General features: G+C 73.6%; 53 protein-coding genes (1 of these 53 only partly in view). 37 read left to right on the plus strand and 16 right to left on the minus strand.

Annotated features, from left to right (window positions below):
* Positions 1-497: hypothetical protein (locus ACK8OX_RS18575; protein WP_430665725.1), on the plus strand; the 497-nt coding region annotated here is incomplete at its 5' end.
* Positions 494-1,705 carry a hypothetical protein gene (locus ACK8OX_RS18580; RefSeq protein ID WP_430665726.1) on the plus strand — a complete coding sequence of 404 codons (1,212 nt, stop codon included), beginning with the start codon at positions 494-496 and terminating at the stop codon, positions 1,703-1,705. The genes ACK8OX_RS18575 and ACK8OX_RS18580, both read left to right, overlap by 4 nt.
* Before the next feature lie 129 nt (positions 1,706-1,834).
* On the opposite strand, the gene ACK8OX_RS18585 is transcribed toward ACK8OX_RS18580, so the two are convergent.
* From ACK8OX_RS18585 to ACK8OX_RS18600, 4 genes are all read right to left on the minus strand, one after another.
* Positions 1,835-2,299, minus strand: a complete 465-nt coding sequence (locus ACK8OX_RS18585; RefSeq protein ID WP_430665727.1) for a PaaI family thioesterase — start codon at positions 2,297-2,299, stop codon at positions 1,835-1,837.
* A gap of 63 nt (positions 2,300-2,362) precedes the next feature.
* Complete coding sequence (motA, locus tag ACK8OX_RS18590) at positions 2,363-3,229, minus strand: flagellar motor stator protein MotA (RefSeq protein ID WP_430665728.1); 867 nt, start codon at positions 3,227-3,229, stop codon at positions 2,363-2,365.
* Positions 3,226-4,260 (minus strand): flagellar motor protein MotB, encoded by a 1,035-nt coding sequence (locus ACK8OX_RS18595; RefSeq protein ID WP_430665729.1) that lies wholly within the window; start codon positions 4,258-4,260, stop codon positions 3,226-3,228. The genes motA and ACK8OX_RS18595 overlap by 4 nt, the downstream gene beginning before the upstream one ends.
* A 62-nt stretch (positions 4,261-4,322) precedes the next feature.
* On the minus strand, positions 4,323-5,723 hold the full coding sequence (locus tag ACK8OX_RS18600; RefSeq protein ID WP_430665730.1) for a helix-turn-helix domain-containing protein: 1,401 nt from the start codon (positions 5,721-5,723) through the stop codon (positions 4,323-4,325).
* A 151-nt stretch (positions 5,724-5,874) separates the two neighbouring features.
* On the opposite strand from ACK8OX_RS18600, the gene aceA reads away from it, so the two are divergent.
* Both aceA and ACK8OX_RS18610 read left to right on the plus strand, forming a co-directional pair.
* A complete protein-coding gene (aceA, locus tag ACK8OX_RS18605; protein ID WP_430665731.1) occupies positions 5,875-7,209 on the plus strand; it encodes an isocitrate lyase in 1,335 nt (444 codons plus the stop codon).
* A 36-nt stretch (positions 7,210-7,245) separates the two neighbouring features.
* A complete protein-coding gene (locus ACK8OX_RS18610; protein ID WP_430665732.1) occupies positions 7,246-7,467 on the plus strand; it encodes a hypothetical protein in 222 nt (73 codons plus the stop codon).
* Positions 7,468-7,521: 54 nt separating this feature from the next.
* Here the strand turns inward: ACK8OX_RS18610 and ACK8OX_RS18615 are convergent, their stop codons facing one another.
* The 3 genes from ACK8OX_RS18615 to ACK8OX_RS18625 form a co-directional block, all read right to left on the minus strand.
* Entirely contained in the window at positions 7,522-8,508 is a 987-nt protein-coding gene (locus ACK8OX_RS18615) for a threonine ammonia-lyase (protein WP_430665733.1), read from the minus strand.
* A complete protein-coding gene (locus ACK8OX_RS18620) occupies positions 8,505-9,629 on the minus strand; it encodes an NAD(P)/FAD-dependent oxidoreductase (RefSeq protein ID WP_430665734.1) in 1,125 nt (374 codons plus the stop codon). Before ACK8OX_RS18620 ends, ACK8OX_RS18615 begins: the two co-directional genes overlap by 4 nt.
* Positions 9,630-9,758: 129 nt before the next feature.
* Positions 9,759-11,231 (minus strand): YsnF/AvaK domain-containing protein, encoded by a 1,473-nt coding sequence (locus tag ACK8OX_RS18625; protein ID WP_430665735.1) that lies wholly within the window; start codon positions 11,229-11,231, stop codon positions 9,759-9,761.
* Between the two features lie 206 nt (positions 11,232-11,437).
* Between ACK8OX_RS18625 and ACK8OX_RS18630 the strand changes: the two genes are divergently transcribed.
* The 9 genes from ACK8OX_RS18630 to ACK8OX_RS18670 all read left to right on the plus strand — a co-directional run bounded on the left by ACK8OX_RS18630 (position 11,438) and on the right by ACK8OX_RS18670 (position 21,466).
* The gene (locus tag ACK8OX_RS18630) at positions 11,438-12,796 is read left to right on the plus strand and encodes an ABC transporter substrate-binding protein (protein ID WP_430665736.1); all 1,359 of its coding nucleotides are present in this window, start codon (positions 11,438-11,440) and stop codon (positions 12,794-12,796) included.
* Positions 12,797-12,863: 67 nt separating this feature from the next.
* Positions 12,864-13,799, plus strand: a complete 936-nt coding sequence (locus ACK8OX_RS18635; RefSeq protein ID WP_430665737.1) for a carbohydrate ABC transporter permease — start codon at positions 12,864-12,866, stop codon at positions 13,797-13,799.
* Positions 13,799-14,698, plus strand: a complete 900-nt coding sequence (locus tag ACK8OX_RS18640) for a carbohydrate ABC transporter permease (RefSeq protein ID WP_430665738.1) — start codon at positions 13,799-13,801, stop codon at positions 14,696-14,698. Before ACK8OX_RS18635 ends, ACK8OX_RS18640 begins: the two co-directional genes overlap by 1 nt.
* 3 nt (positions 14,699-14,701) lie before the next feature.
* Positions 14,702-15,802: an ABC transporter ATP-binding protein gene (locus tag ACK8OX_RS18645; protein WP_430665739.1), complete on the plus strand. Its 1,101-nt coding sequence runs from the start codon at positions 14,702-14,704 to the stop codon at positions 15,800-15,802.
* Between the two features lie 61 nt (positions 15,803-15,863).
* Positions 15,864-16,952, plus strand: coding sequence for a malate/lactate/ureidoglycolate dehydrogenase (locus tag ACK8OX_RS18650; protein ID WP_430665740.1), 1,089 nt, complete (start codon positions 15,864-15,866; stop codon positions 16,950-16,952).
* Positions 16,953-17,049: 97 nt separating this feature from the next.
* A complete protein-coding gene (locus ACK8OX_RS18655) occupies positions 17,050-18,036 on the plus strand; it encodes a Bug family tripartite tricarboxylate transporter substrate binding protein (protein ID WP_430665741.1) in 987 nt (328 codons plus the stop codon).
* 4 nt (positions 18,037-18,040) lie between these two features.
* The gene (locus ACK8OX_RS18660; protein ID WP_430665742.1) at positions 18,041-19,642 is read left to right on the plus strand and encodes a GMC family oxidoreductase; all 1,602 of its coding nucleotides are present in this window, start codon (positions 18,041-18,043) and stop codon (positions 19,640-19,642) included.
* A gap of 34 nt (positions 19,643-19,676) precedes the next feature.
* A complete protein-coding gene (locus ACK8OX_RS18665; protein WP_430665743.1) occupies positions 19,677-20,423 on the plus strand; it encodes an SDR family NAD(P)-dependent oxidoreductase in 747 nt (248 codons plus the stop codon).
* An 83-nt stretch (positions 20,424-20,506) separates the two neighbouring features.
* Positions 20,507-21,466, plus strand: a complete 960-nt coding sequence (locus tag ACK8OX_RS18670) for a Bug family tripartite tricarboxylate transporter substrate binding protein (protein WP_430665744.1) — start codon at positions 20,507-20,509, stop codon at positions 21,464-21,466.
* A 34-nt stretch (positions 21,467-21,500) separates the two neighbouring features.
* On the opposite strand, the gene ACK8OX_RS18675 is transcribed toward ACK8OX_RS18670, so the two are convergent.
* The gene (locus ACK8OX_RS18675) at positions 21,501-22,769 is read right to left on the minus strand and encodes an aminopeptidase (protein WP_430665745.1); all 1,269 of its coding nucleotides are present in this window, start codon (positions 22,767-22,769) and stop codon (positions 21,501-21,503) included.
* An 11-nt stretch (positions 22,770-22,780) separates the two neighbouring features.
* Entirely contained in the window at positions 22,781-23,377 is a 597-nt protein-coding gene (locus ACK8OX_RS18680; RefSeq protein WP_430665746.1) for a TlpA disulfide reductase family protein, read from the minus strand.
* Positions 23,378-23,392: 15 nt separating this feature from the next.
* On the opposite strand from ACK8OX_RS18680, the gene argH reads away from it, so the two are divergent.
* Genes argH through ACK8OX_RS18705 form a run of 5 tightly spaced genes read left to right on the plus strand, consistent with a single transcriptional unit; the run spans position 23,393 to position 29,495 of the window.
* Positions 23,393-24,787 (plus strand): argininosuccinate lyase, encoded by a 1,395-nt coding sequence (gene argH, locus ACK8OX_RS18685; protein WP_430665747.1) that lies wholly within the window; start codon positions 23,393-23,395, stop codon positions 24,785-24,787.
* A complete protein-coding gene (locus ACK8OX_RS18690; protein ID WP_430665748.1) occupies positions 24,784-24,909 on the plus strand; it encodes an LPS translocon maturation chaperone LptM in 126 nt (41 codons plus the stop codon). Before argH ends, ACK8OX_RS18690 begins: the two co-directional genes overlap by 4 nt.
* 55 nt (positions 24,910-24,964) lie before the next feature.
* Complete coding sequence (gene lysA / locus ACK8OX_RS18695; RefSeq protein ID WP_430665749.1) at positions 24,965-26,305, plus strand: diaminopimelate decarboxylase; 1,341 nt, start codon at positions 24,965-24,967, stop codon at positions 26,303-26,305.
* Positions 26,305-28,920, plus strand: a complete 2,616-nt coding sequence (locus ACK8OX_RS18700) for a DUF4175 domain-containing protein (protein ID WP_430665750.1) — start codon at positions 26,305-26,307, stop codon at positions 28,918-28,920. Before lysA ends, ACK8OX_RS18700 begins: the two co-directional genes overlap by 1 nt.
* Positions 28,920-29,495 carry an MOSC domain-containing protein gene (locus ACK8OX_RS18705; RefSeq protein ID WP_430665751.1) on the plus strand — a complete coding sequence of 192 codons (576 nt, stop codon included), beginning with the start codon at positions 28,920-28,922 and terminating at the stop codon, positions 29,493-29,495. Before ACK8OX_RS18700 ends, ACK8OX_RS18705 begins: the two co-directional genes overlap by 1 nt.
* A 6-nt stretch (positions 29,496-29,501) precedes the next feature.
* On the opposite strand, the gene ACK8OX_RS18710 is transcribed toward ACK8OX_RS18705, so the two are convergent.
* The 6 genes from ACK8OX_RS18710 to ACK8OX_RS18735 are packed head-to-tail and all read right to left on the minus strand — an operon-like array spanning position 29,502 to position 34,426.
* A complete protein-coding gene (locus ACK8OX_RS18710; RefSeq protein ID WP_430665752.1) occupies positions 29,502-30,314 on the minus strand; it encodes an ABC transporter permease in 813 nt (270 codons plus the stop codon).
* Positions 30,311-31,132, minus strand: a complete 822-nt coding sequence (locus tag ACK8OX_RS18715; RefSeq protein ID WP_430665753.1) for an ABC transporter permease — start codon at positions 31,130-31,132, stop codon at positions 30,311-30,313. Before ACK8OX_RS18715 ends, ACK8OX_RS18710 begins: the two co-directional genes overlap by 4 nt.
* 19 nt (positions 31,133-31,151) lie before the next feature.
* Entirely contained in the window at positions 31,152-32,303 is a 1,152-nt protein-coding gene (locus ACK8OX_RS18720; RefSeq protein WP_430665754.1) for an extracellular solute-binding protein, read from the minus strand.
* Between the two features lie 30 nt (positions 32,304-32,333).
* Positions 32,334-33,449 (minus strand): ABC transporter ATP-binding protein, encoded by a 1,116-nt coding sequence (locus tag ACK8OX_RS18725; RefSeq protein WP_430665755.1) that lies wholly within the window; start codon positions 33,447-33,449, stop codon positions 32,334-32,336.
* A 13-nt stretch (positions 33,450-33,462) separates the two neighbouring features.
* Entirely contained in the window at positions 33,463-33,993 is a 531-nt protein-coding gene (locus ACK8OX_RS18730; protein WP_430665786.1) for a metallophosphoesterase family protein, read from the minus strand.
* 55 nt (positions 33,994-34,048) lie between these two features.
* Complete coding sequence (locus ACK8OX_RS18735) at positions 34,049-34,426, minus strand: hypothetical protein (protein ID WP_430665756.1); 378 nt, start codon at positions 34,424-34,426, stop codon at positions 34,049-34,051.
* Positions 34,427-34,594: 168 nt separating this feature from the next.
* Between ACK8OX_RS18735 and thrC the strand changes: the two genes are divergently transcribed.
* The 7 genes from thrC to ACK8OX_RS18770 all read left to right on the plus strand — a co-directional run bounded on the left by thrC (position 34,595) and on the right by ACK8OX_RS18770 (position 41,695).
* A complete protein-coding gene (thrC, locus tag ACK8OX_RS18740) occupies positions 34,595-35,998 on the plus strand; it encodes a threonine synthase (protein WP_430665757.1) in 1,404 nt (467 codons plus the stop codon).
* A 16-nt stretch (positions 35,999-36,014) separates the two neighbouring features.
* Complete coding sequence (locus ACK8OX_RS18745; protein WP_430665758.1) at positions 36,015-37,280, plus strand: M16 family metallopeptidase; 1,266 nt, start codon at positions 36,015-36,017, stop codon at positions 37,278-37,280.
* A gap of 46 nt (positions 37,281-37,326) precedes the next feature.
* Positions 37,327-38,658, plus strand: a complete 1,332-nt coding sequence (locus tag ACK8OX_RS18750) for a TldD/PmbA family protein (protein ID WP_430665759.1) — start codon at positions 37,327-37,329, stop codon at positions 38,656-38,658.
* An 84-nt stretch (positions 38,659-38,742) separates the two neighbouring features.
* On the plus strand, positions 38,743-38,988 hold the full coding sequence (locus ACK8OX_RS18755) for a type II toxin-antitoxin system Phd/YefM family antitoxin (protein ID WP_430665760.1): 246 nt from the start codon (positions 38,743-38,745) through the stop codon (positions 38,986-38,988).
* A 3-nt stretch (positions 38,989-38,991) separates the two neighbouring features.
* On the plus strand, positions 38,992-39,408 hold the full coding sequence (locus ACK8OX_RS18760) for a type II toxin-antitoxin system VapC family toxin (protein WP_430665761.1): 417 nt from the start codon (positions 38,992-38,994) through the stop codon (positions 39,406-39,408).
* Between the two features lie 73 nt (positions 39,409-39,481).
* On the plus strand, positions 39,482-40,696 hold the full coding sequence (locus ACK8OX_RS18765; RefSeq protein WP_430665762.1) for a CaiB/BaiF CoA transferase family protein: 1,215 nt from the start codon (positions 39,482-39,484) through the stop codon (positions 40,694-40,696).
* A gap of 15 nt (positions 40,697-40,711) precedes the next feature.
* Positions 40,712-41,695, plus strand: a complete 984-nt coding sequence (locus ACK8OX_RS18770; protein WP_430665763.1) for a Bug family tripartite tricarboxylate transporter substrate binding protein — start codon at positions 40,712-40,714, stop codon at positions 41,693-41,695.
* A gap of 51 nt (positions 41,696-41,746) precedes the next feature.
* Here the strand turns inward: ACK8OX_RS18770 and ACK8OX_RS18775 are convergent, their stop codons facing one another.
* Positions 41,747-43,339 carry an ABC transporter substrate-binding protein gene (locus ACK8OX_RS18775; protein ID WP_430665764.1) on the minus strand — a complete coding sequence of 531 codons (1,593 nt, stop codon included), beginning with the start codon at positions 43,337-43,339 and terminating at the stop codon, positions 41,747-41,749.
* Between the two features lie 112 nt (positions 43,340-43,451).
* On the opposite strand from ACK8OX_RS18775, the gene ACK8OX_RS18780 reads away from it, so the two are divergent.
* From ACK8OX_RS18780 to ACK8OX_RS18835, 12 genes are all read left to right on the plus strand, one after another.
* Positions 43,452-44,435, plus strand: a complete 984-nt coding sequence (locus tag ACK8OX_RS18780) for a Tim44 domain-containing protein (protein WP_430665765.1) — start codon at positions 43,452-43,454, stop codon at positions 44,433-44,435.
* A 268-nt stretch (positions 44,436-44,703) separates the two neighbouring features.
* Positions 44,704-44,898: a hypothetical protein gene (locus tag ACK8OX_RS18785; RefSeq protein WP_430665766.1), complete on the plus strand. Its 195-nt coding sequence runs from the start codon at positions 44,704-44,706 to the stop codon at positions 44,896-44,898.
* 123 nt (positions 44,899-45,021) lie between these two features.
* Positions 45,022-45,171, plus strand: a complete 150-nt coding sequence (locus ACK8OX_RS18790) for a hypothetical protein (RefSeq protein WP_430665767.1) — start codon at positions 45,022-45,024, stop codon at positions 45,169-45,171.
* Between the two features lie 71 nt (positions 45,172-45,242).
* Positions 45,243-46,499, plus strand: coding sequence for a flavin monoamine oxidase family protein (locus tag ACK8OX_RS18795; protein ID WP_430665768.1), 1,257 nt, complete (start codon positions 45,243-45,245; stop codon positions 46,497-46,499).
* Between the two features lie 32 nt (positions 46,500-46,531).
* Positions 46,532-47,629, plus strand: a complete 1,098-nt coding sequence (locus tag ACK8OX_RS18800; RefSeq protein ID WP_430665769.1) for an ABC transporter permease — start codon at positions 46,532-46,534, stop codon at positions 47,627-47,629.
* Entirely contained in the window at positions 47,626-48,387 is a 762-nt protein-coding gene (locus ACK8OX_RS18805) for an ABC transporter ATP-binding protein (RefSeq protein ID WP_430665770.1), read from the plus strand. The genes ACK8OX_RS18800 and ACK8OX_RS18805 overlap by 4 nt, the downstream gene beginning before the upstream one ends.
* Complete coding sequence (locus ACK8OX_RS18810) at positions 48,387-49,409, plus strand: MlaD family protein (RefSeq protein WP_430665771.1); 1,023 nt, start codon at positions 48,387-48,389, stop codon at positions 49,407-49,409. The genes ACK8OX_RS18805 and ACK8OX_RS18810 overlap by 1 nt, the downstream gene beginning before the upstream one ends.
* Positions 49,406-50,032: an ABC-type transport auxiliary lipoprotein family protein gene (locus ACK8OX_RS18815; RefSeq protein ID WP_430665772.1), complete on the plus strand. Its 627-nt coding sequence runs from the start codon at positions 49,406-49,408 to the stop codon at positions 50,030-50,032. The genes ACK8OX_RS18810 and ACK8OX_RS18815 overlap by 4 nt, the downstream gene beginning before the upstream one ends.
* Positions 50,033-50,354: 322 nt before the next feature.
* Positions 50,355-51,026 (plus strand): DUF2939 domain-containing protein, encoded by a 672-nt coding sequence (locus tag ACK8OX_RS18820; RefSeq protein ID WP_430665773.1) that lies wholly within the window; start codon positions 50,355-50,357, stop codon positions 51,024-51,026.
* Between the two features lie 157 nt (positions 51,027-51,183).
* Entirely contained in the window at positions 51,184-52,503 is a 1,320-nt protein-coding gene (locus ACK8OX_RS18825) for a surface lipoprotein assembly modifier (RefSeq protein ID WP_430665774.1), read from the plus strand.
* Between the two features lie 203 nt (positions 52,504-52,706).
* A complete protein-coding gene (locus ACK8OX_RS18830; RefSeq protein ID WP_430665775.1) occupies positions 52,707-56,051 on the plus strand; it encodes a hypothetical protein in 3,345 nt (1,114 codons plus the stop codon).
* Positions 56,051-56,055: the start of a CHAT domain-containing protein gene (locus ACK8OX_RS18835; RefSeq protein ID WP_430665776.1), read on the plus strand. Its footprint extends 3,112 nt past the window's final position; only the first 5 of its 3,117 coding nucleotides appear in the window; its start codon is at positions 56,051-56,053; the stop codon falls past the right edge of the window. The genes ACK8OX_RS18830 and ACK8OX_RS18835 overlap by 1 nt, the downstream gene beginning before the upstream one ends.

A 56,055-nucleotide genomic window follows, 5' to 3' on the forward strand; every position in this document is an offset into this window, starting at 1 on the left:
CGGCCCGGGTCGCCGCGCTCGACCGGATGGCCGATGGCGTCGTCGCCTGGGGCGAGTGCGCCGTTGCGCTGGAGGACCGCCGCGCCGCCCTGCTGCTGTCGGGCGCGGCCCGGCTGGCGCTGGCGGCGGTGCCGGCCGGCCTGCACGGGCTGCGCCAGGCCCTGGCGGCCCTGCCGGCGCGACTCGCGGCCGGGCAGGACCCGGTGCCCGAGATCACGGCCCTGGCCGAACGCCCGGACTGGATCCTGGATGGCTGGGACATGCTGGCCGCGCTCTGGGCCGCCTCCCCGCCCGCCGAACACGGCATGGCGCTGCACGACGCGCTGGCGCAACTGCCCGTGCCCCCGCTGGAGGCCGAGACCTGGCCCGGCCCGGCGGCGGACTGGGACACGCTGCTGCGAGGCCGCCGCCTGGTCGCCCCCCGCCCGGCCTGGGCGCGCCAGGGCCGCGGCCTGCTGATCGCCCGCAACGAACAGCTGCTGGGCATCGCCGCTTGACGGCGATGGGCAGCACGGCGCGGCAGCTCCGCGCGGCGCTGGCGGGGGCGCCGGACGCGGCGCTCGGCCGCGTCGTCGCCATGCTGGACGGGCTGGCCGACCGCGGCGAGGTGGATGCGGTGCTGGAAGGCGTCCGTCCGCGGCTGCGCGCCCTGCGCCCCGCGCGGCCGCTGCGGCTTGCGCGGATCCTGCTGCTGCCGGCGGAAGGCGCGCTGGTCGCGCCGGCGGACTGGAAGGGCGCGGCGGCGCAGATCCCGCGCAACGCCATCGCCCCACTGGTCGCCGCCGTGCAGGCCGGGCTCGGCCCCCTCGCCGCGGAGATCGAGGCCGCGGCCCTCGGCCACACCACCGATGATCATGACCTGGTGCGAGGGCTCGGCGCGCGGCTGTGGCCGGCGGCGGGCGCGCTGCGGATCGCGGCGCCGCCGCGCGGCTGGGCGGAAGCCGGGCTGCCGGCCGCGGCGGCCGCGCCGATGCTGGATCTCTGCGCCGCGCTCTGGCGCCACGGGGTCGCGCTGTGGGCGGCGCGGGAGGCCGCGGCGGACGGGCCGCCGGATGCGCTGCTGCGGGCCGCGCTCGTGCCGCTCGCGGCGGAAGGCGCGGCGCCGCTCACCGCCGCGATGGTGGGGCTGCTGCGCCACGCCGCGCGGCCCGGGGCCATCGCCGGCCTGGCCGCCGGCCTGCATCCCGCGGCCGGTTCCGCCGCCGGGCGCGAGGTGGCGGCGATGCTGGAACAGGACGCCGCGGCCATCTCCGCCTGCGACAGCCCGGCCGCCGCCGCCAGCGCCGCCGCCGCGCTCGGCGAACGGCTCTCTGACCTGGAGGCGGTGGCGGCGGGCGGCCTTCTCGCGGGGGAGCGGAAGCGGATGGCGGCCATCCGCCGCGACGGAGCGGAAAGCTGCCGCCTGCGCTTCGACGCCGCGCTGGCATCTCGCCTGCTGCTGCCGGCGGCGCAGGCCTGCGGCGGCCCGCCCGCGGACGATGCCACGGTCGCTGCCCTGGAAGCCGCCGCGCGGGAACTGCGCCAGCTGGAAAGCGCCGGGCGGCGCCTGGGCGGGGAAGCCGCCTTCGACCGCGCCCTGCGCGACGCGGTGGCCCGGCTGATCGCGCTCGGCGCGGCGCCCGGCGGGCTCACCCGCATCGAGATCGCGCGGATGGTGGAGATCCTGGCCGGCCCGGAGGCCGCGCTGCCCCTGCTGGCGGGCTGATCGTCGCCGGGCCGGATCATACCCGGCACACGAAGTTCATCCTGCGGCCCGCAGGGCCGAGCGGCCGGATGGCCGCCGCGTCAGGTGGCGCGCACCGGGCCGGCGGATGCCGGCACCCGGCGCCAGGCATCAGCCTTCGGCGAAGCGGGGGCCGGTGTCGGGCTGGCCCTCGGTGGTCTCGCTGCCGGCGCGCCAGCGATGGGTGGAGGCGCCGAAGGCCACCATCGTCCCCGCCTCGTCGAACACCTCCGTCCGGCAGAAGAAGATGTTGCGCCCGCGGCTGACCACGCGCCCTTCCGCCACCAGCCGCCCGCCCTTCACCTGGCCGGTGAAGCGGCAATCGAGGTCGAGCGTGACGGCGCGGCGGACATTCCCCGGCACGCTGCACCACAGCCCGGCATAGGCCGCCGCCTGGTCGATCATCGACAGCACCACCCCGCCATGGGTGATGCCGGAGCGGTTGCGGTGCCGCGGCCCGGTCTGGCAGGCGATGCGCGCATGGCCGTCGCGCCATTCGACCAGCGTGATGCCGAGCAGGTCGTGATAGGGCGAGGCGCCGGGGTCGAGGTCGGGTTCGGGTGTGCCATCGGTCATGCGCGCTGCGTGCAACCGCCGCGGCGCAAGGTCAAGCCATGTGGCACGGGCCGGCGCCGGCGCTCAGCCGATCTGCAGGTTCTGCAGGCTCTCCTCCAGTTCCTGGAAGCTCGGCATCGAATGGCTCGGCGCCATCTTGCGGCCCGTCTCCACCGCCACCTGCGGTGCGTTGCCGTGCAGATGCGCCACCAGCACGGCGCGGATCACCTCGAAATACTTCGCCTCCTCCTCCACCACGCCCTTCAGCCGCGTCGCCATCGGGCCCATCAGTCCATAGGCCAGCAGCACGCCGAGGAAGGTGCCCACCAGCGCGCCGCCGATCATCTTGCCCAGCACGGAAGGCGGCTGGTCGATCGAGCCCATCGTCTTGATGACGCCGAGCACGGCGGCGACGATGCCGAGCGCGGGCAGCGCATCGGCGATGTTCTGCAGCGCGTGGGAGGGGTGGAGCTCCTCCTCCTTCAGCTTCTTCAGCTCCCGCGCCATCACGTCCTCGATCTGGTGCGGGTCGTCGGCGTTCATCCCGATCATGCGCAGGTAGTCGCAGATCATCGTCACCGCGTGGTGGTCGGCGGCGATCTTCGGGAATTTCTGGAAGGCCGCGCTCTCCTGCGGGCGCTCGATATGCGCCTCCAGCGCCATCGCGCCCTTCTGCTGCGCCAGCCGCACGAACCAGTAGAGCAGCGACAGCATCTCCACGTAGTCGGACTTGTGGTAGCGCGCGCCCTTCATGATCTTCCCGAAGCCCGCCATCGTGTGCTTGATGTCGTGCATGCTGTTCGACATGACGAATGCGCCGATGGCGGCGCCGCCGATCATCATCATCTCGAAGGGCAGCGCGCCGATGATGATGCCGAACTTGCCGCCGGCGATCAGGTAGCCGCCGAACACCATCACCAGCAGGAAGCCGAAGCCCGCGATCGCCATCATGGGGCGCGACCCTCCGCCCCCGCATCCGCCCGGCGGATCAGGGTGATGGCGACGCGCCGGTTCGCCGCCGCCGCGGGCTGGTCGGGCAGCAGCGGCTGGCGTTCGGCATAGCCCGCGACGCTGCGGATCCGCGCCTCCGGCAGGCCGGCCTCCACCAGCAGCCGGCGCGTGGCGTTGGCGCGTTCCGCCGAGAGGTCCCAGTTCGAGCGGTCGGTGCCACCGCGGAAGGGCGTGGCGTCGGTGTGGCCGGTGACGGCGACCGGGTTGTCCAGCCGCGCCGCCACCGCCGCGACGCGGCCCACCAGCAGGCGCGCGCGCTCGTTCGGCGCGCTGCCGCCCAGCGCGAACATCGGCTGGCGCTCCGCGTCGAGGAGTTGGATGCGCAGCCCCTCCGGCGACTGCTCGATCAGCAGCTGCCGCGCGAGGTCGGCCAGCGCCGGGTCCTGGGAGACGGCCTGACGGATCTCCTCCGCCGCGCGGGCGAAAGCCTCCCGCTCGCGCCGGGCGGCCTCGGCGCGGAGTTCCGCATCCGACAGGCGGCGTGGGTCGGGGGCGGCGCGGGGGTCCGCATCGCCGGGCGGGGCATCGGCGCGGGCGGTGCGGACCCGGCGCGGATCGGCCTCCTCGTCGTCGCCCTCGGGCCCGTCGCGGCGGGGGACGGGCCGCGCGGCGTTCGGCACGTCCTCCTCCACCTCGACATCCGGCAGCACGGGGACGGGGCCGGTCTGGAGGCGGATGGCGCCGGCGTTCTGCGTCATCGGTTCCGATTCGTGGGGCGTGCGCCCGCCGAAGGGCTGGCCCGACCCGGTGGTCGTGCGGCCCATGACGTTGGTGGGGGCGAAGAAGTCGGCGATGCCGCGGCGCTGTTCCTCCGTCGTGGCGTTCAGCAGCCACATCAGCAGGAAGAAGGCCATCATCGCCGTGACGAAATCGGCATAGGCCACCTTCCAGGCGCCGCCATGGTGGCCGTGCCCGCCTTCCTCCACCTTCTTCAGGACGATCGTCGCCCCGCCGTTCCGGCCCTTCGCCATGCGGCCGGTATGCCGCGGGCCGGGTTAAGCGGGGGCTAAGCCCGCTTCGCCCGCGCGATGTGCTACCCGCGCCTGGCCGGCACGAAGCGCCAGGGCGCTGCGCTGTCCTCGTTGGGGTCGAGCGCCAGCCGGTGCTCCAGCGGGGGGAAGGCGCGGGACCGGCAGTCGGCGCGGTCGCAGAGCCGGCAGGACAGGCCGATGCCCACCGCCGCGCCCGCGAGGTCCAGCCCGTCCGCATAGACCACCTCGGCGGCGCGGGAGATGTCGCAGCCCATCGCCACCACATGCACCGGCGCGGGTTCGCCCCAGCGCGTGATCGGCGCCGCGATGGCGCGCGCGAAGCACAGGAAGGTGGCCCCGTCCGGCAGCTGCGCCACCTGCACGCGCGTCGTCCCCGGGCTTTCGAAGGCGCGGTGGACCACCCATTTCGGGCAGGACCCGCCGAAGCGCGCGAAGGGGAACCCGGCGGCGGAGAAGCGCTTGTCCACGTTGCCGGCGGGGTCGACGCGCAGGAAGAAGAAGGGCACGCCGCGCGCGCCATCCCGCTGCAGCGTGGACAGCCGGTGCGCCGCCTGTTCGAAGCTGACGCCGAAGCGCGCGGCCAGCGCCTCCACCTCGTGCCGCAGGTCCCGCGCGGCGGCGAGGAAGGCGGCATAGGGCATCAGCAGCGCGGCGGCGGCGTAGTTCAGCAGGCCGAGCCGGATCAGCGCCGCGGCTTCCGCCGTGCTCGGCTCCGCAGGCGCGATCGCGGCTTCCACCGCGTCGCGCGCCTCCAGCAGCATCAGCTGGAAGGCCAGCTGGAAGCCCCGGCTTTCCCGCGGCAGCGATTCCGACAAGTCCAGCCGGCGCGACGCCGGGTCGTAGCGCCGCAGCGCGCCGTCCAGCGCGCCCACATGCACCGTGACCCCATGCGTGCGGCGCAGCCTCTCGGCGATGGCGTGGTTCATCTCGGCGGGGCTTGCCCGCAGGTCGCCGCCGATCCGCTCGGCCACCTCCTCCAGCGCGCGGAAGTGGTTGGCGCGGTCGTGGAAGAAGTCGCGCGCCTCCTCGTTCGGCAGCAGCAGGCGTCGCCCCGTCGGCAGCGCGATGCCCGACGCATCCTCCCGCGCGACGCGCCAGGCGCGGTAGAGCGCGAGCACCGCGCGCGCCGCGTTGGGCGCGCCCGCGGCAAGCGTCGCGACCTCCGCCTCCGGCACGGTCTCGAGCCCGAGCAGCGGGTCGGACAGCACTTCCCGCAGGCCGGCTTCCACCTGCCGCTCGCGCGATCCCGACAACGCCGCGAGATCCACGGCCAGCGTCTCGCCGAGCTTGATCAGCAGGCTGGCGGTCACCACGCGCTGGTCGTGCTCGATCAGGTTCAGGTAGCTGGCGGAGATGCCGAGCCGGGCGGCCAGGCCCTGCTGCGTCAGGCCACGCTCCATGCGCAGGCGACGGACCGTGCGGCCGATCAGCGGGCGAGACATTCTTTTCGTCCTTTACAAAATCAGGACCAGGACCGGTCAAGCGGGCCACTTCATTGCCGCTTCGGGGGGAGGATCGCGGCTGAACTTCGGCAGCGCAATGTGAATTATTCACTCGCGCCGCGGATGTGATCCCGGCGGCGAGGAGCCCCAGATGACCCGTCCCACCCCCTCTCCCACCCTCTCCCCGGACGGCGCCGGCTTCGGCGGCGCGCCGCAGCCGGGCCGCTTCGACGGCATCCGCCGCGACTACGGCCCGGCCGATGTCGCCCGCCTCGCCGGGTCCTTCCGCGTGCAGCACACGCTGGCCGACATGGGCGCGCGGCGGCTGTGGCAGCTGCTGAAGTCCGAGCCCTTCGTGAACACCCTCGGCGCGCTCACCGGCATGCAGGCGGTGCAGCAGGTGAAAGCCGGGCTGAAGGCGATCTACCTGTCGGGCTGGCAGGTGGCGGCGGATGCGAACACCGGCGGGCAGATGTATCCGGATCAGTCGCTCTACCCCGTCGATTCCGTCCCCGATGTCGTCCGCCGCATCAACAACGCGCTGCGCCGCTGCGACCAGATCGCGGTGCAGGAGGGCAAGGGCGACGCGACGCACTGGATGGCCCCGATCGTCGCCGATGCGGAAGCCGGGTTTGGCGGCGCGCTGAACGCCTTCGAACTCATGCGCGCCATGATCGCGGCCGGCGCCGCGGGCGTGCATTTCGAGGACCAGCTGAGCAGCGAGAAGAAGTGCGGCCATCTCGGCGGGAAGGTGCTGGTGCCGATCGCCCAGCACATTCGCACGCTGAACGCCGCCCGGCTGGCCGCCGACGTGGAGGGCGTGCCGACCGTGCTGCTGTGCCGGACGGACGCCGAATCGGCGCAGCTGCTGACCAGCGACGTGGACGAGCGCGACCGCCCCTTCCTGAGCGGGGAGCGCACGCCGGAAGGCTTCTTCCGCATCAAGCCCGGCGCCGGCAAGGACTACGCCATCGCGCGCAGCCTGGCCTACGCCCCCTATGCCGACCTGCTGTGGTGGGAGACGAGCGACCCCGACCTCGACGACGCGCGCGCCTTCGCCGAGGCCATTCACCGCGAGTTCCCGGGGAAGATGCTGGCCTACAACTGCTCCCCCAGCTTCAACTGGCAGCGCAAGATGGGCGTCGAGGCCGCGGCGCGCTTCCAGCGCGAGATCGGCGCGATGGGCTACAGGTTCCAGTTCGTCACGCTCGCCGGCTTCCACAGCCTGAACCTGTCCATGTTCAAGCTGGCCCGCGGCTATGCCGAGCGCGGGATGGGCGCCTATTCGGAACTGCAACAGGCCGAATTCGCCGCCGAGGCCGAGGGCTTCACCGCCATCCGCCACCAGCGCGAGGTGGGGGTCGGCTATTTCGACGCGGTCGCAACCGCGGCCAGCGGCGGCCAAGCCAGCACCACCGCGCTCGCGACCTCAACCGAGGCCGCGCAGTTCGACCATGGCGCGAAGCGGCCCGCGCCCGCGCATTGACCCTCCACGCCCCGCCCGCAACGCAGGAGAACCGCGATGAACGACGACACCCATGACGACGGCCTGGTGCATTCCCATGGATGGGCGACGGAGCCGCCCCCAAGCGTCGGGCGGCTGCTGCGCCCGGCCGATGGCGATCCAGCCATCGCGACGCCCGACATCGCCGCGGCGATGTCCGTGAAGCAGGACCATGACGACGGCCTGGTGCACGGCCATGGCTGGGCCTGCGCCGACCGTGGCCGCATGCGCCACGCCTGACGCCGCCGGCCCCGCCACCTCCTCCCGTCGCGGGGGAGGGGGCGGGGTTCTGCGTCAGCCGCCCGCCGCCAGCGCCTCGGCGAAGACCTTCGGGTCCACGTTGCCGCCGCTGACCACCACGCCCAGCGTCTTCCCGCGCGCCTCCACCTTTCCCGCCAGCACCGCCGCCAGCGCCACCGCGCCGCCGGGTTCCGCCACGACCTTCAGGTGCTCGAAGGCGAAGCGCATGGCGCGGAACACCTCCGCCCGCGTCACCACGACGCCGCCCGCCAGCCGCGGCAGGTTCACCGCGAAGGTCAGCGCGCCAGGGCGCATCGACAGCAGCGCGTCGCACAGCGTCTCGCCCGTGCCGTCATTGGCGATGCGCACCCCGGCTTCCAGGCTGCGGCGCGTGTCGTCCCACCCCTCCGGCTCCACCGCATGGACCCGCGTGTTCGGGGAGGCGCCTTCCACTGCCAGCGCGCAGCCCGCGATCAGCCCGCCCCCGCCGGTGCAGACCGCCATCGCGTCCAGCCCGAGGCCCGCCGCCGCCGCATCCTCGATCAGTTCCAGCGCCAGCGTGCCCTGGCCCGCGATCACGTCCGGATGGTCGAAGGGCGGCAGCAGGGTGGCGCCGCGCTCCGCCGCCAGGCGCTCGGCCAGCATCTCGCGGTCGGTCGTCCGGCGGTCGAAGAAGGCGATCTCGGCGCCCCAGCGGCGCGTGCCTTCCACCTTGATGGCGGGGGCGTCGGACGGCATGGCGACCAGGGCGGGCATCCCCAGCATCGCCGCCGCGCAGGACACCGCCTGGCCGTGGTTGCCGGAAGAATGCGTCACCACGCCCCGCGCCCGCTGCGCCTCCGGCAGCCGCAGCGCGGCATTGGTCGCGCCGCGCAGCTTGAAGCTGCCGGTCCGCTGCAACGGTTCGGGCTTCACCAGCACCGTGCCGCCGGCGATCTCGTCCAGCAGGCGGTGGCGCAGCATCGGCGTGCGCACGACATGCGGCGCGATGCGCGCCGCCGCCGCCTGCACATCCGCGAATCCGGGAAGCGGGGTGTTCATGCGCCGGCCCTCCGGAAGCGCGCGGGGTCCACCATCGGCGCCACCGCCGAGAGGTCGCCGGGCACTTCGCCCGTCACCAGCGCGGCCAGCAGCCGCCCGGCCGCCGGCGCGGTCTGGATCCCGTAGCCGCCCTGGCCGACCATCCAGAAGAAGCCCCTTGCCTCCGGATCCTCGCCAATGGCCAGGCCGCGGTCGGGCGTGAAGCTCCGCAGCCCCGCCCAGCGGTGCTCCACCCGCCGCACGGGGATGTCGAGCGCGGCCTGCATCCGCTCCACCGCGATCGCCACGTCCATCTCGTCCGGCTGCACGTCCTGCGGGTCCATGTCCGTCTCGTCGGCAGGGGAGACCATCAGCTTCCGCCGCGCCTCCGGCCGCACGTACCAGCCATGCGCGGCATCGCCCAGCAGCGGCCAGTCGGCGCAGTCATGCGCGCCGGGGTCGATCGTCAGCGCCGTGCGCCGCTTGGGTTGCAGCCCGATCGGCGCGACGCCCGCGATGCCCGCCACCTCGTCGCCCCAGGCGCCGGCCGCATCCACCAGGACGGGTGCGGCGAAGCTGGTGCCGGAACTCGTCTCCGCCTCCCAGGCGCCGCCATGCCGCGCGATGCGCCCGGCGCGGTGGCGCAGCGCCAGCACGCCGCCCGCCGCCTTCACCTGCCGCAGGAAGCCCGCATGGGTCGCCGCCACGTCGATGTCGAAGCCGTCGCGCTCGATCACGGCCGCGGCGGCGTAGCCCGGGCGCAGCACCGGCACCATCGCCGCCACCTCGGCCACCGGGATCGCCTCGATGCCCTGGCCTTCCGCCACCATCCTCTCCAGCAGCGGCACCTGGTCGGGGGGGGCGAGCGTCACCAGCGGGCGCGGGCGCAGCAGCGGGGCCTCGGCGAAGCCGGCCGGCGGCGCCGCGTAGAAGGCCCGCGACGCGCCCGTCAGCAGCCGCGCATCGGGCGAGCCGTAGTTGAGGATCCAGAGCGCGGCGGACCGCCCGGTGCTGTGGTAGCCCGCGCTCTCCTCCGCCTCCAGCAGCGCGACCTTCAGGCCGCGCGCGGCGAGATGCGCGGCCGAGGTGGCGCCCGCCATGCCGGCGCCGATGATGACCGCATCGAAGACCTGTGTGCCCATGCCCCGCATGGTTCGGCCGGGCGGGCCGGCGGTCAATCCCGGGTCGCGAAACGCGTCCCCAGCCTGCGGGGCGCGCCGCGCGCCCGCTCGCGGCCGTCTCCTTGCCGGAGGCGGCCGCGAGCGTCCGCGTCAGGCCGCGCCGCGGCCGGGGCGGCGCGTCGGGTCGTTCGCCACGCTGTCCTCGTCCACCTCGACCTCGGTGCGGCGGACGGTGTCGCGGATGGTCTCGGTGCGCTCGGTGACGTCCTTGTTCACCACCACCTCGCCGGTGACGCGGACATCCTTCTGCACCACCGCCTCCTCGACGCTCTCCTCCGCCTCGATCACCCGCTCGCGGAACAGGTCGGCGTCGCTGCCCGTCGCGGCGCGGTCCACGGCGTGGCGCTCGACATGCACGCGCTCCTCGCGCAGCGTCACCTGCTCCTCGACCGGCGTCTCGACGACGTAGGAGCGCACGCGCACGCGGCCCGCATGGGCTTCGCGCTTGCCGACGCGCAGGCGCTCCTCGGCGATCGGGATGCTCTCCTCGCGCCCGGTCATGCCGGTGGCGCCGGTCCGGCCGGCGGCGCCGGTCGCGTCGTGCATGGAGGTCACCGCCGTGCCATCGGTGCGCGCGATGCCGGCGGCATCGGTGGCGCGCATTTCGTTCTCCGGATGGGCGCCGCTGATGTTGGTGCCGGCCACCTGGTCCACGGCGCGGCTGGCCATGGTGCCGGGCGGGTTGCTGCCGCCCTGCCCCGGCATCGCGGCCAGGCCCGTGCGGCTGCCGTCCGAGGAGGCGCCGAGCGCGGCGCCCATGCCCATGCCGGCGGCGCCGGTCCAGCCTTCCTGCCGCCAGCTCGCCTCGCGCGCGTCGAGGTCGACGGCGCCGGCCGCCTCCAGCGCGTCCATCGCGCGGTCGAGCCGGGCCTCGTCCACCTGCGCCGTGACCAGGCGGGCGCCGCGGCGCAGCCCCTCGCCGTAGGCGGCGCGGTCGTCATCCGGCACGAAGAGGTCGGCAATGGCGGCGAGGATGCCGCGGTCCTCGGGCGCGGTGGCGACGGTGCCGCCATGGCCGCTGCCCGACTGGGCGGCGTGGACGCGGACATCGGTGATGCCGAGGCCGCGCAGCGCCTCCACGGCGCGGTCGGCCTCGGCCTGGCTGTCGAACATGGCGGTGACGGTGCGTTGCATGCTGGGGGGATCTCCGTTGAACTCGGGTTCGTCGATGTCGTCGGCGACCGGCAGGCGGGTGACCTGCACGGACTGGCGGAGCACCGGCGCGGCGAGGGTGACGGGCTCGTCCTCCACACGCAGGCGGAAGCGGATCTCCTCCGTCACCACCAGGCGGCGGACGAGCACGAGCCGCTCCTCCAGCACGGGGACGACGAGCGTGTCGCCCTCCTGCCGGACCGGCGGCGGCGCATCCACCTCGCGCTCCACCGCCACGCGCTCGATCTCGGCGAGGCGGCGATGGCGCGTGGCGGTCACCTCGGCCGGCACCGATTCGGTGCCGACCGACACCCGCACGCGGCTGGTGACGCGGCGGCGGTGCGCGACGCGCACCACCTCCTCATGCAGCGGAAGGCGGCCGATCTCTATGGCCGCGACCGGTTCGGCCATGCAGGTGCCTCCGACGATGCGGGGAGAACGGGTCGGCGGGCCGGGCGTTCCGACCGGGCGCGCAACGGCGTGAGCTTTCCCGAGCCGCAACCCCGCCCGCCCGCTGCGGGCTTGCGGCCGGCATCCCCGGATGCCTAACCTTCCAGGGATGCAACCGGCATGGCCGATGAACGGCTGGCCGAGGTTGCACGACGGAGGAACACGGGATGGCAGACGGGATTTCCCGGCGTGGCGCGCTGCGCGCCGGCGCGGGCGTGCTGGCGGCGGGCACCCTCGCGGCGCCGATGGTCCACGCCCAGGGCAGCGGCGGCAACCTGCGCTTCGCCTTCTGGGACCACTGGGTCCCCGGCAGCAACGACGCTCTGCGCCAGCTCGGCACCCGCTGGGCCGAGCGGAACCGGGTGAACCTCACGCTCGACTTCATCAACACCACCGGCAACCAGCTGCAGCTGACCGCCGCCGCGCAGGCGCAGTCGCGCAGCGGGCATGACGGCATCAGCCTCGGCCCCTGGGATGTCGGCGCCTATGCCGACCAGCTGGAGCCGGTGGATGACGTGATCGGCCGGCTGGTCCAGAAGTTCGGCCCGATCAACCCGGTGGCGGAGTTCCTGGGCAAGCGCGGCGGCGCCTGGCGCGGCGTGCCGGCGACCAGCGGCACCCAGAACAAGCCCGCGCTCTGCCGCGCCGACCTCCTCCAGCAGCATGCCGGCATCGATGTCCGCGCCATGTGGCCCGCCCGCGCCGAGAAGGGGCCCGGCGCCGACCAGTGGAACTGGGACACCTTCCTCCGCGCGGCCGAGGCCTGCCACCGCGCCGGCGTGCCCTTCGGCCTGCCGATGGGCCAGTTCACCGACGCGGTGGACTGGGTGGGCGGGCTGTTCGCCAGCTACGGCGCGCGCATCACCGACGAACGCGGCAACCCCACCATCCGCGGCAACCAGGAACTCCGCCAGGTGGTCGACTACGCCGTGCGGCTGTCGCGCTTCCTGCCGAACGACGTCTGGGCCTGGGACGACGCGTCGAACAACCGCGCGCTGATCTCCGGCCGGTCCGCGCTGATCTTCAACCCGCCTTCCGCCTGGGCGGTGGCCAAGCGCGACGCGCCGCAGGTGGCGGAGAACTGCTGGACTGTGCCGATGCCGGCCGGCCCGCAGGGCCGCTTCCTGGCCTACCTGCCCTGGACCACGGGGATCTGGGCCTTCGGCCGCAACAAGGCCGCGGCCAAGAGCTTCGTCGAATTCCTGGGCGAGCGGGAGAGCGCGGAGTTCACCACCAACTTCTCGGGCGGCTACGACATCCCGCCGCATCTCAGCATGGCCGACTTCAAGGTGTGGGAGACGGAAGGGCCGCCCGTCGGCACCATCTACAACTACCCGCTGAAGCCGCACCACGACGCGCGCTATTCCATCGCCTTCTCCCCGGCGCCGCCGGAACTGGCCAGCCAGATGTACATCCAGGCGCTGAACACGAAGCTGATCGCCCGCGTGTCGCAGGGGGGCGAGAGCATCGACGCCGCGCTCGGCTGGCTGGAGCGCGAGATCACCAACATGCGCCGCAGCCTCTAGGCCGCAGCGTTCGGCACGGAAAAGGCCCCGGGCGCGCGCCCGGGGCCGCGCAACCGGGAGGCGCGAGATGGCCGACGGCGCGGCGCTGGGCATGGGACAGGCGGCGGGGGCGCGGCGGGGCGGGTCCCTGCAACGCTTCGCGCGACGGCGGTCGACCATCGCCTTCCTGATGACGCTGCCGCTGATCGCGGTGATCGGCGGGCTGGTGGCGTGGCCGGCGGCCTATGCCATCTACCTGTCCACGCTGAACCGGCGGATGACCGCCTTCATCGGCCTCGGCAACTTCGAGGTGCTGCTGGATTCCGAGACCTTCCGCGCGGTGATCTGGCAATCCGTGTTCTTCGCCGTCACCGCCGTGATCCTCAAGGCGCTGATCGGCTTCTGGCTGGCGCACATGCTGCACCACATCCCCACCAAGGGTCAGCGCAAGTGGCGCGGCATGCTGCTGGTGCCCTGGGTGATCCCGCCGGCGCTGTCCACGCTGGGCTGGTGGTGGATGTTCGAGCCTTCGTACTCCTCGATCAACTGGATCCTGAACATCTTCGCGGTGCCCGCCGTCCCCTGGCTGGGCGAGCCGTGGTGGGCGCGCATCTCCGTCATCATCGTCAATGTCTGGTACGGCGCGCCCTTCTTCATGATCATGTACCTCGCCGCGCTGAAATCCGTGCCGGAACAGCTCTACGAGGCCGCGGCGATCGACGGCGCGACGGGCTGGCAGCGGCTGCGCTACGTGACGCTGCCGATGATGCGCAACATCATCTCCATCACCGTGCTGTTCAGCCTGATCGTGACCTTCGCGAACTACGACATCGTGCGCGTGCTGACCAATGGCGGCCCGCGGGACCTGACGCATGTCTTCGCGTCCTACGCCTTCCAGGTGGGGGTGCTGGCCGGCAACATCCCGCGCGGCGCGGCGGTCAGCCTGTTCATGTTCCCGATCCTGGCGGTGATCGCGTTCTTCGTGCTGCGCGGCATCAACCGCCGCAACCGGGAGGAGGCGTGATGAGCACCGCCACGACCGCCGCCGCCACGCCCGCGGCGATGTACGGCAAGGCCGGCAGCCTGCGGCGGGAACGCCGCTGGGCGCTGGTCACGGCCTATGTCTCTCTCGTCATCGCCGCGATCGTCATGCTGGCGCCGCCGGTCTACATGCTGCTGACCAGCCTGAAGACCAGCGCGGAGGTCGCGAACCTGGCCGGGAATCCCTGGCTGGTCCGCGACCCCACGCTCGAGAACTACCGCGCGCTGCTGACCAACCCGATGTTCATGGGGTTCTTCTGGAACAGCATCAAGGTGACGGTGCTGGTGGTGGCGATCAGCATGGTGATCTCCGTCCTCGCGGCCTTCGCGCTCGGGCGGATGCGGTTCTGGGGCAGCCAGTTCCTGGCCACCGGCGTCTTCCTCACCTACCTGGTGCCGGACACGCTGCTGTTCATCCCGCTCTACCAGATCGTCGGCAGCCTCGGCCTGCTGAACTCCACCTGGGGGCTGGTGCTGATCTACCCGACGCTGACGGTGCCCTTCTGCACCTGGATCATGATCGGCTACTTCGCCTCCATCCCGAAGGAACTGGACGAGGCCGCGCTGATCGACGGCGCGAACTGGATGCAGATGCTGTTCCGGATCTTCATCCCCGTCGCGCTGCCCGGCATCATCGCCGCCACCATCTTCGCCTTCACGGTGAGCTGGGCGGCCTTCGTCTACCCCACCGCCTTCATCACCACCCCGTCGGAGATGCCGATCACCATCGGCGTGGTCAGCCAGCTGATCCGCGGCGACACCTTCGCCTGGGGCCAGCTTATGGCCGGTGCGCTGCTCGCGGCGCTGCCGCCGGTGGTCGTCTACGCGTTCCTGATGGACTACTACATCGCCGGCCTGACCGCCGGCGCGACGAAGGGCTGAACCATGGCGCAGGTTTCCATCCGCAAGGTCGTCAAGGCGTATGAGGGCGGCGTGCAGGCGGTGAAGGGCATCGACCTCGACATCGCCGACCATGAATTCGTCGTCCTCGTCGGCCCGTCGGGCTGCGGCAAGTCCACCACGCTGCGGATGATCGCGGGGCTCGAGGAGATCACCTCGGGCGAGATCGCGATCGGCGGCACGGTGGTGAACGACATCCCCCCCCGCGACCGCGACATCGCCATGGTGTTCCAGAACTACGCGCTCTACCCGCACATGTCGGTCTACGAGAACATGGCCTTCGGGCTGACGCTGCGGAAGTTCCCGAAGGAGGAGATCGCGCGCCGCGTCAACAACGCCGCCCGCATCCTCGACATCGCGCCCCTGCTGGAGCGCAAGCCGAAGGCGCTGTCGGGCGGCCAGCGCCAGCGGGTGGCCATGGGCCGCGCCATCGTGCGCGACCCCAAGGTCTTCCTGTTCGACGAACCGTTGTCGAACCTCGACGCCAAGCTGCGCGTGCAGATGCGGACCGAGATCAAGAAGGTCCACCAGACGGTCCGCACCACCACCGTCTACGTCACCCACGACCAGGTGGAGGCGATGACGCTCGCCGACCGCGTGGTGGTGATGAACCACGGCGTGATCGAGCAGGTCGGCCCCCCGCAGGAGCTGTACCACCGCCCCGCGACCCGCTTCGTGGCCGGCTTCATCGGCAGCCCCGCGATGAACTTCATCCCCGCCCGGGTGGAGAACGGGTCCGGCGCGCTCCGCCTCAGCCTGCCGAACGGCATCGTCCTGCCGGTGCCCGCCGAACGCAGCGCGCGCTACCAGCCGATGGCCGGGAAGGAGGTGCTGTTCGGCATCCGCCCCGAGCACCTGACCGAACCCAAGAACCTCGACCGTCCGAACATCGCCCTGTTCCAGCTGACGCCCGAGGTGATCGAGCCGATGGGGATGGAGACGCTGCTGCATCTCTGGATGCAGGGACACGAGGTGTGCAGCCGCATCGACCCCACAACCCCGGCCGAGCCCGGCCGCCCCATGCAGGTCGCGGCCGACCTCAACCACATGCACCTGATCGACCCCGACAGCGGACGCGTGCTGTAGGGGTCTGGACGCCCCGCCGGCCCGGGGGCAGGTTCCTGCGCGAGAGAGGAACACCGCGCCCATGGCCGAGCCGAGCTACATCCGCATCCCCGCCGCGACGCTGGAAGCCTTCATCGCCGCCATCTTCGAAGGAGCGGGGTGCGATGCCGCCGAATCGCGGCGCATCTCCACCCATCTGCTCGGCGCCAACCTCGCCGGCCATGACAGCCACGGCGTGGTCCGCGTGCCGCGCTACGTCGAATGGCACCAGGCCGGCTTCGTGCTGAAGGGCCAGACGGCGGAGGTGGTGACGGATGGTGGCTGCTTCGCGCTGCTCGACGGCAGGTTCGGCTTCGGCCAGACGGTCGCGCCGCAGGCCGTCGAACTCGGCATCGCCCGCGCCCTGCAGCACGGCATCGCGGTGGTCGGGCTGCGCAATGCCGGCCATATCGGCCGCGTCGGCGACTATGCCGAGGCAGCGATCCGCGCGGGCCTGATCTCGGTGCATTTCGTCAACGTGGCCGGCAGCGTGCTGGTCGCGCCCTTCGGCGGCACGGAACGCCGCTTCTCCACCGCGCCCTTCAGCGTCGGCGTCCCCCTGCCCGGACGCCCGCTGGTGCTGGATTTCGCGACAAGCCTGGTGGCGGAAGGCAAGGTGCTGGTAGCGTCGAACGGCGGCAAGGCGCTGCCCGCCGATGCGCTGATCGAACCCGATGGCCGCCTGTCGGGCGACCCGCACACGCTCTACGGCGAATACGGCCAGACCGGCCCGCGCAACCCCGCCAACGGCGCCGGCGCCATCCGCGCCTTCGGCGAGCACAAGGGCAGCGGCCTCGCCTTCATGTGCGAGATGCTGGCCGGCGCGCTGACCGGCGGCGGCACCAGCGGGCCGGTGGAGGCGCGCGGGCGCATCGCCAACGGCATGCTGAGCTTCTACGTCTCCCCCCGCCACTTCGGCACCGAGGCGGAGTTCCACGCGACCGGCCGCGCCTATGTGGACTGGGTGCTGGCGAGCAACCCGGCCAGCCCCGGCGAGCCCGTCCTCGCCCCCGGCGACAGGGAAGCCGCGACGCGGGCGGAGCGGCTTGCCAATGGCGTGCCGCTGACGCCCGACACCTGGGCCAGCATCCTCGCCGTGGCGCGGCAGCTCGGCGTGCCGGCGCCGGGCTGAGAGCCCGTCCCTTCCCCGGGGGCGGGGCGCCGGCCCTTGCCCAGCCGCGCCGGCCTTGCGACCCTCCGCGCAACAACGATACGGGAGGTCCTCGTCCATGCTCCGCCGCTCGCTCCTCGGCCTCGCCTTCGCCTCCGCGCTGGCCGCGCCCGCCCTCGCCTTCCCCGACCGGACCATCACGCTGGCGGTGGGATTCGCGCCGGGTGGCTCCACCGACGTCACCTCGCGCCTGCTGGCCGACCGGCTGGGCCCGGCGCTCGGCGGCAACGGGCGCGTGGTGGTGGAGAACCGGCCCGGCGCGTCCGGCATCATCGCCAGCGACTGGCTGCGCCGCCAGGCGCCGGACGGGCACACGCTTATGCTGGTGGAGGCCTCGTCCCACGCGCTGGCGCCCAACGCCGTGCAGGGCGGTACGCGCTACGACCCGGTGGCGGATTTCACCCATGTCGCCGTGGTCGGCACCGGCCCGATGATCGTCGTCACCCAGCCCGGCTTCCCCGGCGCGACCCCGCAGGAGGTGATCGCGCGCCTTCGCGCGGCGCAGGCCGATGCGATGCCCTTCGCCTCCTCCGGCGTCGCGGGGATGCCGCATCTCTCGGCGGAGATGTTCGCCTCCGTCCTCGGCCTCGGCGGGCGCTTCCCGCATGTGCCCTACCGCTCGGGCGGGCTGATGGTTGAGAGCATCGCACGGGCCGAGACGCAGTGGGGCGTCGCCGTCCTCGCCTCCGCCGCGGGGCAGGTGCGGGACGGGCGGGTGCGCGGGGTCGCGGTGACCGGCCTCGAACGCTTCCCCTCCTTCCCCGACATCCCGACCCTGGCCGAGGGCGCGCTGCCGGGCTTCGACCTGGAGAACTGGTTCGCCGTGATCGGCCCGCCGCGCATGCCCGCGCCGGTGACGGAGGCGCTGAACCGCGCCGTCCGCGCCGCGATCGCCGAGCCGCAGCTGCGCGAACGCCTGCTCGTCGCCGGCGTCGCCCCCTGGACGCGCCCCAACGCGCCCTCGGACGCCGAGGCCTTCTTCCGCGCGGAGCTTGCCAAGTTCCGCCAGGTGGTGGACCGCACCGGGGTGAAGCTGGAACCCTGATCCCGTGGGCAGCGAGGCGGATGTCATCGTCGTCGGCGGCGGCAGCGCGGGCTGCATCGTCGCCGCGCGCCTGTCCGAGGATCCGGCGACGCGCGTGCTGCTGCTGGAAGCCGGCCCGCGGGAGGACCGGGACCCCTGGATCCGCCTGCCGCTGGGCTACGGGAAGCTGTTCGGCAGTGGCCGCTACGACCCGCGCTTCATGACGGAGCCGCAGCCGCAGCTGGACGGGCGGCGCATCCACTGGCCCCGCGGCCGCGTGCTCGGCGGTTCGGGCAGCGTGAACGGGCTGGTCTTCCTGCGCGGCAGCCCGCATGACTACGACCGCTGGGCACAGGCGGGGGCGCGCGGCTGGTCCTACGAGGATGTGGCCCCCGCCTTCCGCCGGATGGAGACCTGGCTCGGCGAGCCCTCGGCGGCGCGCGGCAGCGATGGCCCGATCCGCGTCGGCGCGCCGCGCCGCCTTGCGCCGGCCGCGCGCGCCTTCGTGGACAGCGCGGCCGCCGCCGGCCTGCCGCGGCACCGCGACGTGAACGACGGCGGCCCGATCGAGGGCGTGGGCCCGGTGCAGCTGAACGTGGATGGCCGCTGGCGGTCCTCCTCGGCGCGCATGTATCTCCGCCCTGCCATGTCGCGCCCGAACCTGGAGGTGCGGACCGGCATCCATGTCCACCGCCTGGTCTTCGAGGGCCGCCGCGCGGTCGGCGTCGCGACGGCAGAAGGGGAATTCCGCGCGCGACGCTGCATCGTGCTCTCGGCCGGCGCGATCGAGACGCCGAAACTGCTGATGCTGTCGGGCATCGGCGACGGCGCGGCGCTGCAGGGCTTCGGCATCCCGGTGGTGGCGCACAGCCCCGATGTCGGGCGCAACCTGCAGGACCACCTGATCGCCAAGTTCATCTGGCGCACGAAGCCCTGCGGCACGCTGAACGAGATCATGGCACCCCGCCCGGGCGGGCATCTTCGCAAGGTGGCGATGGGCCTCGACTGGGCGCTGCGCGGATCGGGCCCGCTGGCCATCGGCGCGGGGGAGGCGACGGGCTTCGCCCGCGTCACCCCCGGCGCGGAGGAGGCGGAGCTGCAGCTGCTGTTCGTGAACTTCTCCACCTTCGACTACGCCCAGGGCCTGCACCACGAGCCGGGCGTGATGCTGAACTACGGCCAGTGCCGCCCGGACAGCCGCGGCTGGCTGGCGCTGCGCAGCCCCGACCCGGCGGACCCGCCGGTGATCCAGCCCAACTACCTCGACCACCCGAACGACATGCGGGTGATGCTGGGCGGCGCGCATCTGTGCCGCCGCATCGGCGCCACCGGCCCGCTGCGGGACCTGATCCTGGAGGAGCTGCGCCCCGGGCCGGAGGCGCGGGACGACGCGGCCTACATGGCCAGCATCCGTGCCACCGCCAGCACCGTCTTCCACCCCTGCGGCACCGCCCGCATGGGGGGCGACGAACGCGCCGTGCTCGACCCCGGCCTGCGGGTGCGCGGGGTGGAGGGGCTGCGCGTGGCCGATGCCAGCGTCTTCCCCCTCATCCCCTCACCCAACATCCAGCCCGCCGCGCTGATGGTCGGCGAACGCTGCGCCGAGTTCATCCGCCGCGACGGTTGATCCACGCCCTTCCCCACCAAGGACCCGCCCACGCATGAACGCCACACCCCGCCGCGCCGCCCTGATCACCGGCGCGGGCAAGAACATCGGCCGCGCCGTCGCGCTCGGCCTCGCGCAGGACGGCTTCGACGTCGCGATCAACGGCGCCACCGACCGCGCCGCGGCGGAACGCGTGGCGGGGGAGGCGGAGGCCTTCGGCGTGCGCGCCATCGTCGCGATGGGCGATGTCGGCAGCCCCGGCGAATGCGCCCGCATCGCCGCCGAGGCGATCGCCGCCTTCGGCGCGGTGGACGTGCTGGTCAACAACGCCGCGCTGCGCCCGGCCAAACCCTTCCTCGACACCACGGTCGAGGACTGGCGGCGGGTGATGGCGGTCGATGTGGAAGCCGCGATCTGGCTCTCGCAGGCCTGCATCCCGGGGATGGTCGCGAAGGGCTGGGGCCGCATCGTCAACTTCACCGGCATGAACGCCATCCACGGCTATTCCGGCCGCGCGCCCGTCTCGGTGGCCAAGCACGGGCTCTGGGGGCTGACCAAGGCGCTCGGCAAGGAATTCGGCCCGAAGGGCATCACCGCCAACGCCATCTCTCCGGGCCCCATCGCGGCCGACGACGACAAGCCGGGGGTGGTGACGCACCGCCACCAGTATGTCGCCAAGGTGCCCGTGGGGCGCATGGGCACGCCGGCCGAGATCGCGGCGGTGGTGCGGATGCTGGTGAGCGACGGCGGCGCCTATGTGAACGGCCAGATGATCCAGGTGAATGGCGGCGCGGAGACCTGAAGGCCGCCATCGGCGGCGGCGATTGAGCCGCCGCCGCCCCTTGCCTATCCTGCCGCTGCCACCACACCGGGCGGAGCCGCACCATGTCCCCCCTGACCCGGGCGCTCGCGCTCTGCGCCGCGCTGCTGCCCGCCCTGCCTGCCGCGGCGCAGGACGCCTGGCCGACCCGCCCCGTCCGCCTGCTGGTGGGCTTCCCCGCCGGCGGGCCGACCGACATCCCCGCCCGCATCGTGGCGGAGCAGATGCGCGCCCGCCTGCCCCAGCCCGTGGTGGTGGAGAACCGGACCGGCGCGGGCGGGCGCATCGCGCTGGACCATGTGCTGTCCCAGCCGCGCGACGGCCACACGCTGCTGGTCTGCACCTATATCGACGCGCTGAATTCGATGAGCGCGACGCGGCCCTACCCCCTCGACGTGATGGCGCCGGTCTCCCAGATCACGCGCGCCTACTACGCGCTGGTCGTGCCGAATTCCCTGCCCGTGCGCGACGCGGCGGAATTCGTGGCGCTGGCCCGCACCCGGCCGGAGGTGATGAACTACGGCCATGTCGGCGCCGCCTCCATGCCCAACCTCATCGCCCGCATGTTCGAACGTCAGGCCGGGCTGTCGATGGTGGAGGTGCCCTATCGCGGCACCCCGCCGGTGCTGCAGGACCTCATCGCGGGGCGGCTGCAGCTGTTCGTCGGGCCGCTGGTGAACACGATGCCGCTGGCGCAGTCCGGCCAGGTCCGCGCCATCGGGATGTCGAGCCCGGAGCGCCTGCCCGTCGCGCCGGGCATCCCGACGCTGGTGGAACAGGGGATCGACCTGGTGGCCTATGGCTGGCTCGGCATCTGCGGCGCGGGCGGCATCCCGCCCGCGGTGGTGGAACGGGTGAACCGGCTGGTGGTGGAGGCCGTCGCCTCCCCCGAATACCGCGCCGCGGTGGAGGGCACCGGCGCCGCCGCCGTCTCCTCCACGCCCGGGGAACTGGGCCGTCTGATGCAGGAGACGGTGCGCCAGTACGGCGAGGTCATCCGGGCGCACGGCATCCCGCTGGACTGATGGCGGGAGCCGCGCGGCCCCGGCGCCGCCGGCCTCAGGCCCCGCCGGTGAATTCCCCCGCGCGCATCAGCGGCTCCGCCTCGCCCGCCTGGGTGATGCCGTCCACGTCGATCGCGCCCGACCCGATCATCCAGTCGATATGGATGAGCGAGGCATTGGCCCCGCGCTTCGCCAGATCCTCCGCCGCCACGCCCGCGCTGTCGCGCAGGCAGGTGGTGTAGGCCTGGCCGAGCGCGATGTGGCTCGCCGCGTTCTCGTCGAACAGCGTGTTGCGGAACAACAGGCCGGAGGCCGAGATGGGGGAGGAATGCGGCACCAGCGCCACCTCGCCCAGCCGCGCCGCGCCCTCGTCCGTCTCCAGCACGCGCCGCAGCACGTCGGCGCCGCGGCTGGCATTGGCCTCCACGATGCGCCCGGCCTCGAAGCGCACGGCGATCTCCTCGATCAGCGTGCCCTGGTAGGCCAGCGGCTTGGTGGACCGCACGGTGCCCTCCACCCGCAGCGCATGGGGGGTGGTGAAGACCTCCTCGGTCGGGATGTTGGGGTTGCATGTGATGCCGTTCTTCGCCGGCTCCGCGCCGCCCGCCCAGAGATGCCCCTCCGCGAGGCCGACGCGGAGATCCGTGCCCGGCCCGCGGAAATGCAGCTCGCGGTAGTCCTTGCCGTTCAGGAAGGCGGTGCGCGCCTGCAGCGTCGCGTTGTGGCGCGCCCATTCGGCCACCGGGTCCGCCACGTCCACGCGGCAGGCCATGAAGATGGCGTCCCACAGCCGCGCCACCGCCTCCTCCTCCGGCAGGCCGGGGAAGACCTGCCGCGCCCAGCCGGGGGTGGCGGCGGGGACGAGGTTCCAGTTGGTGGCGAAGCTGGTGATGAGTTCCAGCGCCGGCCGATAGGCCCTGGACCGCGCGCGGTTGGCGCGGGCCACCTTCTCCGGCTCCTCCTGCGACAGCAGGGTCGGGTCGTCGCCCACCACGGCCAGCCGCGCGGCGCCGCCGGCGAAGGCCTTGGCCATGCCCTCGAACAGCCAGTCGGCGGCGACGTCGAAGGCCGCCGGGTCCTGCGCGTGGCGGTAGCGGGCCAGCGCCACCTGGTCGTCGCCGATCAGCGGCGTCACCAGCGTCGCACCCGCCCTGTAGGCATGTTCGGCGATGCGGCGCACCAGGGGCAGCGCCTCGACCGGGGCGGTCATCACCACCTCCTGCCCCGCGCGGAGGTTCAGCCCGACGCGCACGGCCAGCGCGGCAAGCTTGTCGAGCCGCGCCTCGAAGGTGGTGGCCGCGCGGGGGATGGTGTCGTCGGGCATGATGCGTCCGTTCAGGTGTTGCGGTTCGTCTCGGGGGCGGGCGTGCGCGTCAGCCGGCGCAGCGCCGCCACCATCTGCGGATGGTCCCATTCCGCCTCGCCCTCCAGCCGCGCCACTTCCAGGCCGCGGCGGTCGAGGATGAGGGTGGTCGGCAGCCCGCGCACGCCAAGCGCGCGTCCCGCCGCGCCGCGGGGGTCGAGCCAGATGGGAAGGTGGCGGATGCCGGTGCGGGCGTAGAAGGGCTCCACCTGCGCGCGCCCGCCGCGGTCCGACGACAGGGCCAGCACCTCGATCCCCTCGCGCGCCAGCATGCCGTGCAGCCGGTCCAGCGCCGGCATCTCCGCCACGCAGGGGGGGCACCAGGTGGCCCAGAAATTCACCACCAGCGCGCGGCCGCGGAAGGCCTCGAACCGCGTCTCCCGCCCGTCGCCGTCGGTGAAGCCGAGGCCGTCCGGCAGGGCCCGGGGCTCGGCGTGTTCCCGCATCTTGGACAGGCCGCCATCCGTCGCCCCGGCGGCGGCCGCCTTCCGCGGAACGGTCGCGGCCTGTAGGGTCGCCCCCGCCGCGAGGGCCGCGACCAGCCGGCGGCGTGGCAGGGCTTTCAGCACAGGACCAACTCCTCCGTGAGCAACGACACCTCCTCGAACTCCCTGTGGGGCGGCCGCTATGCCGAGGGCCCCGGCGCCATCATGCGGGAGATCAATGCCAGCATCGGCTTCGACCGCAAGATGTGGCGCCAGGATATCCGCGGCAGCCTCGCCCATGCCGCCATGCTGGCGCATGTGGGGATCATCTCGGCCGAGGACGAGGCCGCGATCCGCCGGGGCCTGGAGGAGATCGCCGCCGAGATCGAGGCCGGGCGCTTCGAGTTCAGCGAGGCGCTCGAGGACATCCACATGAACATCGAGGCCCGGCTGACCGAGCGCATCGGGGAAGCCGGCAAGCGCCTGCACACCGGCCGCAGCCGGAACGACCAGGTGGCGCTCGACGTCCGGCTGTGGGTGCGCGACGCGATCGACGGGCTCGACGCCCAGGTCGCCGACGTCATGCGCGCCCTCGTCGCCCGCGCGGCCGAGCATGCCGGAACCGTGATGCCGGGCTTCACCCACCTCCAGCCCGCGCAGCCCACCACCTTCGGCCACCACCTGCTTGCCTATGTCGAGATGCTGTCGCGCGACCGCGGGCGGCTGGCGGATTGCCGGCGGCGGCTGAACGAAAGCCCGCTCGGCGCCGCCGCGCTCTGCGGCACCGGCTTCCCGATCGACCGGCACATGACGGCCGCCGCGCTCGGCTTCGACGGGCCGACGCGCAACAGCCTGGACAGCGTGGCCAGCCGCGACTTCGCGGCGGAATTCCTGTTCGCCTGCGCCATGTGCGCCACGCATCTCAGCCGCTTCGCGGAGGAGATCGTGATCTGGACGAACCCCTATTTCGGCTTCGTGAAGCTGACGGACGCCTTCACCACCGGCAGCTCCATCATGCCGCAGAAGCGCAACCCGGACGCGGCGGAGCTGGTGCGCGGCAAGACCGGGCGGATGATCGGCAACCTGGTCGCCATGCTGACCACGCTGAAGGGTCTGGCGCTGACCTATTTCAAGGACATGCAGGAGGACAAGGAGCCGGTCTTCGATGCCGCCGGGAACCTGGCCCTCGCGCTGGCCGCCATCGGGGGGATGGTGCGGGACATGCAGCCCGTGGTCGGCCGCCTGGCCGAGGCCGCGGGCGCCGGCTTCTCCACCGCCACCGACCTGGCGGACTGGCTGGTGCGCGAGTTGCGGATGCCCTTCCGCGATGCCCACCACGTCACCGGCCGCCTGGTCGCGAAGGCCGAGACGATGGGCGTGGACCTCGCCGGCCTGACGATCGGGGAGATGCAGGCGGTGGAGCCGCGCATCCATGAGGGGGTGTTCGGCGTGCTCTCCGTCGCCGCCTCGGTCCGGTCGCGCGTGTCCTATGGCGGCACGGCGCCGGCCAATGTCGCCCGCATGGCGGCCGAGTGGAAGGAGCGCCTGGGATGAGGAGCCTCGCCGTCCTGCTCGTCGCCGCGCTGGCGCTTGCCGCCTGCGGCCGGGCCGGCAACATCCGCCCCCCCGGCCCGCCGGACCAGGTGACCTGGCCGCGGGTCTATCCCGGCCGCTGAGGGTCGCGGGGGCCGGCGTCTTCACGAAACGGCGCGGCCACTCCATCTTGGCCGGATGGCCGCCCCCGCACCCCTGATCGACACCGACGAGGACCCGTCCTTCGCGGACCTCCTCGCCCAGCGCCCGCACCTGGCGGTCCATGCCCATGACGGGCTGACGATGGAGGATGTGCCGCTCGCCCGCATCGCGCGGGAGGTGGGCACGCCGGCCTGGGTCTATTCCGCCGGCACGCTGCGCCGCCGCTTCCGCGCGCTGCGCGCCGCGCTGGAGGAAGCGCGGCTGCCCTGCGACATCCATTTCGCGGTCAAGGCCAACCCCAACCTCGCCGTGCTGAGGACGCTTGCCGCCGAGGGCGCGGGCGCCGACATCGTCTCGGAAGGGGAGCTGCGCCTGGCGCTGGCGGCCGGCATCGACCCGGCCCATGTCGTCTTCTCCGGCGTCGGCAAGACGATGGACGAGTTGCGCTTCGCCATCGGCCGCGGCGTCGGCCAGATCAATGCGGAAAGCGCGGAGGAGGTCGCGATGATCTCCGCCGCCGCCACCGCGCTCGGCCGCACCGTCGATGTCGCGCTGCGCGTGAACCCGGACGTGGATGCCCGCACCCACGCCAAGATCACGACGGGGCGCAGCGAGAACAAGTTCGGCGTCGCCATCGCCGACGCCTCCGCGCTCTATGCCCGCATGTCCGCCACGCCGGGGCTCCGCCCGGTCGGCGTCGCGGTGCATATCGGCAGCCAGATCACCGCGGGCATGGCGGCCTATGCCACCGCCTACCGCCACCTCGCCGACCTCGTGCGGGAGCTGCGCGCGGCGGGCCTGCCGGTGGAGCGGGTGGATTGCGGCGGCGGCCTCGGCATCCCCTACCGGCACGAGCCGGCGCCGAGCCCGGCGGCGCTGGCCGGCGCCATCCGCACCACGCTCGGCAATCTCGGCGTGCGGCTGATGATGGAGCCCGGGCGCTGGATCTGCGGGCCCGCCGGCGTGCTGCTCGCCTCCGTCGTGATCGAGAAGCGGACCGCCACGCGCCGCTTCGTCATCCTGGATGCGGCCATGAACGACCTGGTGCGCCCGGCCATGTACGAGGCCTGGCACGGCATCGTGCCCGTGGCGCCGGCCGCCTTCGCCGCCGCCACCTCCCCCTGCGACGTGGTCGGACCGGTCTGCGAGACGGGCGACACCTTCGCGCGAAACCGTGGCCTTCCCGACCTGGAACCGGGTAGCCTCGTCGCGTTCCTGGATGCAGGGGCGTACGGAGCGGCGATGAGCAGCACCTACAACGCAAGGCCGCTGGCGGCGGAGGTCCTGGTGGACGGCGCCCGCTTCGCGGTCGTGCGCGCCCGCCAGACGCAGGAGGCGCTGCTGGCCGGGCAGCGCCTGCCGGACTGGATGGGCTGATGCCGCCGGGCGGGACCTTCGAGACCCTCGCCCGCCGCCGCGCCCTCGCGCGGCTCGCCCTGTTCTGGGAACGGCTATGGCCGGCGCTATGGCCGGCCCTCGGCACCGCCGCCGCCTTCCTGACCGTCGCGCTGCTCGGCCTGCCGCTGCTGCTGCCGGGCTGGGCGCGGGGGCTGTTCGGCCTTCTCTTCCTCGGCGCCGTCGCCTACGCCGCCTGGCGCGGGGCGCGGCGCCTGGCGCTGCCGACGCCGGATGCCGCCGACCGGCGGCTGGAACAGGCCAGCGGCCTGCCGCACCGGCCGCTGGCCGCGCTGGCGGACCGCCCCGCGGCGTCGGACCCCATGGCCCTTGCGGTGTGGGAGGTGCATCGCGCCCGCGCCGCGGCGTCCATCCGGCGGCTTCGCGTCGGCATCCCCCGGCCGGGGCTGGCGAGGCGCGACCCGATCGCGCTGCGGGCTGCGCTCGGCCTCTCGCTCCTGGCCGCGCTCGTGGTGGCAGGGCCGGAAGCGCCGGAGAGGCTGCGCCGCGCCGTCATCCCCGCCTTCGCCGCCCCCCTGCCCCCGCCGGCGCTGCGGATCGAGGCCTGGATCACCCCGCCCGCCTATACCGGCGCGGCGCCCGCCTTCCTCGACCCCGCCGGCGGCGCGGTGTCGGTGCCGCAGGGCAGCCGCCTGCAGGTCTCGCTCTCGGGCGGGACCGGCGGCGTGCCGGACCTGCTGCTGGGCGCCGCCGCGACGCCGTTCCGCGCGCTCGACGCCCGTTCCTTCGGGGCGGAGGCGCTGCTCGACCGCGGCGCGCGGCTGGCGATCCGGCGCGACGGGGCGGAGGTCGCGGCCTGGACGCTTTCGGTCCAGGCGGACCAGCCGCCGGTCGCGGCCTATACCGATGCGCCCGGCCGCGCGCCGCGCGGGCTCGCCATCCGCATCCCCTGGCGGGTCGAGGATGACTGGGGCGTCGCCTCGCTGGTCGCCGAGATCCGGCTGAAGGCCCGCCCCGACGCCCCGCCGCATGTGATCGAGATCGGCCTGCCCGCCGGCCAGCCGCGGCAGGCGCGCGGCGTGGTGGGGCCCGACCTTTCCGCCCATCCCTGGGCGGGGCTCGAGGTGGAGGTCACGCTGCTGGCCCGCGACGGGGCGGAACAGGAAGGCCGGTCCGAGGCCGCGGCGCTGACCCTGCCCGAGCGCAGCTTCACCCACCCGGTCGCGCAGGCGCTGATCGCGCTCCGCAAGGCGCTCTCGCTCGACCCCTCCGCGCGGGCCGAGGCGCGGCGGGAACTCGACCGGCTGGCCAATGCGCCCGACGCCTTCGAACACGACGCGACCACTTATCTCGCGCTCCGCAGCGCCCGCCACCGCCTGACCCGCGACCGTCGCCCCGAGGCGGTGACGGAAGCGCAGGAGATCATGTGGGAGACGGCGCTCGCGCTCGAGGAAGGCCGGGCGGAGCGCACCGCCCGCGCCCTGGCCCAGGCGCGCGAGGCCCTGCGCGAGGCGCTGGAACAGGCGAACCGCGAACAGCAGGAAGGCCGCCAGCAGACCGAGGCGCAGCGGAGCGAGACGGAGCGCCGCATCCAGGAGCTGCGCGACGCCATCCGCCGCCATCTGGAGGCCCTGGCCGAACGGCTCCAGCGGGAGAATGCGGAGGCGATGCCCTTCGACCCGCAGAACCGCCTGATGGACCGGCGGGAGCTGGACCGCCGCACCGACCGCATGCGGGAGGCCAACCGCCAGGACCGCACCCAGGACGCCCAGCGCGAACTGGCGGAGCTGGAGGAGATGCTGCGCGCGCTGGAGGAAGGCCGCACCGCCCGCAACGAGGAACAGGACCGCCAGCGCCAGCGCCGCGAACGCGGCCAGCAGCAGATGGGCGTGGTGCAGGACATGGTCCGCCGCCAGACCGAGATGCTCGATTCCGGCCACCGCCGCGCCGAGGCCGAGACGCAGCGGCGCGACGCCGAACGGCGCAGCCAGCAGCAGCTCAACCGCTTCCCCTGGACCCAGTCGCCGCAGCTGCAGAACCAGCAGCAGCAGTTGCAGCAGCAGCGCGAGGGGGCCGAGGCGCAGGCGCGCGAGCAGGCGGGGCGCGAGGCCCGCACCCAGCGCGCGCTGCGCCGGGCGCTGGGCGAGGTGATGCAGCAGTTCGGCGACCTGACCGGCGAGGTCCCGCCCCAGCTCGGCCGTGCCGACCAGGCGATGCGAGAGGCGCAGGACGCGCTGTCCGAAAGCCGCGACGCGCGGGAGGCGCAGCAGCGCGCCATCCGCGAGTTGCAGGAAGGCAGCCGCCAGATGGCGCAGCAGATGCAGCGCCAGTTCGGCCAGCAGCAGGGCGAGGGCGAGGAGGAAGGCGACGAGGCCGGGGAGATGATGGGTGAGGGCGAGGGCCAGGGCGAAGGCCAGGACCAGGCGCAGGACCAGGGCCCCGGCCGCGACCCGCTCGGCCGCCGCACGCGCGAGGCGCCCGGCGCGCAGGATGCCGGCAGCGACACCCGCGTCCCCGACGAGGCCGAGCTGCTCCGCACCCGGCGGCTCCAGGAGGAACTCCGCAAGCGCGGCGCCGAACGCGGCCGCCCGCAGGAGGAGCTGGACTACATCGACCGGCTGCTGCGGCGCTTCTGATGGAGGCCGCGCCGGGGCAGGACGCGCCGATGGCCGGCGGCGTGGTGGCGGCGGTGGCGCGCGATGCGTCGCACCGGTTCAGCAAGCAGCCGCAGCGCGCCATCCGGCTGATCCCGGGGCTTGGCGTCGAGGGCGATGCCCATGCGGGGGTGACGGTGAAGCACCGGTCCCGCGTGGCGCGCGACCCGACGGCGCCGAACCTGCGGCAGGTCCACCTGATCCATGCGGAGCTGTTCGGGGAGCTGGCGGCGGCGGGGTTCGAGGTCGGGCCGGCCGCGCTCGGCGAGAACATCACGACGCGGGGGATCGACCTGCTCGGCCTGCCGCGCGGGGCGCGGCTGCTGATCGGGGAGACGGCGGTGGTGGAGGTGACGGGGCTGCGGAACCCCTGCATCCAGATCGACCGCTTCCGCCCCGGGCTGATGGCCGCGACGCTGGGGCGCGACGCGACGGGCGGGCTGGTCCGCAAGACCGGGGTGATGGGCATCGTCCTGGCGGGCGGGGAAGTGCGCGCGGGCGACGCGATCGCGGTGGAGATGCCGGAAGGCGCGCGGGTGCCGATGGGCGTGGTGTAGCGCGGCCTACTTCCCCACCTTCGCCAGCACCTCCGCGCGCAGGAAGCGCTCGACCAGCAGCATGAACAGCACGCTCGGCACCAGCAGGATCAGCGCGGTGATGGCGGCAACCTGCATGTTGCCGCCGGCCGCCGCGCTGAACAGCAGCAGCGGCAGGGTGCGGACCTCCGGCGCGCCGACGAAGTAGCTGGCGGTGAATTCGTCGAGCGATTCCAGGAAGACGAAGACCGCGCTGGCCGCGATGCCCGGCGCGGCGAGCGGCAGGGTGACGGTGCGGAAGGCGGTCAGCGCGCCCGCGCCGATGTTGCGGGCGGCGAGTTCGAGGTCGTCGTCGATGGCGGAGAAGGCGGCCGTCGCGATCCAGATGGAATAGACCAGCCCGTGCGCCGCATGCACCAGCACCACGCCGGCCACCGTGCCGTTGAGGTCGAGGCCGAAGAAGATGCGGGCGATGTTGATGTAGACCGGCAGGTTCGGGAAGGCCTGCGGCAGCAGGAACAGCAGCAGGATGGCCGCCCGGAAGCGCAGCCGCGCCTTGGCCAGCGCCCAGGCCGCGGGGACCGAGACGGCAAGGCACAGCACGGTGGTCAGCGCCGCGATCCAGATGGACAGCCACAGGCTTTCCATCGCCTGGCCTTCCGGCCGGAACACCCGTTCCCAGAAGCGGAAGCCGTACTGGCTGGGCAGGCGGTTCGGCCAGAACCAGGCTTCCGCCACGCTCCACAGCAGCAGGTTCGCCAGCGGCCCGAAGACGAAGAAGGCGAAGGCGCCGAGCAGCAGGCCGCGCGGCAGCCACCACAGCACAGCGGCGCGGGTCACGCGCCCCGCTCCCTCGCGGCCTGGCGCAGCCAGCCCCAGGCGACGAGGCCGGTGACCATGCAGGAGATGAGCCCGAGCGCGTTGGCCGTGCCGTAGTCGCCGAGCGAGTTGATGCGCCACGCCATCGCCACCGTCAGCATGGTGGGCGACTGGCCGCTGATCATGATCGGCACGGACAGCACCGACATCATGGTGACGAAGGACAGCACCAGCGCCACCATGATGTTGCGCGCCACCTGCGGGATGACGATGCCGGCCAGGATGCGCGCCCGCCCCGCGCCCATGTTCTGCGCCGCCTCGATCCCCGCGCGGTCCAGCGCGGCCATCGCGCCCGCGACCAGCAGCGTCGCGAAGGGAAGCTGCTTCCAGACGAAGGTGATGACGATGCCGCGCCAGTCCAGGAAGCTCTGCGCCCAGTCCTGCGGCATCAGGCCGATCCAGACCAGCGTGTTGTTCATCAGCCCGTTCTGGCCGATGAAGCCGCGCATCGCCTGCGCCGCCACGATGAAGGGGATGAACAGCGGCCAGCGGTACATCGCGCCCAGCACCCGCACCGCCGCGCGCGACCGCCCGAGAGTGAGGTAGCCGCCGATCAGCACCGCGCCGAGCCCGGTCAGCGCGGTGGAGGCGGTGACGATGACCAGCGTGAACAGCAGGTCGGTGCGGTACAGCTCCGCCGCGCGCCGCAGGTTCGCCAGCGTCGGCCCGTCCGGCCCCTCGAAGGCGCCGAGCACGGAAAGGCCGAGCGGCAGCAGGAAGAAGGCGCCCACGACGAACAGCGCGGGCGCCAGCAGCAGGTAGGGGAACAGGCGGGTCACGCGCCCGCCTCCGCCAGCCTCAATTCAGCACCACCCTCTCATACGCCTCCTGGATGGCGCGCATGAAATCGGCCTGCGGCATCGGCCGCGCGCCGCGCGCCAGCTGGTCCGGGCCCACGTCGCGGAACAGGCGGTTCCAGGTCTGCTGGTCCAGGTGCTGCTGGACATGCTGCGCGTCGATGCCGGGCAGCCAGTTGAAGCGGCGCACGATGCCCTCGGCCTGCACCGGCGGGCTGGTGGCGAGTTCGATGAAGCGGCGCGCCACGTCGGCATTCGCGGCGCGGGCGGGGATGACGTAGTACATCGGCTGGCCGGGCAGCCCGGTCTCCGGCAGCACCAGGCGCAGGTTGGGCGAGAGCCGGCCTTCCGCCTGCCAGGTGTAGAACATGTCCATCCAGACCGGGCCCATGTCGATCTCGCCGCGGTTCAGCGCATCGAGCGTGCCGGCATTGCCCGGGGTGATGGTGACGTTGCGGTTGAACTCCCGCAGGCGCTGGAGGGCGGGGGTCAGGGCGCCGATCGCCTCGGCGTCGAAGGGTCCCTCGATCAGGCGCCTCTGATCGGGGCCGAAGGCGTAGGCCCAGCCGAACACGAAGCCGACGCCCGACATGCCGCCGCGGATGCCGTTGTAGCCGAAGCGGCGGGGGTTCTGCCGCGCCCACTGTTCCAGCGCCTCGAAGCTGGCGGGCGGGTTCTGCACGCGGGCGGGGTTGTAGGCGATGGCCACCTGGCTGTTGAACATCGGCATCACGAAGCCGTCGACGTTCTGGCCGAGCGCGTTGCGCGTCACCGCGCTGGTGGCCAGGTTCCCGGTCGCCGCCTGGTCGCGGAAGCGCGCCAGCAGGCCTTCCGCCACCATGCGCCCGGCCATGGTCTGGTGGACCACCGCGACATCCACGTCCACGCTGCCGCTGCCGGCGCGGCGCTGCGCCTCCAGCCTTTCCCAGATGCGCTGGCTGCCGGCGTCGCCCGGGCCGGTGCCGATGGCGCGCACCGTCACGCCCGGGTTCTGCCGGGTGAAGAGCGGGCCGAGATAGTCGGTGACGTAGTCCACCATGTTCTGGTCGCCCGCGGTCAGCACGTTGAGCGTGACGCGCCCCTGCGCGGCGGCGGGAAGGACGGGCGCCGCGGCGATGGCGGCGGTGCCCAGCAGGATGTGGCGACGATGCATGGCGGTGCCTCCTCGGGTTGCTTCTTCCGGCTAGCCTGCGGTGGTTTCGGCCGTGTGACGGGCCGGCGTCGGTCCGGTGTCGGCGAACAGGTGCGCGGCCGCGGCGGGAATGCCGAGCCGCACGGGCTGGCCCGGCGCGATGCGGTCCGGCGCATCCACCAGCACCTCCTCCGCGCCCACGCGGATGGCGGCGCGCCAGCGACCGCCGGGATAGGCCGAATGGGCGACGGTGCCGCGGAAGACCAGGCCGTGCAGCGATTCGCCCTCGGCCAGGATGCGCCCTTCCTCCGGCCGGAACAGCACCCGGGCCGGGCCGGCGGGCGGGGCGCGGGCCGGGTCGGCGCGCATCGGCGCTTCCCCTTCCGACCCCTGGGCCAGCGCGCCGGGCAGCATCCGCAGCGACAGGCGGTTGGTGGCGCCGAGGAAGTCGGCGACATAGGCATTGGCCGGCCGCGCCCACAGTTCCTCCGGCGGGCCCGCCTGCGCGATGCGCCCACCTTCGAGGATGACGATGCGGTCCGCCATGATCATCGCCTCCTCCCGGTCATGGGTCACATGGATGGCGGTGATGCCGAGCGCCTGCTGCAGCGCGCGCAGCTCGTGCCGCACGCCTTCCCGCACGCGGGCGTCGAGGTTCGACATCGGCTCGTCCAGCAGCAGGATCTCCGGGTCCACCGCCAGCGCGCGGCCGAGCGCGACACGCTGCCGCTGCCCGCCGGACAGCTGCGCGGGCAGCCGCGCGCCGAGCCCCTCCAGCCGCAGCAGGCGCAGCATCTCCTCGACGCGGGCGGCGATGCGCGCCCTGTCCCAGCCGCGCACGGACAGGCCGTAGCCGATGGTCCTCGCCACGCTCATGTGCGGCCAGAGCGCGTAGCTCTGGAACACCATCGCGGCGCCGCGCCGTTCGGGGGGTTCGCGCGTGATGTCGCGCCCGCCGGCCAGAACCCGCCCGCCCGATGGCTGCACGAAGCCCGCGACGGCGCGCAGCAGCGTGGTCTTGCCGCAGCCCGAGGGGCCGAGGAGGGCGACGAATTCCCCCGCCTCCACCGAGAGCGAGACGCCGTGCAGGACCGGGTCGCGGCCATAGGCCACCTCCAGCCCCTCCACCGCCAGCGGCACGCCCCGCCTTGTCCGTTGCGCTTCCATCCCGCCGCCGAGGCTAGCGCGCCGCCCCGCGCGCCGCCAGCGCGCCGCGCCGCCCGGGCGGAAAGAGCTCGCCGAGCGTCACCGGGCGGAAGTCCCGCGCATCCACGCCCACATCCGCCTGCCGCGGCAGCGGCGCCAGGCGGCCATGGCTGTGGCCGTGCAGGTCCAGCCAGCCGCGATGCATGTTGCGCCAGCTTCGGAAGGCGTAGTGGCACAGCACGAGGTGCCGGCCCTCCACCTCGATCTCGGCATAGGGCTGCACGCTGGCCCAGGCGGCGAGCGTGGTGGTCGCCGGCGGGTCGTTGTTGCCGGCGACCAGGTGCTTGCGCCCGTTCAGCCGGCCGAGAAGCTCGGCCAGCGCGGCCGGCTTCACCCCGACCGCGACGTCGCCGAGGTGCCAGACCTCGTCCCGCGGGCCGACCACGGCGTTCCAGCGCGCCTCCATCGCCGCGTCCATCTCCGCCACCGTGGCGAAGGGCCGGCGGTAGAGGCCGCGCGCCCCGGCATGGCCGAAATGCGTGTCGCTGGTGAAGAAGACGGTCAGCCTGCCTCCGGGGGTGGCGGGGTTGCGGGCAGCATGCCACGGGCCGCCGGCACGGTCAGCGGCGGCCGGCCATCAGGCCGGTCGGGGGCTCGGCGCTGCGCGGGGGCTCGGCCGGCGGCATGGCGGGCGCCGGCAGGGTGCGGCGCTGCGCGACGTTGCCGCAGCCATCCTCCACCGGGCGCCAGTCCATGGTGCGGCAGCGGCGCCCCCCGGTGCAGTAGCCCACCACCTCGCCCCCGGCCGTGACCAGCGTGCTCACGCCGCAGGCGCGGGCCTGCAGGCCCGGATGCACACCCAGCGCCTCCCACGAGACGGCGGGGCCGGACATCGTCACCGCGCGCGCCGCCTCGATGTCGGACTGCGCCGCGTCGTCCGCCGCGCCGGTGCAGGCCGCGAGCAGCAGCGCGGCGGCGATGGCGACCATCCTGGGCATGGGGGGCTCCTCGATGCGGGTCCGGACCGGCTGACTACACCCGCGGCGTGGCGCCGCAGCATCAAACGCGCGCGAAATGGTCCGAAGCCGCGCCGACACGGGCGGCTCCGGGCCGGGCCGGCGCGCCCCCCTCGCCGCCGGGCGCGGGCCGGACTACCTTCCGCCCCCATGCGCTACATCTCCACCCGCGGCGAGGCCCCGCCGCGCGACTTCGAAGGGGTCCTCCTCGCCGGCCTGGCCGAGGACGGGGGGCTTTTCCTGCCCGAGAGCTGGCCGGTGCTCACCGCCTCCGAATGGCGGGCGATGCGGGGCCTGCCCTATCCCGAACTCGCCGCCCGCATCCTGGCGCTGTTCACCGGCGGCCAGCCGGGGGAGGCGGTGCTGCGGCCGCTGCTGGCGGAGGCCTATGCCGGCTTCGGCCACCCCGCCGTCTGCCCGCTGGTCCAGCTCGACCACCGCGTCTTCGCGCTGGAGCTGTTCCACGGCCCGACGCTCGCCTTCAAGGACATGGCGATGCAGGCGCTCGGCCGCCTGTTCGACGTGACGCTGGCGCGGCGCGGGGAGAGGGTGACCATCGTCGGCGCCACCTCGGGCGACACCGGCTCCGCCGCCATCGAGGCCTGCCGGGACCGGGCGGCGGTGGACATCGTGATCCTCCACCCCGAAGGCCGCACCAGCGAGGTGCAGCGGCGGCAGATGACCACCGTGACGTCGGGGAACGTCGCCAACCTCGCCATCGACGGGTCCTTCGACGACTGCCAGGACCTGGTGAAGGCGATGTTCGCCGATGCGCCCTTCCGCACCGAGATGCGGCTGGCGGCGGTGAATTCCATCAACTGGGCGCGCGTCGCGCTGCAGATCCCCTACTACGTCGCCGCGGCCCTCGCGCTCGGCGCGCCGGAGCGGGAGGTGGCGTTCAGCGTGCCGACCGGCAATTTCGGCAACGTCCTGGCCGCCTGGGCGGCGCGGCGGATGGGGCTGCCGATCGCGCAGCTCATCGTGGGCTCGAACCGCAACGACATCCTGGTGCGCTTCCTGGCCAACAACGACATGACCGCCCGCGCGGTGGAGCCCTCGCTCTCCCCGTCGATGGACATCCAGGTCAGCTCCAACTTCGAACGCCTGCTGTTCGAGCTGCTGGGCCGCGACCCGGCGGCCACGGCGGCGACCATGCGCCGCTTCCGGGCCGAGGGGCGGATGCCCGTGCCCGACGGGGCGTGGCAGGCGGCCACCCAGATCTTCCGCGGCTTCGCGCTCGACGATGCCGGCACGCTGGAGGAGATGGGACGGCTGTTCCGGCAGGGCTACCTGGCGGACCCCCACACCGCCATCGGCACCGCCGCCGCCCGTGCCGTGCCGCCCGTCGATCCCGCGATCCCCATCGTGGTGGCGGCCACCGCGCATCCGGCCAAGTTCCCCGATGCCGTGCGCCGCGCCACCGGCCTGACGCCGCCGCTGCCTTTGCGCCTGGCCGACCTATATGAGAGGCCCGAGCGCCTGACACGGCTGCCCTCCGACCTCCGCGCGGTCGAGGGTTTCGTGCGCGGCCATGTCCTTCGCAACGCGGCCTGACCGCGCCAGGAACAGAATGAACGACGCCATCCAGCTCACCCGCCTGAACAGCGGCCTGACCGTGGTCTCCGAGAGGATGCCGCGGGTCGAGACCGTCTCGATCGGCGCCTATGTCGATGCCGGCACCCGCCACGAGCGCGCGGCGGAGAACGGCGTGTCCCACTTCCTCGAGCACATGGCCTTCAAGGGCACGGCGCGCCGCGACGCGGCGGCCATCGCGCGCGAGATCGAGAATGTGGGCGGGCACCTGAACGCCTACACCTCGCGCGAGAACACCGCCTTCTACGCCAAGGTGCTGAAGGAGGATGCGGGGCTGGCCGCCGACATACTGGGCGACATCCTCAGCCATTCCACCTTCGTGCCGGAGGAGTTGGAGCGCGAGCGCGGCGTGATCCTGCAGGAGATCGGGCAGGCCAACGACACGCCCGACGACATCGTCTTCGACCATTTCCAGGCCACCGCCTATGCCAGCCAGGCGATGGGCCGCCCGGTGCTGGGCACCGAGGACACCATCAAGGCGATGAGCCGCGAGGCGCTGACCGGCTACATGCGCGCCCATTACGGCCCGACGCGGATGGTGCTGGCCGCCGCCGGCGCGATCGAGCATGCCGACCTGCTGGCCATGGCAGAGGCGCATTTCGCCGACCTGCCCGCCTGCCGGGAGCCGGCGGCCGAGCCCGCGCGCTACACCGGCGGCGAGTTCCGCGAGGAGCGCGACCTCGACCAGGTCCACCTCGTCCTCGGCTTCCCCTCGGTCTCCGCGACGGACCCGCTGCACACGCCGACGCAGGTGCTCTCCACCCTGCTCGGCGGCGGCATGTCCTCGCGCCTGTTCCAGGAGATCCGGGAGAAGCGCGGGCTGGTCTATTCCATCTACAGCTTCGCCTCTCCCTTCCAGGATGGCGGGCTCTTCGCGATCTATGCCGGCACCGGCGAGGACCAGGCGGAGGAGCTGGTGCCGGTGGCGCTGGAGGAGCTGCGCCGCGTCCAGGCCGACGTGACGCGGGACGAGCTGGACCGCGCCAAGGCGCAGCTGCGCGCGAGCCTGCTGATGTCGCTCGAGAGCACCGGCAGCCGCTGCGAGCAGCTCGCCCGCCAGTTGCAGGTGCATGGCCGCATCATCCCGGTGGAGGAGACCAAGGCGCGGATCGCCGCGGTCACGGTCGAGCAGGTGCAGCAGGCGGCCGCGCGCATGTTCCGCGCCGCGCCGACGCTGACCGCGCTCGGCCCCGCGGGCAAGGTGCCGGCGCTGCCGCGGATCGCGGAGAAACTGGCGGCCTGACCCTCCGCCCCGCCCTGCCACTTTCGTCGCCACCGGGACCCGCGCCATGAACGAGCTGAACACCCTCTCCGACCTCGTCGCCGCGGCGAAGCGCGCGGGGGCGGATGCGGCGGATGCGCTGCATGTCGCCAATGCCTCGCTCTCCGTCTCCCGCCGGCTCGGCCGGATCGAGCAGCTGGAGCGGGCGGAGGGCGTGGATCTCGGCCTGCGCGTCTTCGTGGCCGGGCGGCAGGCCATCGTCTCGACCACCGACCCCGACCCGAAGGGCTTCGCGCAACTGGCCGAACGCGCGGTGGCGATGGCGCGGGTGGTGCCGGAGGACCCGCATGGGGGCCTGGCCGACCGCCTCGACCCCCTGCGCGACGCCGCGCCGCTCGACCTCGACGACGGGCAGGAACCCGCGGCCGAGGCGCTGATCGCCCGCGCGGCGGCGGCCGAGGACGCGGCGCTTGCGGTGAAGGGCGTGACCAACAGCGAAGGGGCGGATGCATCCTGGGGGCGGGTGCGGATCGCGCTGGTGACCTCGGCGGGCTTCGCGGGCGCCTATTCGCGCAGTTCCCACAGCCTGTCCTGCACCGCGCTGGCGGGGAGCGGCACGGCGATGGAGCGGGACTACGAATGGTCCTCGGTCGTGCATCTCGCCGATCTCGACGACGCGGCGACGATCGGGCGGAAGGCGGCCGAGAAGGCGGTGGCGCGGCTGAACCCGGTGCGGGCGAGGACGGCGCGCATCCCGGTGGTGTTCGACCCGCGGGTCAGCGCCTCGCTGCTCGGGCACCTCGCCGGCGCGATCAACGGCGCCGCCGTCGCGCGCGGCACCAGCTTCCTGCGCGACAGCCTGGGGCAGCAGGTGCTGGCGAAGGGGCTGACGGTGCGCGACGACCCGACGCGCCGGCGCGGCCTGCGGTCCCGCCCCTTCGACGGGGAGGGAATGGCGGGCACGCCGCGCGCCATCGTCGAGGACGGGGTGCTGACCTCCTGGATCCTGGACTGGCGCAGCGCCCGGCAGCTCGGCCTGCAATCCACCGGCCATGCCAGCCGCGGCACCGGCGGCCCGCCCGGCCCGGCGCCGACCAACCTGTGGCTGGAGCCGGGCGCGCTGACGCCGGCGCAGCTGATGGCCGACATCGCGGAAGGGCTCTACGTCACCGACCTCATCGGCATGGGCGTGAACGGCGTGACCGGCGACTACAGCCGCGGCGCGGCCGGCTTCATGATCCGCGGCGGCGCCCTGGCCGAGCCGGTGAGCGAGATCACCATCGCCGGCAACCTGAAGGACATGTTCCTGCACCTGACGCCGGCCGACGACCTGGTGTTCCGCCGCGGCAGCGACGCGCCGACGATCCGGCTGGAGGGGCTGACGCTGGCCGGCGCCTGAGGCGCGCGGCGCCCGGATCACTGCTTCGGCGATTCCGCCTTCGCCGATCAGGCGCTAGTCTCCGCCGCCGCTGCGGGAGGCTGGATGATGGACGGCACGGTGGAAGCGCGCCCCGAATGGAAGGACCTGCTGGACCGCATCCGGCAGGGCGAGACCCTGACCGTGACCGAAGGCGGCCGCCCGGTCGCCACCCTCGCGCCCGCCATGCCGCGGCGGAAGCTGACCGAGGAGGAGATCGCGGCGGCGGTGGAGGAGATGCGCGCCACGCGCGACCGCAACCGCCTGGACGGCATTTCCTGGAAGGAATTGCGGGACGAAGGCAGGCGCTGACGGGTGCCGGCCATCGTCCTCGACACATCCTGGGTCGCGGCCTTCGTCTTCGCCGACGAGGCGAGCCCCGCCGCGGACGCGCTCTATGCGGCGGTGATGCGGGACGGCATCGTCGTTCCGGCCCTCTGGCCGGTCGAGGTGTCCAACATGCTGCGGCAGGGGGAGCGCCGGGGCCGGATCGGCCAGGGCAACCTGTCCGCCACGCTGGCGAAGGTGCTGGCCATCCCCTGCGAGGTGGAGCCGATGAGCGCAACCCAGGCGCTCGGCCCCGTCCTCGACCTCGCCCGCCGCCACGCCCTCACGGCCTATGATGCGTCCTGCCTGGAATGCGCCCGGCGCCTCGGCCTGCCGCTGGCCACCCGCGACGAGGCGCTGATCCGCGCCGCCGGGCCGGAAGGCGTCGGCCTGCGGCACGCCTGACCGGGCATTTGTCCGGACAACCGATCCGGTGCATGCTACCGCTTCGAAGCACGACAGCGGAGGACCCGTCCCCTTGCCCGACACGCAGGCCGCGCCCCTGCCGCTCGACGGCGTCACCATCCTCGCGGTCGAGCAGTATGGCGCGGGGCCCTTCGGCTCCATGCTGCTCGGCGACCTCGGCGCTGAGGTCATCAAGATCGAGAACCCGGCCGAGGGGGGCGATATCTCCCGCGGGGTCGGGCCGCATTTCCACGGGCCGGGCGACAGCCACTTCTACCAGGCCTTCAACCGCAACAAGCGCAGCATCGGCATCGACCTGAAGCAGCCCGAGGGGCAGGCGGTCTTCCGCAGCCTCGTCGCCCATGCCGATGCGGTCTACGACAACCTGCGCGGCGACCTGCCGGCGAAGCTGCGCCTGACCTACGCCGACCTGCGGGACGCCAACCCCGCCATCGTCTGCGCGCATCTGTCGGCCTATGGGCGCGACGGCCCGCGCGCCGCCTGGCCGGGCTACGACTTCCTGATGCAGGCGGAGGCCGGGTACCTGTCGCTCTCGGGCGAGCCGGACGGGCCGCCGGCGCGCTGCGGCGTCTCGATCATCGACATGATGACCGGCGCCATGGCCTCGCTCGCGCTCGTCGCCGCGCTGGTCGGCGCGCGGGCGACGGGGCGCGGGCGGGACGTGGACGTGAACCTGTTCGACACGGCGCTGCACAACCTGACCTACCAGGCGGCCTGGCACCTCGGCGCGGGCGACGTTCCGACGCGGCAGAAGCGCGGCGCGCACCTCTCCCTCTCGCCGTCGCAGCTCTACCGCACGCGGGACGGGTGGATCTTCCTGATGTGCCAGAAGGAGAAGTTCTTCCGCCTGCTCTGCGACCGGATCGGCCGCCCCGACCTCGCCGCCGACCCGCGCTTCGACAGCTTCGCCACCCGGCTGGCCAACCGCGACGCGCTGACGGAGGCGCTGGATGCCGCGCTGACGGCGCGCGACACGGCGGAATGGATGGAGGTGCTGGGCGGCACCGTGCCCGCCGCGCCGGTGCTGGACGTGGCGCAGGCGCTGGCCAACCCCTTCGTGCGGGAACGCGGCGGCGTGGCCGAGTTCGAGCGGCGCGAGGGCGGGCCGCCGGTGACGATGCTGGCCAGCCCGCTGCGCTTCGGCGACGCCGCCCCGCCCCGGCACGCGGCGCCCGCGCTCGGCGCCGACACGGCCGAGGTGCTGTCGCGCATCGGCATCGACGACGATCGGTTGCAGGAGCTGCGCGCAAGACGCATCGTGACCTGAAACGGGAGGAACGGAATGAAGCGGATCAAGCGTACCCTGCTCGGCCTCGTGCTCGCCTGCGCGGCGGCGTGGCCCGCCCTGGCGCAGCCCTATCCGTCGCGCCCCGTGCGGATGGTGGTGCCCTTCCCGCCCGGCAACGCGGCGGACCTGACCGCCCGCGTCCTGGCGGAGGAAGCGCAGCGCCGGCTGAACCTGTCGATCGTGGTGGAGAACCGGGCCGGCGGGTCGGGCGCGATCGGCGTGCAGGCGGTGACCACGGCGCGGCCGGATGGCTACACGCTGCTGGTGACGTCGCTGTCGCCCGTGGTGGTGAACCCGGCGCTGATCCGCAACCTGCCATATGACCCCGCGCGCGACCTGGCGCCGGTCTCGCTCATCGGGTGGACGGGCTATGTCTTCGCGGTGGCGCCCGATTTCCCGGCACGCAACCTGGCGGAGGCGATCGCGGTGCTGCGCGCCAGCCCCGGGCGCTTCAGCGCCGGCAATCCCGGCGTGGGCACGCTGGCGCATCTGACGACGGAGCTGTTCGGCCAGCTGACCGGGGCGCGGGTGGAATCGGTGCCCTATCGCGGCAGCGGCGCGGCGCTGCTCGACCTCTCGACCGGGCGGCTCGCCGTGATGATCGATGCGATGACGAGCGCGCTGCCGCAGGTGCAGGGCGGGCGGGTGCGGGGGCTTGCGGTGGTGCAGGGCACGCGGTCCGCGCTGGCGCCGGACCTGCCCTCGATGCCCGAGACGGGCGTGCCGGAGCTGCGGGACTTCCAGGCGCAGGCCTGGATCGCGATGTTCGGCCCGGCGGGGCTGGCGGGCGAGGCGACGGAGTTCTGGAACCGCGAGATGAACCGCTGGCTGGCCGACCCGGCCTTCGCCGCGCGGCTCACCTCGCAGAACCTGGAAGCTGCGCCGCCCGCGCCGCCGTCGCGCCTGGCGGAGCTGGTGGCGGCCGACCTGGCGAAGTGGCAGCGCGTCGCGCGGGATTCCAACATCGAGATGCAGTAGCGCGCGGCCCGCGTCCCTCCCCCGCGAGCGGGAGAGGGACGCGGGTGCGGCCTATTCCACCCGGATCTCGCGCACCTGGAACTGGTTGTCGGCGCGGTGCGTCACCTGCACGCCCGCGCGGTGCGCCCAGGGGATCATCATGTGGTAAAGCGGCACATGGCCAAGCTCGGCGTTGTGCAGCGCATGGGCTTCCCGGATCAGCGCGCGGCGGCGTTCGGGGTCGCCCTCGGCGTCGATGCGGGGCAGCAGCGCGTCGAAGCGCTCGTTGCTCCAGCCGCCGGCGTTCCAGGTGGCGGCGCCGCCGATGCTGCGGGACGCCATGATGGCGCGCAGCGTGTAGCTGGCATCGAAGGTCGGCACGCCCCAGCTCAGCATGTACATCATCGGCTCCTGCCGGCGGACGCGCTGGCTGAAGATGGCGTTGGGGTGGATGGTCAGCGCCGCGCGGATGCCGACGCGCGCCAGCATCGCCGCCACTGCCTGGCAGGCCTCGTCATAGGTGCCGACCGGGCATTCCATCGGCACCGAGAAGCCGTTGGGGTAGCCCGCTTCGGCCAGCAGGGCGCGGGCGCGCGCGGGGTCGTAGGGGGTGCGGCGGTCGCTCTCCTGCGACCAGCCATTGACGAACTGCGTCCACATGCTGCCGGTCGGCACGCCCTGGCCGCGCAGCGTGGTGCGCCGCAGCGCGTCGAGGTCGAGCGCATGCGCCACCGCCTGGCGGACGCGGAGGTCGCGGAACGGGTTGCGGCCGCGCACGTCGCTGCCGGCGAGTTCGTCGGCATCCTGCCGCATGCCGATCCAGACGGTGCGGTTCTCCTGCCCTTCCAGGATGCGCAGCCGCGGGTCGCGCTGCACGCGCGCCACGTCCTGCACCGGCACCACATGCACGAAGTCCACCTCGCCCGAGAGCAGCGCCGCCATGCGCGTCGCGTCCGAGGTGAGGGTGATGTGGTGGTACTCGGTGACGTTCCCGCGCGAGGCGCCGTTGCCGTTGCCCCACCAGTTGGGGTTGCGCACCATCACCGTGCGGCTCTCCGCCTCGCGCGAGCGGATGACATAGGGGCCGGTGCCGTTGGCGCTGCGGACGGTGGCCATCTCCTCCCGCTGGGCGAAGTTCTGCGGCACGGTCGCGCGGTTCGCCTCGGACCAGCCGCGGTCCATGACCATCACGCGCGTCATCTTGTCCGGGATCACGGGGTCGGGCACGCGCGTCACGATGTCCACCGTCAGCGGGTCCCGCGCCTCGGCGGCCAGCACGGTGTCCACGAAGATCCCGTAGTTGGAGGTGGGCGCGAGGGCGCGCTGGATGCTGAACACCACGTCGTCGGCGTCGAAGGCCTCGCCGCCCGCGAAGCGCACGCCCTCCCGCAGGCGGAAGCGCCAGCGGGTGGGTTCCACCTGTTCCCAGCTCACGGCCAGGCCGGGATGCACCTTCAGGTCGTCGCCCCGCCAGGTCAGCCCCTCATAGACCTGGTGAACCACCAGGAAGGTGAACAGCGCGTTGGTGGCGTGCGGATCGAGCGTGGCGGCATCCACGCTCGTCGCCATCCGCAGCACCCGGTTCGGCGCCGGCTGCGCCGCGGCGGCGCCCGCCGCCAGCAGCCCCGCTGCAACGGCGGCGGCGGCCCATCTGCCCTGTCTCATCGATGCTCTCCCATTCGTCGCGTCCACAGCCTGGAACCAGGAGGGGGCATTCGCAATGGGACAGGAGGCACACTATATTGCAGCCATGAAAGACGCAGGAGACCTGTTCGCCATGCGACGTCGACCCGCCGCCGCCCTGTTCGCCGCCTTCGCCGTGGTGGCGCTGGCCCTTGCCCCGGCTATCGCCGAGGCGCGGCCGGGTGGCGGCTCCTCCTCCGGCAGCCGCGGCAGCCGGACCTATTCGGCGCCCCCCTCCACCCAGACCGCGCCCGGCACGGCCCGCCAGTTCGACCGGACGGAGACGAGCCCGGCCCGCCCCACCCCGGGGGTGGCGCAGCCCGGCGCGGCGCGCCCGGCCGCGGCGCCGGCCGGCAGCTTCTTCAGCCGCAACCCGCTGATGGCGGGTCTGATGGGCGGCCTGCTCGGCGCCGGCCTGTTCGGCCTGCTGTCCGGCGCGGGCCTGTTCGGCGGGCTGGCGGGCTTCGCCGGCTTCCTCGGCCTGCTGCTGCAGGTCGCGCTGATCGGCGGGCTGGTCTGGCTGGTGCTGCGCCTGGTGCGCGGTAACCGCCGCCCGGCGCTCGCCGCCGGCCCCGCCGGCTATGCGCGGGAGATGCAGGGCGGCCCCCGACCCGGCGCCCATGGCGCCGCCGGCGGCATGACCGGGGTGGGCGCCGCCGCGCCGGCCAGCCGCCCGATCCAGCTGACCGAGGGCGACTTCCAGGCCTTCGAGCGCAGCCTGGTCGAGGTGAACGCGGCCTGGTCCCGCCAGGACCTGGACGCGCTCCGCCGGCTCTCCACGCCGGAGATGACCAACCACTTCGCCCAGGACCTGGGCGACCTGCGGGCGCGCGGCTGGACCAACGCGACGAAGGACGTGTCGCTGGAAGCCGGCGACCTGTCCGAGGCCTGGCAGGAGAACGGCCAGGACTATGCCACCGTCGCGATGCGCTTCTCGCTGCTGGACGTGACGACGGATGCGGCCGGCCGCGTGGTGGAAGGCAATGCGACGCAGCGGCAGACCGTGACGGAGCTCTGGACCTTCACCCGGCGCCCGGGCACGGCCTGGATCCTCTCGGCGATCCAGCAGACCGGCTGATCCGGGCGAAGCCGGACCGAAAGCCCCGAGAAGGGGGAGGGAAGCGGGCGCTTCCCTCCCCCTTTTTCATGCCATGCCACGGTGGGCGGCAGGCTCGACACCCGGATGCAACCAGGAGTAGCGTCGCCCGTCTGCGGCTCTCGCGTTTTCTTGCTTGGCAAGGCGGCCCGGAAAATGGCAAGAAAAAGGCGTATACGGCTCAATCGTGCCATATAGCCCGTCACGGGGCAGCCACAGGGCCACAGCAAGGAAGGGGAACGTCGCCGTGATGATCGCGCTCTGCCTGGTGGCCGGCTTCTCCGCATTGGCCGGGATGTCGAGCGTCCTTGCGGTGCTCGTCCTCGGCCTCGGCCTCACCGGCCTGTTCGCCGCGACGGGCTTCGGCGTGCTGGCGCTCGCGACCGGCCTCTGGGCCGCGGCGCTGGCCTTCTCGCCGCGCCCGCAGGTCGTCGCGGGCGGCTGACGGCCCGCCACGCCCCTTCCCATGGGTTGCGCGGGAAGGGTGCGCGCCTTCGCGCTGGACGCCGGGGCCCTTCGCGCGCTTTGATCGCCCCTTGCGCGGAAGATGCGGGGCGGCATGCAACCGGTGGAGCGGATCACGAAGGCAGGGGTGGCGGAGCAACGCTCCCTCCTGGCGCTGACGCTGGTACGCTTCGCGATGCTGCTGCTGCGTGTGGGCGTGGTCCTCGCCATCGCGGGCCCGGTGGTCGTCCTCCTGGCGCTGGCGCTGCGATAGCGCGTGATCCCTGGCGCGATGGCGGGGCCGCCCCCTCGCCGCCGCGCCGCGCCTCCCCAGATGACGCCGGCATGTCCGATCCCGATCTCCTCGTCATCGGTGCCGGGGTCGCCGGCATCGCGGCCGCGCGGCTGGCCCGCGCGGCCGGCGCCACGGTGCAGGTGCTGGAAGCCCGCGGGCGGATCGGCGGGCGGGTGGAGACGGATCACTCGCTCGGCGCGCCCTTCGACCTCGGCGCGCGCTGGCTGCACGATGCGGAGGCCAACCCCCTCGCCCATCTCGCCCCCGGGCTCGGCATCGGGCTGGCCGATGCGGACGCGCTGCGACAGGAGGCGACCTGGATCGACGGCCGCCCCGCGACGCCGGCCGAGACGGCCGAGTACGACGCCGCCTTCGCCGCCTTCGAGGCGACGCTGGCCGCCCGCGCCGCCGCGGGCGGGCCCGACATCGCCGTGGCGGAGGCCGCGCCCCGCGGCGGCCCCTGGGATGCGACCATCGCGGCCTGGCAGGGGGACATCATCTGCGCCGCGCCGCTGGCGGGGATGAGCCTGGCCGACTACCAGGCGAACCTGCTGGGCGGACGCAACCTGCTGCCCGAAGGCGGCATGGCCGCGCTGGTCGCGCGGCTGGCCGAGGGCCTGCCGGTCGCCTGCGACGCGACCGTGGCGCGGCTTCGCTGGGGCGGGCGGGCGGCGGTGGCGGAAGGCAACTTCGGGACGCTGCGCGCCCGCGCCGTCGTCTGCACCCTGCCCACGGCCCTGCTTGCCGGGGATGCGATCCGCTTCGACCCGCCGCTGCCCGCGGAGGTGCGGCAGGCGGCGGCGGACCTGCCGCTCGGCGGCGTGCTGAAGGTGGGGCTGCGCGCGGCGGGGCCGGACCGACTGGGCATCGCGCCCTTCACATCCATCGACCGCCGCGTGGCGCCGGGCGAGGACCTGGTGACCATGGGCTTCTGGCCCTTCGGCCACGACCACGTCGCCTGCCATGTCGGCGGCGGCACCGCGGCGGCGCTGGAGGCGGAAGGCGACGGCGCGGCCGAGGCCTTCATGCGCGCGGAACTGGCCCGCCGCTTCGGCCATGCCGCGCCGCGCGCCTTCCGCCCCGGCGCGCTGGTGTCGCGCTGGGGGCGCGACCCCTTGGCGCGCGGCGTCTACACCCATGCGCGGGTCGGCCGCGCCGGCGCGCGGGCGGTGCTGGCGCGGCCGCTGGCTGGGGGGCGGCTCTGCCTGGCGGGGGAAGCCTGCCACCCCACCCTGTCCGGCACGGTCGGCGGCGCCTGGATCTCCGGCGAGGCGGCGGCGCGCGCCGCGCTGGGCGTGCCGGCTTGATCCCGGGCGGGGCGAGGGGCGACAAGGCAACCATGGCGGATGCAGCGACGCTCGAGATGCGGGAGGATGGCGCGGGGAAGGTCGTCGCGCTGGCCGGCCGCATCGACACGGCCGCGGCCGCGCGGCTGTGGGAAGGGCTGCTGGCCGAGGCGCGCGGCAGCGCCGCCATCGACCTCGCGGCGGTCACCGCGCTCGACACCACCGGGGCGACGCTGCTGCTGAGCGCGGAGGCGGTGGCGGGGCCGGGCGCGCTGCGCAATGCCGGCCCGCCGGTGGCCGCGGTGCTGGACCGCGTGCGCGCCGCGCTGGCCGCGCCCCGCCCGAAGCCGGAGCCGCGGCTGCCGCCGCTCGCGCTGGTCGGCCGTGCGGCGGTGCGCGCGGGCCGCGGCCTTCTCGATTCGGTCGCCTTCCTGGGGGAGGTGATCGCCACCGGCCTGCTGACGCTGCTGCGGCCGGGCCGGCTGCGCTGGCGCGAATTGCTGCGCCACCTGGACGAGGCCGGCACCCGCGCCTTCCCGCTGGCGGTGCTGCTGGGCGTGCTGCTGGGCGTGATCCTGGCCTTCCAGTCCGCCATCCCGCTGCGCCGCTTCGGGGCGGAGGTCTTCGTGCCGAACCTCGTCGGCATCTCGCTGCTGCGCGAACTCGGGCCGCTGATGGCGGGCGTCATCCTGGCCGGGCGCACCGGCAGCGCCTATGCCGCCGAGCTTGGCACCATGACGGTGAACGAGGAGGTGGCGGCGCTGCGGATCATGGGCATCGACCCGATGGCGCTGCTGGTGCTGCCCCGTGTGCTGGCGGGGATGCTGGTGATGCCGGTGCTGTCGCTGCTGCTGACGCTGGCGGGGCTGGCGGGGATGGCCGCCATCATGGGGCTGTTCGGCTTCCCGCTGGCCACCGTCTCGCAGCAGCTGCGCGGCTTCGTGGCGCTGAGCGACCTGCTCGGCGGCCTGGCCAAGGCGGTGGTGTTCGGCCTCGCCATCGCGGCGATCGGCTGCCGGGCGGGGCTCGGCGCCGGCAGCGGGCCGCGGGCGGTGGGCGATGCCGCGACCGGCGCGGTGGTGGGTGGCATCGTCGCCATCGTCGTGCTCGATGGCATCTTCGCCGTCGCCTATGAGAGGCTCGGGCTGTGAGCGGGGCGCCGGCCGGCAACGTCATCGAGGTGCGAGACGTGACCGCCGCCTTCGGCGCCAACGTGCTGTTCCGCGGCGTGTCCTTCGACGTGCGCGCGGGGGAGGTGTTCGTCATCCTCGGCGGGTCGGGCTGTGGCAAGTCCACGCTGCTGAAGCTGATGATCGGGCTGGTGCCGCCCGCGAAGGGCCGCATCTCCATCCTCGGCACCGACATGTGGTCCACCGAGGGCGCGGCCCGCCTTGCCCTGCTGAAGCGGATCGGCGTCATGTGGCAGCAGGGCGCGTTGTTCGGGTCCCAGACCCTGCAGGAGAATGTCGAGATGCCGCTGGCCGAGCACACCACCCTTCCCGCCGCCGCGCGGGCCGAGGTGGCGCGCGCCAAGCTCGGCCTGGTCGGCCTGTCCGAGGCCGCGAACCGCCTGCCATCCCAGGTCTCGGGCGGGATGCTGAAGCGGGCCGGCATCGCCCGCGCCCTCGCCCTCGACCCGCCGGTGCTGTTCCTCGACGAGCCCTCGGCCGGGCTCGACCCCATCACCTCGGCGGGGCTCGATGCGCTGATCCGCGACCTCGCGCGGTCGCTCGGCACCACCTTCGTGGTGGTGACGCACGAGCTCGCCTCCATCCTCGCGATCGGCGACCGCTGCATCATGCTCGACCGGGAGGCGAAGGGGATGATCGCGGAAGGCAGCCCGCAGCGGCTGCACGACGAGAGCACGCACCCGACCGTGCGCGCCTTCTTCCGGCGGGAGGCCGCGTGATGGCGGGGCGCACGCTGTATCTGCGCGTCGGCATCCTGGTGATCGCCGGCGCGCTGCTCGCGGTGGGGTTCGTCATCTTCCTCGCCGGCGGGCGCGGCGGGCCGACGGTGCTGGTCGAGACCTACACCAGCGAATCGGTGCAGGGCCTCGATGTCGGCGCCGCCGTGCGCTACCGCGGCGTGCCCGTCGGCCGGGTGACGGAGATCGGGCTGACGGGGGCGGAATATCCCCGCGCCCAGGCCGCCTCCCGCCGGCCGGAGGAGGCGGCCGACTTCCAGATGGTGCTGGTGCGCTTCGCGATCGAGCAGCGGATGCTCCAGTCCTCGCCGCCGCTGCCGCAGATGATCGCTTCCGGCCTGCGCGCGCGTATCACCGCGCAGGGCATCACCGGCGTGAACTACGTGGAGCTGGACTTCGTCAGCCCGCAGCGCTTCCCGCCGCCGCCCGTGCCCTGGACGCCGCGCAACCCGGTGGTGCCGGCCGTGCCCTCCACCGTCGCGCAGGTGCGCGGCGCGGCGGAACAGCTGATGGAACGGCTGGCGAGCGTGCCGCTGGAGCAGATCATCAACGACGGCGCCGCGGTGCTGGCGAATGTGGCGCACCAGACCTCGGACGGCGACCTGGCGCGGACGCTGCGCGAATCCGCGGCCACCATGGCCGCGCTGCGCCGCGCGGTGGAGGAGGGGGACCTGGCCGGCACGCTGGCCGAGTTCCGCGCCACGGCGGATGCGCTGCGCGCCGCGGTGGCGGGGCCGGAGCTGCGGAACGCGCTGGCCAGCGCCTCCGCCGCCGCGACCGAGCTTCGCCGCACCGCGCAGCGCCTGCCCGGCGCGGTGGACGGGTTCGAGCGCACGATGCGCGCCGCACGGGAGACGACGGTGGACGTCCAGGCCGAGCTGCTGCCCATCCTGATCGACCTGCGCGCCACCACGGCCAGCCTGCGCGCCACGGCCGAACAGCTCCGCGCCTCGCCCAGCCAGGCGCTGTTCGGCGCGCCGCCGACGCCGGATCGCCGCCGGTGACCGCGCGCCGCCTGCTGCTGGCGCTGCCGCCGCTCCTGCTCGGGGCCTGCGGCGGCATCTTCCCGGACCGGCCGAACGTGCCGGTGCGCCGCTTCCCGCTGGCGCCGCGACGCCCCTCGGCGGATGCGCCGCGGCCCGGGGCGCCGGTGCTGCTGCTGCGCCGCATCCGCGCCATCCCCGGGCTGCAGGAACTCGGCCTGCGCCGGCAGCGCGCGGACGGCGCCTTCGACATCCTGCCCTATGAGGAATGGATCGCCCCGCCGGCCGACCTGGCGGAGGCCGCGCTGCGCGGCTGGCTCGGCGCCTCCGGCCTGTTCGCCGCGGTGGTGGCGCCCGGCAGCCGGGCCGAGGCGTCGCTGGTGCTGGAAGCGCAGCTGACCGTGCTGGAGGCGGCACCGGCGGCCGGGGAGGCGCGTGCGGCGCTGGCCGGCGTGCTGCTGCGGGAGGAACGCCTTTCCTCCCGCGTGCTGCGGCCCTTCGAGGTGGCGGGGTCGGCGCCGCTGGCGCCGGCGGCCGATGCGCCGGCGATGGCGCTGGCGATGGGGGCGGCGCTGGGCCAGGCCTTCGGGCGGCTCGAGGCGACGCTCGCCGGCCTCGGCGGCGCTGCGGTCGCGGCAAGATAGCGGCAAGGATTGCGGGCGAGACAGCGCCCGTCCCGCCCTGACCGGCCGAGCCGACGCAGGCTGTCGCATGGCCTGCGCGTGCGTCTCGGGAATTCGACGGCACCTCAGGTCCCGTTAACTCTTCTCGCACGAATCGGGGCGCATTCTCACAACCGAGCACGGGGCCGCGTCCCGTCTCGATCCCAACGCAGCCAGGACGGCCGCTTCCTTCTCCGGGCAATCCGGAACAGGGGACGAGCCGTCACGCGCATCCGGCGGAAACACGAAGTTGTGTGGCGGCGATCTGTGCCCGGCAACACAACCTTCACGGGTGGAGCTGCGCATGAGCACGCGGGGCCGGGCCATGACATTGGATGCGGAGTGGGATCAGGCCTGGGCCGCCTATGACGCCCGCAACCCGGCACCTCGCCGGGCCGCTCCGCCCCCGCCCGCGCCGCTGCCGCCGCGCGTCGCCCCCGAAGCCGCACGCCGCAGGTCCCGTGCGGCCGCCCCGCGCCGGCTGCTTGCCGGCCTCGCGATGGTGTTCGGCCTGGCCTGGGTGGCTTCCCCCGGCATCGCCGCCCTGCAGGCCGCGCGCGCGGTCGAGACGCGGGACACTGCCGCCATCGGCCGCCACCTCGACCTGGCGGCGGTGCAGGCGGCCCTGCGCGAGGATCTGCGCCGCAGCGTCGCGCTGCCCGGCGGCGGCGACGCCGCGGCCTTCCTCGGCGCCATGGCCGGCGAGATGGCGGAAGCCTGGTCCCATCCCGCCGCGCTCGCCGAGGTGGCGCGCGCACGCGGGGTCGTGCCGGGCAGCGCCACGCTGCTGCGCGCGCAGCCGCGCAGCCTGACCAGCTTCGACATGCCGCTCGGTGCCGCCGCATCGCCCTTCACCCTGCGGTTCGAGATGACGGAGGGCGGGATCGCGCCGCGCTGGCAGGTCACCGGCATCCGCCTCGACTCCGGCGCGCCGGCCGTCGCGGCGGGGTGGGCGATGCGGCTGTCGATGCGCTGACCGCGGGAACCTGGAGGCACGTCAACAGCAAGTGATGATGAACCGCAGATAATATTCTTCCGGCCTCCCATCAGAATGGGGTGGAGTTGCCGCCACGGGCCTTCGCGTCGCGCAGGGCCGGTCGGGGTGGCAGCACGGGGGGCTTCGTTCGGTGTCCATGCGCGACCTGCCGCGGGGCCTTGCGGCCGCCGCCCTTCTTCTCCTCGCGCCGGTGCCGGCGCTGTCGCAGCCCGCCGCCGCGCCGTCTTTCGCCGAGGTGATGGCCGATCCCGGCAACCCCGACCTCGCGCTGCGCTACGCCCGCAACGCCGCCGCGCAGGGCGACAGCCGCGCCGCCATCGCAGCCCTGGAACGCGTGCTGCGGATCGATCCCGGGCTCGACAACATCCGGCTCGAGATCGCCTCCATCCACCTGGCCACGGGCTCCTCGGACCTCGCCGCGCTCTATGCCCAGCAGGCGCTCGCCTCCCCCTCCATCCCGCCCGAGGTCGCGGCGCGGGCGCGGCAGATCCTGGCGCAGGCGGAACGCGGCGCCGCGCGGTCGCTGCTGGAGGTCAACCTCTCCGCCGGGCTGCGCTGGGACAGCAACGCCAACGGCGTGACGCCGGCCGGCACGGTGCCGATCTTCGTCCCCGCCCTCGGCGCCTTCCTGCCGGCGCAGCTGCAGGCGAGCGGCGAATCGGACTGGAGCTCGGTGCTCGGCGCCCGCATCGCCCACCGCTACGACCTGGAGCTGCAGCGCGAAGGCGCGTGGGAGACCAACGCCTCGCTCTACGACCAGCGTTTCGCGCGCATCCCCCGGCAATACGACCTCGGCATCGTGTCGGTGGACACCGGTCCGCGCATCGGCGTCGCCGAGATCGGGGAGGCGGGGACGCTGGCGCTGCGCCCCTTCGCCACCGCGACCTGGATCGGCTATGCCGACCGCACCTATGGCTGGCTCTACGGCGCGGGGCTGACGGCGGAGCTGCGCCTGCCGCCGCGCTGGACGGTCGAGGCCACGGCGCTCGGCCGCTTCGGCAACTACGCGAACAGCGACTTCCGCCCCCGCGCGCGCGACTACACCGGCGCCGAGGCGGTGCTGAGCCTCGGCGCGAGCTACGCGCTGAGCGAGGCGACGCGCCTGTCCGCCTCCGTCTCCTACATCGAGGGCGATGCGCGGCAGGACTTCTATGCGCGGTCGGGCTTCGGCGGGCTTGTGGCGGTGCAGAGCACCTTGCGCCTCGGCGCCTACCAGTTCGGCGCCACCGCCCGCGCGGGCGTTCGGGAGATGCGCTACGACGCGCCCGACCCCGTGCTGAACCCCTTCGAGAAGCGGCAGGACACGCGCTGGGAAGCGGGCGCGGCGCTGATCCTGCCGGTCACCGCGCGCGTCGCGGTGACGCTGGAATACGACTGGTTCGACCAGCGCAGCAACTACCGGATCTACCGCTTCGACAACCACGCGGTGATGCTGGGCCTGCGCCTGAGCCTGTGAACCCGCGACCGATGCCGCGACCGCATGTGCAAGGAGGGCTGGCGATGGGCATGACGAGGCAGGGCTGGCGGCGGATCGCGCTGCTGGCGGGGGTTGCGGCCCTGACCCTTCCGCCGCTGCCGGCGGGCGCGCAGGAAGGTCTGACGGCGGTGATCCTGCGCGGCCGCGCGGTGGATGGCCGGGCCGCCGCCCCGGGCCCGACCGTGCTGGCCCCCGGGCTGCGGGTGGAAAGCCCGGCCGGCAGCTGGACCGAGATCGCGTTCTCCGACGGCAGTTCGGTGGTGCTGGAACCCGGCGCCGACTTCACGCTCCGCGGGATCGAACGCGACCCGGGCACGGGCCGGCTGGTGGTGCGCGCCGTCTCCGGCCGGGGGCAACTGCGCGTCTCGGCCTCCGGCGGGCTCGACATCGTCATCGTGACGCCGGGGGCGGAGGTGCGGGTCGGCAGCGCATCGGCCGTGGTCAATGCCGGCCCGCCCGGCTTCGCATCCCTGACCGCGGGCCGCAGCGTGACGGTGCGCCGCGCCGATGGGCGTGAGGACGTGATCCGCCGCCCTGGCTTCTCGGTCGCCTTCGACGATGGCGGCCCGCGCCGCCAGAGCCGCGAGCAGATCGCCGAGAGCGTCGCCCCCTTCGCGCCGGTGACGGCCACGCGCGGCCGGGGGCGGGAGGACCGCGCGACCGAGGTGGCCGAGGCGCCGGCCTTCGACCCGACGCAGGAGACCGCGCGCCGCAACCGCAGCGAGACGGTGGCGCTGCCGGGCGTGCAGGGCGGGCAGCAGGGGGGTGGTGCGGGGGGCGGCGGGCGGCGTGGTGCCGCCGGGTTCGGGCTGGCCAGCGCATCTCTCTTCGGGGGCGGTGCGCTCGGTTCGGCTTTCGCTGCTCCGGGCGCGAATTCCGCCGCAACCAATGTCGATGCGGGAGAGGCCGGGCTTTTCGTGTCGCGGGGCGACCAGAGCGGCGCCAGCATCGAGTCCGCATCCGGCGCAACGCGGGTACCGATCGGGATCGAGCAGCTTCAGCCCTTCGCAACAGCCGCCAACCAGCCGATTACCGGCCGCGTGCGCCGCTTCGCGCCGGAGGCGTCCGGGGCGAACGCCAATCGGGATGACAGCGGTCTCGTGCAACTTCCGGGGGGCTCAGATCGCCGCACGGCCGGCGGTCTGTTCCAGAACTTCGCACAGGGATCCGTGGCATCCAGCCTCGCAGCAGGGCAGACATTCTACGACGCGGTGACGAATGTGGGCGTGGTGAATCTGGTCGTGTGGCAGCCGCGTGTGGCGTCCGGCCAGAACGGTGCCGGTTCCGATCTCGCCTTCACGCCGCGTTTCTATGTCACGGACAGCAACCTGCCCGTAGCAGCACGGTCTCCTTCCCCGACGTTCTTTGCCGGCCGGCAGCTGTCGGGCGGCGGCACGCCGGTCTTCGAATACTATCGAAACCGTGACGGCACGCAGGTCACCACGAACCAGAGCGAAGCATTCGAGTTCCCGCTTGCGGAACGAGCACGCAATCCTGCTTTGCGGCCGGGATTCACGTTTTTCGACGCCGCGTTCAACAACCCGACCTCTGCCTATTCGGGCGGCAGCGTCTTCGAGGTTGGCCTGCAGTCCGCGGCGATCCCTGGTCCGGGGCAGCCGTCGAACGGGCGTATCGCCATCACGAATCCACCATCCGCCACCGGCGATGTCTTCCGCCTTTCAGGCGGGAACGGGCTGGCCATGTATCAGGGGCCACCGCTCTCGCGCGTGGAGTACGAGACGTCCGACGTCGGGATCAACGTACGTGATCCGTTCCGTATCCCCATCTCCGGCGCAACGGTAATCGACCCCGCGACCCGCGTCGCCAATGTCGCACCCGGCGTCTTCATCATCGACAAGTTCACCGTCAGCAACGATGTGCTGCGCGACACCCGCGGCATCCAGGCGGGCGAGCGATATTTCGTCATTGGCGGGACACCGGTTCCCTTGCCTGGCAATCGCGGGCTGCCCGGCCCGAACAACGCTGCGCTCGGAGCAGGAACCGTCTCCCGCTTCGCCGTGTCGGACGGGCTGAACACCTTCGCCGGCTTCGTCGAGGGTCGGCGGATCGAGAACCAGTTCCGCACGCCTGGCGCGCCAGACCAGATCGCGGCGTTCCGCGAGTTCAACGCGTTCCGGCCGGAAATCACCTTCGTGCCGTCGTCGCCGCGAGGCGACACGCATCTGATCGTGGTCGCCGGGGCGAACGACCGCAACCCCGCGATGCGGGTGGACCTGCAGGTTGCGGCGGACGGCAGAAGCAGCGCGTCCGTGGCCACAGGCAGTTTCGGCGTACTGCCCGTAGATGTCAGCAGCATCGCTCTGTCCGGCAACGCAGTCGGATCGACGCGCGCAGGGACGCCCAGCACGGACACGTCGGCCACGCTGCGGCAGGGTTCGGTCGCCATCTCATCGGCGCTCGGCTCCCTAGGAACGGATCAGACGGGCTATGGCGCGCATGTCTTTGGCGGCAGTTCCGCCGCAAGCGGCCAGATGGGGTATTTCGCAGTCAGCCAGGCTGATGTGCGGCGCGGCCTCCCCGGACAGGATAGCGGGCAGCCCGGCAATCTCACTGCGCTCGGCGGTCCATCCAGCCAGTTCGGCTTCACCCGCCTCGCCACCAATGTCGGCGCGCCCAATCTCGGCCTCGCGCCCGGTCAGGTCGGCAACCTCCAGGGCTTCGCCTCCGGCGTCGTGGAACCCACGGCGGCGGGCGGGGCGCGGCAGGATCTCTACGCGGTGGCCGGCAACGTCGCGGTCCAGCCGCGCAACGCCAACGAGTTCACCGCCGGCCTCACGCTGTTCCCCCGCGCGCTCGGCGAGGTCTTCGCCGAGGCGCCGGCGGCGGAACCGCCGGCCGGGCGCGCGGCGCGCACGCTGTCCTTCGGCGCCGACAGCAACGGCCTGCCCACCACCGCCGTCGCCACCCCCGGCACCTTCGCGGGCGTCATCCCCGGCCAGGCGGCGATGGCGAGCGTGAATGCGGACCTGCTGGCCGGCATCCGGCGGCCGGACGGCTCCGCCACCAACCTGCCGCCCAGCAGCGAGCATCTCGCCTGGGGCTTCTTCCTCGGCGACCTGGTGGCGCAGGCCAATGGCAGCCCGCGGGAATACGCCAATCTCGGCTTCTGGGTGGCGGGGCGGCCGGTGGATGCGGCGGCGCTGCAATCCCTCACGGGCTCGGCCACCTATGCCGGCGGGATGATCGGGAATGTCGTGGACGGGCGCGGGCTGCGCAGCGTCGCGGGCGACTTCAGCCACGCCTTCAACTTCGGCACGCGGCAGGGCAACTTCTCCGCCAGCTTCGACGGCGCGGGCTTCGGCATCGGCACCGGCGTGGCGGCGGGGGCCGGCACCTTCAGCGGCAGCGGCGCGGGCGATGCGGGCCGCGTGCTGACCGTCCAGGGCGGCTTCTTCAACAATGGCGGCGTCTCGTCCGGGAACCTCCCGCGCGCGACCGGGGGCATCTTCGGCATCGCCGGGCAGAACTACGGCGCGAACGGCGTCTTCGTCGGCGCACGACCCTGATGCG

Source organism: Falsiroseomonas sp. CW058 (genome assembly GCF_050563535.1).
In the GTDB taxonomy this organism is placed as follows: domain Bacteria; phylum Pseudomonadota; class Alphaproteobacteria; order Acetobacterales; family Acetobacteraceae; genus Falsiroseomonas.

Excerpts from the sequence above, each read along its gene's own strand:
- ACK8OX_RS18585 (WP_430665727.1), bottom strand. The coding sequence starts at position 2,299 with ATGACCGATGGCACACCCGAACCCGACCTCGACCCCGGCGCCTCGCCC.
- motA (WP_430665728.1), bottom strand. The coding sequence starts at position 3,229 with ATGATGGCGATCGCGGGCTTCGGCTTCCTGCTGGTGATGGTGTTCGGC.
- ACK8OX_RS18595 (WP_430665729.1), bottom strand. The coding sequence starts at position 4,260 with ATGGCGAAGGGCCGGAACGGCGGGGCGACGATCGTCCTGAAGAAGGTG.
- ACK8OX_RS18600 (WP_430665730.1), bottom strand. The coding sequence starts at position 5,723 with ATGTCTCGCCCGCTGATCGGCCGCACGGTCCGTCGCCTGCGCATGGAG.
- aceA (WP_430665731.1), top strand. The coding sequence starts at position 5,875 with ATGACCCGTCCCACCCCCTCTCCCACCCTCTCCCCGGACGGCGCCGGC.
- ACK8OX_RS18610 (WP_430665732.1), top strand. The coding sequence starts at position 7,246 with ATGAACGACGACACCCATGACGACGGCCTGGTGCATTCCCATGGATGG.
- ACK8OX_RS18615 (WP_430665733.1), bottom strand. The coding sequence starts at position 8,508 with ATGAACACCCCGCTTCCCGGATTCGCGGATGTGCAGGCGGCGGCGGCG.
- ACK8OX_RS18620 (WP_430665734.1), bottom strand. The coding sequence starts at position 9,629 with ATGGGCACACAGGTCTTCGATGCGGTCATCATCGGCGCCGGCATGGCG.
- ACK8OX_RS18625 (WP_430665735.1), bottom strand. The coding sequence starts at position 11,231 with ATGGCCGAACCGGTCGCGGCCATAGAGATCGGCCGCCTTCCGCTGCAT.
- ACK8OX_RS18630 (WP_430665736.1), top strand. The coding sequence starts at position 11,438 with ATGGCAGACGGGATTTCCCGGCGTGGCGCGCTGCGCGCCGGCGCGGGC.
- ACK8OX_RS18635 (WP_430665737.1), top strand. The coding sequence starts at position 12,864 with ATGGCCGACGGCGCGGCGCTGGGCATGGGACAGGCGGCGGGGGCGCGG.
- ACK8OX_RS18640 (WP_430665738.1), top strand. The coding sequence starts at position 13,799 with ATGAGCACCGCCACGACCGCCGCCGCCACGCCCGCGGCGATGTACGGC.
- ACK8OX_RS18645 (WP_430665739.1), top strand. The coding sequence starts at position 14,702 with ATGGCGCAGGTTTCCATCCGCAAGGTCGTCAAGGCGTATGAGGGCGGC.
- ACK8OX_RS18650 (WP_430665740.1), top strand. The coding sequence starts at position 15,864 with ATGGCCGAGCCGAGCTACATCCGCATCCCCGCCGCGACGCTGGAAGCC.
- ACK8OX_RS18655 (WP_430665741.1), top strand. The coding sequence starts at position 17,050 with ATGCTCCGCCGCTCGCTCCTCGGCCTCGCCTTCGCCTCCGCGCTGGCC.
- ACK8OX_RS18665 (WP_430665743.1), top strand. The coding sequence starts at position 19,677 with ATGAACGCCACACCCCGCCGCGCCGCCCTGATCACCGGCGCGGGCAAG.
- ACK8OX_RS18670 (WP_430665744.1), top strand. The coding sequence starts at position 20,507 with ATGTCCCCCCTGACCCGGGCGCTCGCGCTCTGCGCCGCGCTGCTGCCC.
- ACK8OX_RS18675 (WP_430665745.1), bottom strand. The coding sequence starts at position 22,769 with ATGCCCGACGACACCATCCCCCGCGCGGCCACCACCTTCGAGGCGCGG.
- ACK8OX_RS18690 (WP_430665748.1), top strand. The coding sequence starts at position 24,784 with ATGAGGAGCCTCGCCGTCCTGCTCGTCGCCGCGCTGGCGCTTGCCGCC.
- lysA (WP_430665749.1), top strand. The coding sequence starts at position 24,965 with ATGGCCGCCCCCGCACCCCTGATCGACACCGACGAGGACCCGTCCTTC.
- ACK8OX_RS18700 (WP_430665750.1), top strand. The coding sequence starts at position 26,305 with ATGCCGCCGGGCGGGACCTTCGAGACCCTCGCCCGCCGCCGCGCCCTC.
- ACK8OX_RS18705 (WP_430665751.1), top strand. The coding sequence starts at position 28,920 with ATGGAGGCCGCGCCGGGGCAGGACGCGCCGATGGCCGGCGGCGTGGTG.
- ACK8OX_RS18720 (WP_430665754.1), bottom strand. The coding sequence starts at position 32,303 with ATGCATCGTCGCCACATCCTGCTGGGCACCGCCGCCATCGCCGCGGCG.
- ACK8OX_RS18725 (WP_430665755.1), bottom strand. The coding sequence starts at position 33,449 with ATGGAAGCGCAACGGACAAGGCGGGGCGTGCCGCTGGCGGTGGAGGGG.
- ACK8OX_RS18735 (WP_430665756.1), bottom strand. The coding sequence starts at position 34,426 with ATGCCCAGGATGGTCGCCATCGCCGCCGCGCTGCTGCTCGCGGCCTGC.
- thrC (WP_430665757.1), top strand. The coding sequence starts at position 34,595 with ATGCGCTACATCTCCACCCGCGGCGAGGCCCCGCCGCGCGACTTCGAA.
- ACK8OX_RS18745 (WP_430665758.1), top strand. The coding sequence starts at position 36,015 with ATGAACGACGCCATCCAGCTCACCCGCCTGAACAGCGGCCTGACCGTG.
- ACK8OX_RS18750 (WP_430665759.1), top strand. The coding sequence starts at position 37,327 with ATGAACGAGCTGAACACCCTCTCCGACCTCGTCGCCGCGGCGAAGCGC.
- ACK8OX_RS18755 (WP_430665760.1), top strand. The coding sequence starts at position 38,743 with ATGATGGACGGCACGGTGGAAGCGCGCCCCGAATGGAAGGACCTGCTG.
- ACK8OX_RS18770 (WP_430665763.1), top strand. The coding sequence starts at position 40,712 with ATGAAGCGGATCAAGCGTACCCTGCTCGGCCTCGTGCTCGCCTGCGCG.
- ACK8OX_RS18775 (WP_430665764.1), bottom strand. The coding sequence starts at position 43,339 with ATGAGACAGGGCAGATGGGCCGCCGCCGCCGTTGCAGCGGGGCTGCTG.
- ACK8OX_RS18780 (WP_430665765.1), top strand. The coding sequence starts at position 43,452 with ATGCGACGTCGACCCGCCGCCGCCCTGTTCGCCGCCTTCGCCGTGGTG.
- ACK8OX_RS18785 (WP_430665766.1), top strand. The coding sequence starts at position 44,704 with ATGATCGCGCTCTGCCTGGTGGCCGGCTTCTCCGCATTGGCCGGGATG.
- ACK8OX_RS18795 (WP_430665768.1), top strand. The coding sequence starts at position 45,243 with ATGTCCGATCCCGATCTCCTCGTCATCGGTGCCGGGGTCGCCGGCATC.
- ACK8OX_RS18800 (WP_430665769.1), top strand. The coding sequence starts at position 46,532 with ATGGCGGATGCAGCGACGCTCGAGATGCGGGAGGATGGCGCGGGGAAG.
- ACK8OX_RS18810 (WP_430665771.1), top strand. The coding sequence starts at position 48,387 with ATGGCGGGGCGCACGCTGTATCTGCGCGTCGGCATCCTGGTGATCGCC.
- ACK8OX_RS18820 (WP_430665773.1), top strand. The coding sequence starts at position 50,355 with ATGAGCACGCGGGGCCGGGCCATGACATTGGATGCGGAGTGGGATCAG.
- ACK8OX_RS18825 (WP_430665774.1), top strand. The coding sequence starts at position 51,184 with ATGCGCGACCTGCCGCGGGGCCTTGCGGCCGCCGCCCTTCTTCTCCTC.